The 57,671-nt window shown below is 61.0% G+C and carries 50 protein-coding genes and 2 tRNA genes (2 of these 52 only partly in view); 34 read left to right on the plus strand and 18 right to left on the minus strand.

The features are described from left to right. From hflX to C0058_RS02635, 6 genes are all read left to right on the plus strand, one after another. Positions 1 to 1,296 carry the 3' portion of a ribosome rescue GTPase HflX gene (hflX, locus tag C0058_RS02610; protein ID WP_003217514.1) on the plus strand. Its footprint begins 6 nt before the window's first position, so 1,296 of the gene's 1,302 nt are visible here — the last part of the coding sequence; its start codon lies off the left edge, out of view; the stop codon is at positions 1,294 to 1,296. Between the two features lie 96 nt (positions 1,297 to 1,392). Then, positions 1,393 to 2,568: an FtsH protease activity modulator HflK gene (hflK, locus tag C0058_RS02615; RefSeq protein ID WP_087692480.1), complete on the plus strand. Its 1,176-nt coding sequence runs from the start codon at positions 1,393 to 1,395 to the stop codon at positions 2,566 to 2,568. Further along, entirely contained in the window at positions 2,568 to 3,434 is an 867-nt protein-coding gene (gene hflC / locus C0058_RS02620; RefSeq protein ID WP_003217510.1) for a protease modulator HflC, read from the plus strand. Before hflK ends, hflC begins: the two co-directional genes overlap by 1 nt. 301 nt (positions 3,435 to 3,735) lie before the next feature. Then, on the plus strand, positions 3,736 to 4,923 hold the full coding sequence (locus C0058_RS02625; RefSeq protein WP_003217507.1) for an ATP phosphoribosyltransferase regulatory subunit: 1,188 nt from the start codon (positions 3,736 to 3,738) through the stop codon (positions 4,921 to 4,923). Between the two features lie 54 nt (positions 4,924 to 4,977). Continuing rightward, a complete protein-coding gene (locus C0058_RS02630; RefSeq protein ID WP_003217505.1) occupies positions 4,978 to 6,267 on the plus strand; it encodes an adenylosuccinate synthase in 1,290 nt (429 codons plus the stop codon). A 139-nt stretch (positions 6,268 to 6,406) separates the two neighbouring features. Beyond that, complete coding sequence (locus tag C0058_RS02635; protein ID WP_087692478.1) at positions 6,407 to 8,341, plus strand: methyl-accepting chemotaxis protein; 1,935 nt, start codon at positions 6,407 to 6,409, stop codon at positions 8,339 to 8,341. A gap of 108 nt (positions 8,342 to 8,449) precedes the next feature. Here the strand turns inward: C0058_RS02635 and C0058_RS02640 are convergent, their stop codons facing one another. The 4 genes from C0058_RS02640 to C0058_RS02655 all read right to left on the minus strand — a co-directional run bounded on the left by C0058_RS02640 (position 8,450) and on the right by C0058_RS02655 (position 11,532). Beyond that, complete coding sequence (locus C0058_RS02640) at positions 8,450 to 10,015, minus strand: iron ABC transporter permease (protein WP_102367981.1); 1,566 nt, start codon at positions 10,013 to 10,015, stop codon at positions 8,450 to 8,452. After that, the gene (locus tag C0058_RS02645) at positions 10,015 to 11,040 is read right to left on the minus strand and encodes an extracellular solute-binding protein (protein ID WP_102367982.1); all 1,026 of its coding nucleotides are present in this window, start codon (positions 11,038 to 11,040) and stop codon (positions 10,015 to 10,017) included. The genes C0058_RS02640 and C0058_RS02645 overlap by 1 nt, the downstream gene beginning before the upstream one ends. A gap of 145 nt (positions 11,041 to 11,185) precedes the next feature. Further along, positions 11,186 to 11,272, minus strand: a tRNA-Leu gene (locus C0058_RS02650). 173 nt (positions 11,273 to 11,445) lie between these two features. Further along, a tRNA-Leu gene (locus C0058_RS02655) sits at positions 11,446 to 11,532 on the minus strand. Positions 11,533 to 11,756: 224 nt separating this feature from the next. On the opposite strand from C0058_RS02655, the gene rnr reads away from it, so the two are divergent. From rnr to C0058_RS02725, 14 genes are all read left to right on the plus strand, one after another. Then, entirely contained in the window at positions 11,757 to 14,390 is a 2,634-nt protein-coding gene (gene rnr / locus C0058_RS02660; protein WP_003217496.1) for a ribonuclease R, read from the plus strand. Further along, positions 14,387 to 15,142 (plus strand): 23S rRNA (guanosine(2251)-2'-O)-methyltransferase RlmB, encoded by a 756-nt coding sequence (gene rlmB, locus C0058_RS02665; protein WP_003217493.1) that lies wholly within the window; start codon positions 14,387 to 14,389, stop codon positions 15,140 to 15,142. Before rnr ends, rlmB begins: the two co-directional genes overlap by 4 nt. Before the next feature lie 307 nt (positions 15,143 to 15,449). Beyond that, a complete protein-coding gene (gene rpsF, locus C0058_RS02670; RefSeq protein WP_003217491.1) occupies positions 15,450 to 15,872 on the plus strand; it encodes a 30S ribosomal protein S6 in 423 nt (140 codons plus the stop codon). A gap of 28 nt (positions 15,873 to 15,900) precedes the next feature. After that, positions 15,901 to 16,131 carry a 30S ribosomal protein S18 gene (gene rpsR / locus C0058_RS02675; RefSeq protein WP_002551829.1) on the plus strand — a complete coding sequence of 77 codons (231 nt, stop codon included), beginning with the start codon at positions 15,901 to 15,903 and terminating at the stop codon, positions 16,129 to 16,131. Between the two features lie 36 nt (positions 16,132 to 16,167). Then, on the plus strand, positions 16,168 to 17,055 hold the full coding sequence (locus tag C0058_RS02680) for a hypothetical protein (RefSeq protein ID WP_003217488.1): 888 nt from the start codon (positions 16,168 to 16,170) through the stop codon (positions 17,053 to 17,055). 18 nt (positions 17,056 to 17,073) lie between these two features. After that, positions 17,074 to 17,520, plus strand: coding sequence for a 50S ribosomal protein L9 (gene rplI / locus C0058_RS02685; protein WP_003171376.1), 447 nt, complete (start codon positions 17,074 to 17,076; stop codon positions 17,518 to 17,520). Positions 17,521 to 17,640: 120 nt separating this feature from the next. Continuing rightward, the gene (dnaB, locus tag C0058_RS02690; protein WP_003217484.1) at positions 17,641 to 19,035 is read left to right on the plus strand and encodes a replicative DNA helicase; all 1,395 of its coding nucleotides are present in this window, start codon (positions 17,641 to 17,643) and stop codon (positions 19,033 to 19,035) included. Between the two features lie 99 nt (positions 19,036 to 19,134). Beyond that, positions 19,135 to 21,438 (plus strand): YgiQ family radical SAM protein, encoded by a 2,304-nt coding sequence (locus tag C0058_RS02695; protein WP_008439091.1) that lies wholly within the window; start codon positions 19,135 to 19,137, stop codon positions 21,436 to 21,438. 221 nt (positions 21,439 to 21,659) lie between these two features. Further along, positions 21,660 to 22,580 (plus strand): hypothetical protein, encoded by a 921-nt coding sequence (locus C0058_RS02700; protein WP_008439090.1) that lies wholly within the window; start codon positions 21,660 to 21,662, stop codon positions 22,578 to 22,580. Beyond that, positions 22,577 to 23,029: a hypothetical protein gene (locus tag C0058_RS02705; RefSeq protein ID WP_008439089.1), complete on the plus strand. Its 453-nt coding sequence runs from the start codon at positions 22,577 to 22,579 to the stop codon at positions 23,027 to 23,029. Before C0058_RS02700 ends, C0058_RS02705 begins: the two co-directional genes overlap by 4 nt. A gap of 45 nt (positions 23,030 to 23,074) precedes the next feature. Further along, positions 23,075 to 23,524 carry a hypothetical protein gene (locus tag C0058_RS02710; protein WP_102367983.1) on the plus strand — a complete coding sequence of 150 codons (450 nt, stop codon included), beginning with the start codon at positions 23,075 to 23,077 and terminating at the stop codon, positions 23,522 to 23,524. A 187-nt stretch (positions 23,525 to 23,711) separates the two neighbouring features. Further along, positions 23,712 to 27,002, plus strand: coding sequence for a DUF2126 domain-containing protein (locus tag C0058_RS02715; RefSeq protein WP_102367984.1), 3,291 nt, complete (start codon positions 23,712 to 23,714; stop codon positions 27,000 to 27,002). Positions 27,003 to 27,177: 175 nt separating this feature from the next. After that, positions 27,178 to 29,664, plus strand: coding sequence for a circularly permuted type 2 ATP-grasp protein (locus C0058_RS02720; RefSeq protein ID WP_102367985.1), 2,487 nt, complete (start codon positions 27,178 to 27,180; stop codon positions 29,662 to 29,664). Then, on the plus strand, positions 29,664 to 30,554 hold the full coding sequence (locus tag C0058_RS02725) for a transglutaminase family protein (protein ID WP_003217471.1): 891 nt from the start codon (positions 29,664 to 29,666) through the stop codon (positions 30,552 to 30,554). The genes C0058_RS02720 and C0058_RS02725 overlap by 1 nt, the downstream gene beginning before the upstream one ends. A gap of 130 nt (positions 30,555 to 30,684) precedes the next feature. On the opposite strand, the gene C0058_RS02730 is transcribed toward C0058_RS02725, so the two are convergent. Further along, positions 30,685 to 30,864, minus strand: coding sequence for a hypothetical protein (locus tag C0058_RS02730; RefSeq protein ID WP_003217470.1), 180 nt, complete (start codon positions 30,862 to 30,864; stop codon positions 30,685 to 30,687). A 68-nt stretch (positions 30,865 to 30,932) separates the two neighbouring features. Then, positions 30,933 to 31,520 (minus strand): TIGR00730 family Rossman fold protein, encoded by a 588-nt coding sequence (locus C0058_RS02735; protein ID WP_003217468.1) that lies wholly within the window; start codon positions 31,518 to 31,520, stop codon positions 30,933 to 30,935. A gap of 337 nt (positions 31,521 to 31,857) precedes the next feature. Between C0058_RS02735 and azu the strand changes: the two genes are divergently transcribed. After that, on the plus strand, positions 31,858 to 32,304 hold the full coding sequence (gene azu / locus C0058_RS02740; protein WP_008439083.1) for an azurin: 447 nt from the start codon (positions 31,858 to 31,860) through the stop codon (positions 32,302 to 32,304). 111 nt (positions 32,305 to 32,415) lie between these two features. Here the strand turns inward: azu and nadE are convergent, their stop codons facing one another. The 3 genes from nadE to C0058_RS02755 all read right to left on the minus strand — a co-directional run bounded on the left by nadE (position 32,416) and on the right by C0058_RS02755 (position 35,572). Beyond that, the gene (gene nadE / locus C0058_RS02745) at positions 32,416 to 33,243 is read right to left on the minus strand and encodes an ammonia-dependent NAD(+) synthetase (RefSeq protein WP_003217462.1); all 828 of its coding nucleotides are present in this window, start codon (positions 33,241 to 33,243) and stop codon (positions 32,416 to 32,418) included. A 3-nt stretch (positions 33,244 to 33,246) separates the two neighbouring features. Next, a complete protein-coding gene (gene pncB / locus C0058_RS02750; RefSeq protein ID WP_003217456.1) occupies positions 33,247 to 34,461 on the minus strand; it encodes a nicotinate phosphoribosyltransferase in 1,215 nt (404 codons plus the stop codon). Between the two features lie 214 nt (positions 34,462 to 34,675). Then, entirely contained in the window at positions 34,676 to 35,572 is an 897-nt protein-coding gene (locus C0058_RS02755) for a LysR family transcriptional regulator (RefSeq protein WP_003217454.1), read from the minus strand. A gap of 154 nt (positions 35,573 to 35,726) precedes the next feature. On the opposite strand from C0058_RS02755, the gene C0058_RS02760 reads away from it, so the two are divergent. The 9 genes from C0058_RS02760 (at position 35,727) to C0058_RS02815 (ending at position 46,840) form a co-directional block, all read left to right on the plus strand. Beyond that, positions 35,727 to 37,217 carry an aldehyde dehydrogenase family protein gene (locus C0058_RS02760; RefSeq protein ID WP_003217452.1) on the plus strand — a complete coding sequence of 497 codons (1,491 nt, stop codon included), beginning with the start codon at positions 35,727 to 35,729 and terminating at the stop codon, positions 37,215 to 37,217. A 170-nt stretch (positions 37,218 to 37,387) separates the two neighbouring features. After that, positions 37,388 to 38,671: an FAD-binding oxidoreductase gene (locus tag C0058_RS02770; protein WP_087692468.1), complete on the plus strand. Its 1,284-nt coding sequence runs from the start codon at positions 37,388 to 37,390 to the stop codon at positions 38,669 to 38,671. Positions 38,672 to 39,047: 376 nt separating this feature from the next. Next, positions 39,048 to 40,184 carry a branched-chain amino acid ABC transporter substrate-binding protein gene (locus C0058_RS02775; RefSeq protein WP_003217449.1) on the plus strand — a complete coding sequence of 379 codons (1,137 nt, stop codon included), beginning with the start codon at positions 39,048 to 39,050 and terminating at the stop codon, positions 40,182 to 40,184. Between the two features lie 253 nt (positions 40,185 to 40,437). Continuing rightward, positions 40,438 to 41,352 carry a branched-chain amino acid ABC transporter permease gene (locus tag C0058_RS02780; protein ID WP_003217447.1) on the plus strand — a complete coding sequence of 305 codons (915 nt, stop codon included), beginning with the start codon at positions 40,438 to 40,440 and terminating at the stop codon, positions 41,350 to 41,352. Positions 41,353 to 41,354: 2 nt separating this feature from the next. Then, positions 41,355 to 42,632, plus strand: a complete 1,278-nt coding sequence (livM, locus tag C0058_RS02785; RefSeq protein WP_003217445.1) for a high-affinity branched-chain amino acid ABC transporter permease LivM — start codon at positions 41,355 to 41,357, stop codon at positions 42,630 to 42,632. Beyond that, positions 42,629 to 43,504: an ABC transporter ATP-binding protein gene (locus tag C0058_RS02790; RefSeq protein WP_003217442.1), complete on the plus strand. Its 876-nt coding sequence runs from the start codon at positions 42,629 to 42,631 to the stop codon at positions 43,502 to 43,504. Before livM ends, C0058_RS02790 begins: the two co-directional genes overlap by 4 nt. Then, positions 43,501 to 44,217 carry an ABC transporter ATP-binding protein gene (locus C0058_RS02795; protein WP_003217439.1) on the plus strand — a complete coding sequence of 239 codons (717 nt, stop codon included), beginning with the start codon at positions 43,501 to 43,503 and terminating at the stop codon, positions 44,215 to 44,217. The genes C0058_RS02790 and C0058_RS02795 overlap by 4 nt, the downstream gene beginning before the upstream one ends. 790 nt (positions 44,218 to 45,007) lie before the next feature. Then, positions 45,008 to 45,775 (plus strand): SDR family oxidoreductase, encoded by a 768-nt coding sequence (locus C0058_RS02810; protein WP_003217437.1) that lies wholly within the window; start codon positions 45,008 to 45,010, stop codon positions 45,773 to 45,775. A 159-nt stretch (positions 45,776 to 45,934) separates the two neighbouring features. After that, positions 45,935 to 46,840: a cation diffusion facilitator family transporter gene (locus C0058_RS02815; RefSeq protein ID WP_102367988.1), complete on the plus strand. Its 906-nt coding sequence runs from the start codon at positions 45,935 to 45,937 to the stop codon at positions 46,838 to 46,840. Here the strand turns inward: C0058_RS02815 and C0058_RS02820 are convergent. The 5 genes from C0058_RS02820 to ureE all read right to left on the minus strand — a co-directional run bounded on the left by C0058_RS02820 (position 46,812) and on the right by ureE (position 50,531). Then, positions 46,812 to 47,942, minus strand: a complete 1,131-nt coding sequence (locus tag C0058_RS02820) for an AGE family epimerase/isomerase (RefSeq protein ID WP_102367989.1) — start codon at positions 47,940 to 47,942, stop codon at positions 46,812 to 46,814. The two genes, C0058_RS02815 and C0058_RS02820, sit on opposite strands and share 29 nt — an antisense overlap. A 182-nt stretch (positions 47,943 to 48,124) precedes the next feature. Then, complete coding sequence (locus C0058_RS02825) at positions 48,125 to 48,697, minus strand: HupE/UreJ family protein (RefSeq protein WP_087692463.1); 573 nt, start codon at positions 48,695 to 48,697, stop codon at positions 48,125 to 48,127. 24 nt (positions 48,698 to 48,721) lie between these two features. Further along, positions 48,722 to 49,336, minus strand: coding sequence for an urease accessory protein UreG (gene ureG, locus C0058_RS02830; protein WP_102367990.1), 615 nt, complete (start codon positions 49,334 to 49,336; stop codon positions 48,722 to 48,724). Between the two features lie 23 nt (positions 49,337 to 49,359). Then, positions 49,360 to 50,034 (minus strand): urease accessory protein UreF, encoded by a 675-nt coding sequence (locus C0058_RS02835; RefSeq protein WP_003217429.1) that lies wholly within the window; start codon positions 50,032 to 50,034, stop codon positions 49,360 to 49,362. Then, the gene (gene ureE, locus C0058_RS02840; protein WP_008439076.1) at positions 50,031 to 50,531 is read right to left on the minus strand and encodes an urease accessory protein UreE; all 501 of its coding nucleotides are present in this window, start codon (positions 50,529 to 50,531) and stop codon (positions 50,031 to 50,033) included. Before ureE ends, C0058_RS02835 begins: the two co-directional genes overlap by 4 nt. Positions 50,532 to 50,868: 337 nt before the next feature. On the opposite strand from ureE, the gene C0058_RS02845 reads away from it, so the two are divergent. Further along, on the plus strand, positions 50,869 to 51,357 hold the full coding sequence (locus tag C0058_RS02845; RefSeq protein ID WP_003217425.1) for a C40 family peptidase: 489 nt from the start codon (positions 50,869 to 50,871) through the stop codon (positions 51,355 to 51,357). Position 51,358: 1 nt separating this feature from the next. On the opposite strand, the gene C0058_RS02850 is transcribed toward C0058_RS02845, so the two are convergent. Together C0058_RS02850 and C0058_RS02855 are read right to left on the minus strand one after the other, a co-directional pair. Further along, complete coding sequence (locus C0058_RS02850) at positions 51,359 to 51,991, minus strand: TetR family transcriptional regulator (RefSeq protein WP_017478372.1); 633 nt, start codon at positions 51,989 to 51,991, stop codon at positions 51,359 to 51,361. Between the two features lie 151 nt (positions 51,992 to 52,142). Beyond that, on the minus strand, positions 52,143 to 52,592 hold the full coding sequence (locus tag C0058_RS02855) for a hypothetical protein (RefSeq protein WP_003217421.1): 450 nt from the start codon (positions 52,590 to 52,592) through the stop codon (positions 52,143 to 52,145). A 368-nt stretch (positions 52,593 to 52,960) separates the two neighbouring features. Here C0058_RS02855 and C0058_RS02860 point away from each other — a divergent pair, with 368 nt between their 5' ends. Continuing rightward, complete coding sequence (locus tag C0058_RS02860; protein WP_102367991.1) at positions 52,961 to 55,030, plus strand: AsmA family protein; 2,070 nt, start codon at positions 52,961 to 52,963, stop codon at positions 55,028 to 55,030. Between the two features lie 137 nt (positions 55,031 to 55,167). Here C0058_RS02860 and C0058_RS02865 read toward each other — a convergent pair whose 3' ends face one another. Both C0058_RS02865 and C0058_RS02870 read right to left on the minus strand, forming a co-directional pair. Beyond that, positions 55,168 to 55,698, minus strand: coding sequence for a bacterioferritin (locus C0058_RS02865; RefSeq protein ID WP_003217418.1), 531 nt, complete (start codon positions 55,696 to 55,698; stop codon positions 55,168 to 55,170). A gap of 98 nt (positions 55,699 to 55,796) precedes the next feature. Next, positions 55,797 to 56,708: a LysR substrate-binding domain-containing protein gene (locus C0058_RS02870; protein WP_102367992.1), complete on the minus strand. Its 912-nt coding sequence runs from the start codon at positions 56,706 to 56,708 to the stop codon at positions 55,797 to 55,799. A gap of 124 nt (positions 56,709 to 56,832) precedes the next feature. On the opposite strand from C0058_RS02870, the gene C0058_RS02875 reads away from it, so the two are divergent. Both C0058_RS02875 and C0058_RS02880 read left to right on the plus strand, forming a co-directional pair. Then, positions 56,833 to 57,474 carry an FMN-dependent NADH-azoreductase gene (locus C0058_RS02875; protein WP_102367993.1) on the plus strand — a complete coding sequence of 214 codons (642 nt, stop codon included), beginning with the start codon at positions 56,833 to 56,835 and terminating at the stop codon, positions 57,472 to 57,474. Between the two features lies 1 nt (position 57,475). After that, a protein-coding gene (locus C0058_RS02880; protein WP_102367994.1) for a multidrug efflux SMR transporter crosses the window boundary here: on the plus strand, positions 57,476 to 57,671 show its 5' portion. The gene runs 110 nt beyond the window's last position; only the first 196 of its 306 coding nucleotides appear in the window; its start codon is at positions 57,476 to 57,478; its stop codon lies off the right edge, out of view.

Here is a 57,671-nt window from a genome sequence, read left to right on the forward strand (position 1 = left end):
TTTGAGCGCCACGGTGGTGGTGAGCGAGTAATCCTCGTTCACTTGGATGGACAGGACCCTGAGGCGCGCGAAGATCCGCAGGAGTTTCAGGAGTTGGCAAATTCGGCCGGCGCCGAGACCGTCGCGTTTTTTAACGTGCCGCGTCATCGGCCAACCGCCAAATTCCTGATCGGCAGCGGCAAGGTCGAGGAACTGCGCGACCTGGTCCACGCCGAAAAGGCCGATCTGGTGATTTTCAATCACATCCTCACGCCCAGTCAGGAACGTAACCTCGAACGAGTTTTCGAGTGTCGCGTGATCGACCGCACGGGTCTGATTCTCGATATTTTCGCTCAACGCGCCCGTACCCATGAAGGCAAGCTCCAGGTAGAACTGGCCCAGCTTGACCACATGAGCACCCGGCTGGTTCGTGGCTGGACTCACCTTGAGCGCCAGGGTGGCGGCATCGGCATGCGCGGCCCGGGTGAAACCCAGCTGGAAACCGACCGGCGTCTGCTGCGGGTGCGCCTGCGGCAGATCAAGGGCCGCCTGGAGAAGGTGCGCAGCCAGCGCGAACAATCGCGACGTGGCCGTATGCGTGCGGATATCCCGACCGTTTCCCTGGTGGGCTATACCAACGCCGGCAAATCCACACTCTTCAACAACGTGACGAAATCGGACGTGTACGCGGCCGACCAACTGTTCGCGACCCTCGACCCGACCTTGCGCCGTCTGGAACTGGACGACCTGGGGCCGATTGTCCTGGCCGATACCGTGGGTTTCATTCGTCACTTGCCCCACAAGCTGGTCGAGGCATTTCGGTCTACGCTCGAAGAGTCGAGCAATTCCGACCTGCTGTTGCACGTGATCGATGCGGCCGAACCGGATCGCATGTTGCAGATTGAACAGGTCATGGTGGTGCTGGGCGAGATTGGTGCCCAGGACTTGCCGATCCTCGAGGTCTATAACAAACTCGATTTGCTTGAAGGCGTTGAGCCACAAATCCAGCGCGACGAAAACGGCAAGCCCCAGCGGGTCTGGCTGTCGGCGCGTGATGGCAGTGGCCTGGAATTGCTTGAACAAGCCATTGCCGAGCTGTTGGGCAGCGATTTGTTCGTCGGCACCTTGCGCTTGCCGCAGCGTTTTGCTCGACTGCGTGCACAGTTTTTCGAGCTGGGCGCGGTACAGAAAGAAGAACACGACGAAGAAGGTGTCAGCTTGCTGGCCGTTCGATTGCCGCGCTCGGAGCTGAATCGGCTGGTCAGCCGTGAAGGCGTTGTGCCGACAGAGTTCATCGAACAACACACTTTGCAATAAAAGCCTGAGAAAGCGGTTGTGCCGCTGTGACAGGCATTCTGTAGCATTGGTCGGCGCGCCGTGGGTGCGTCTTTGCTTTATCAGATGGAGAGCGCTATGGCTTGGAATGAGCCGGGTGGCAACTCGAATAATCAGGATCCTTGGGGTGGTAAACGCCGCAATAATGGCGACCGCAAGGGGCCACCAGATCTCGACGAGGCCTTCCGAAAGCTGCAGGAAAGCCTGAATGGGTTGTTCGGTGGTGGAAAAAAACGTGGTGGTGACGAAGGCGGTCGTACGAGCAAGGGCGGTGGTTACGGCCTGCTCGGCATCGGCCTCGTCGTGCTGGCGGCCGTCTGGCTGTACAGCGCCGTCTATGTGGTGGACGAGCAGGAGCAAGCCGTGGTGCTGCGCTTCGGCAAGTACTACGAGACTGTCGGCCCTGGCCTGAACATCTACTTCCCGCCGATCGACAAGAAGTACATGGAAAACGTCACGCGTGAGCGTGCCTACACCAAGCAGGGCCAGATGCTGACCGAAGACGAGAACATCGTCGAAGTGCCGCTGACCGTGCAGTACAAGATCAGCAACCTGCAGGACTTCGTGCTGAACGTCGACCAGCCGGAGATCAGCCTGCAACATGCGACCGAAAGCGCCCTGCGCCACGTGGTGGGTTCCACCGCAATGGACCAGGTGCTGACTGAAGGCCGTGAATTGATGGCCAGCGAAATCAAGGAGCGCCTGCAACGGTTCCTCGACACGTACCGCACCGGTATCACCGTGACCCAGGTCAACGTACAGAGCGCAGCGGCACCGCGTGAAGTGCAGGAAGCCTTCGATGACGTGATCCGTGCCCGTGAAGACGAGCAGCGTTCGCGCAACCAGGCTGAAACCTACGCCAACGGCGTGGTGCCGGAAGCCCGTGGCCAGGCCCAGCGCATCCTTGAGGATGCCAACGGTTACCGCGACGAAGTGGTCTCCCGCGCCAAGGGTGAGGCAGATCGTTTCACCAAGCTGGTGGCCGAGTACCGCAAGGCACCGGAAGTCACCCGTGAGCGTCTGTACCTGGACACCATGCAGGAAGTCTTCAGCAACACCAGCAAGGTTCTCGTGACCGGCAGCAAGGGCGGGCAGAACAATCTGCTGTACCTGCCGCTGGACAAGATGATCGAAGGTGGTCGTAGCAGCACCAGCGCACCGGCTACCGGTTCCAATGCTGCTGCCAACGAAGCGAGCGCCCGTGCGGCCGCTGACCTGCTGCAACAGCAAACACGTACCAGGGAGAGTCGTTGATGAGCAATAAATCGCTGACCGCCCTGATTGTGGGCGTCGTCGTGGTCATCGCTGCCTGGAACTGCTTCTATATCGTGTCTCAGACCGAGCGCGCGGTGTTGCTGCAATTCGGTCGCGTGGTCCAGGCGGATGTCCAGCCGGGCCTGCATGTGAAAGTCCCCTACGTCAACCAGGTGCGCAAGTTCGACGGCCGCCTGATGACCCTGGATGCACCGACACAACGCTTCCTGACCCTGGAAAAGAAAGCTGTGATGGTTGACGCCTACGCCAAGTGGCGCGTCAAGGATGCCGAGCGCTTCTACACCGCGACCTCCGGCCTCAAGCAGATTGCCGACGAGCGTTTGTCGCGCCGTCTGGAATCGGGCCTGCGTGACCAGTTTGGTAAGCGCACCCTGCACGAGGTGGTATCCGGTGAACGTGACGCGCTGATGGCGGACATCACGCGTTCGTTGAATGCGATGGCGGAAAAAGAGCTGGGCATCGAGGTGATCGATGTTCGGGTCAAGGCCATCGACCTTCCGAAGGAAGTGAACCGCAGCGTGTTCGAACGTATGAGCACCGAGCGTGAGCGCGAGGCTCGTGAGCACCGCGCCAAGGGTAACGAACTGGCAGAAGGGATCCGCGCGGATGCCGACCGTCAGCGTCGCGTACTGTTGGCTGAAGCCTATCGCGAGTCTGAAGAGGCCCGTGGTGATGGTGATGCTCAAGCCGCTTCGATCTACGCCAAGGCCTATGGCCAGGACCAGGAGTTCTACGCGTTCTACCGTAGCCTGCGCGCCTACCGTGAAAGCTTTGCGAACAAAACCGACGTCATGGTGCTGGACCCAAGTAGCGATTTCTTCCGCTACCTGGAAAAGTCCAAGTAACCCGCATGTAGTCTGAGAATCGCTCCGTCGGGCGGCTAAAATGCCGGGCGGGGTGATCCTTTCAGAAAACGGGTGTATGATGCGGCAGCCGGGAAATTCCCGGCTTTTTTGCGTCTGCATGTTTGATTGTGGTTTTGCTCCGCAGGCGCCACAGGTTTTTCGAGGAAAGTGCCCGACGAGGCCGATTGTTGGTCGTTCGTCACGTCGCTCTTGCGCGTGGTTTATGCAGGGGCCGGGTATTTTCTGCTTCACTCAAGGCTCGCCCGAGGGCTGGCCGCCCGGATCATAGGGGAATGGCGTAATGGCAACGGTAGACCGCTGGCTGCTGCCAGATGGCATCGAAGAAGTACTGCCACCAGAAGCTGCGCGCATTGAAATCGCGCGCCGCCAGGTGTTGGATCTGTTCCAGAGCTGGGGTTACGAGTTTGTCGTGACTCCGCATATCGAGTACCTGGAATCCCTGCTGACCGGCGCGGGCCAGGACCTGGATCTGCGCACCTTCAAGGTCATCGACCCGCAATCGGGCCGGCAAATGGGCTTTCGTGCCGACATCACGCCGCAAGTAGCGCGCATTGATGCGCACACCCTGCGTCGCGAAGGGCCAAGCCGCCTGTGCTACGCCGGCAGCGTGCTGCATGCGCAACCGCGTGCGTTGTCGTCGTCCCGCAGCCCGATCCAGTTGGGCGCCGAGTTGTACGGTGATGCCAGCCCGAGCAGCGACGTGGAAGTCATCAGCCTGATGCTGGCCATGTTGCAGCTGGCCGATGTGCCGGATGTGCACATGGACCTTGGGCATGTCGGTATCTACCGCGGCCTGGCCCGTGCGGCCGGCTTGTCGGGTGAAGTGGAACAACAGTTGTTCGATGCCTTGCAGCGCAAGGCCATCGATGAAGTGATTGCCCTGACGGCGGGCGTGCCTGCCGACCTGGCCGGCATGCTGCGTGCGCTGGTGGATCTGTGTGGCGGCCGTGAAGTACTGACCGCCGCCCGTGATCGCCTGGCGAATGCGCCGGCTGATGTATTGGCGGCCCTGGACGATGTGCTGGCGATTGCCGAGCAGTTGTCTGCGCGCTTCCCGCAGTTGCCGCTGTATTTTGATTTGGGTGAGTTGCGCGGCTACCACTACCACACCGGTGTGGTGTTTGCGGTGTTTGTCCCGGGTGTTGGCCAGGCCATCGCCCAGGGCGGTCGTTACGACGATATCGGCGCCGACTTCGGTCGCGCTCGTCCGGCGACCGGTTTTTCCACCGATTTGAAAACCCTGGTGACCCTGGGGCGTGCTGAGGTCGAACTGCCGTCTGGCGGTATCTGGATGCCCGACAGTACGGACGCAGCACTCTGGCAGCAGGTTTGCCAGTTGCGCAGTGAGGGTCAGCGTGTGGTCCAGGCCTTGCCTGGGCAGCCATTGGCCGCCGCCCGTGAAGCGGACTGCGACCGGCAATTGATTCAGCAGAACGGGCTTTGGCAAGTATCGCCACTGGCTTCTTGAGTTTTCCTGCCGGCCACTGCCGGCACCAAGTTTGCGCGAATGAGGACAAGTGTTATGGGTAAGAATGTCGTAGTCCTGGGCACCCAATGGGGTGATGAGGGCAAAGGCAAGATCGTTGATCTGCTGACCGAACATGCTGCCGCCGTAGTGCGCTACCAAGGTGGCCACAACGCTGGCCACACCCTGGTCATCGATGGCGAAAAAACCGTCTTGCACCTGATCCCGTCGGGTGTACTGCGCGAAGGCGTGCAGTGCCTGATCGGCAACGGCGTGGTGGTTGCACCTGACGCCCTGCTGCGCGAGATCACCAAGCTGGAAGAGAAAGGCGTGCCAGTGCGCGAGCGCCTGCGTATCAGCCCTTCCTGCCCGCTGATCCTGTCCTTCCACGTTGCGCTGGACCAGGCCCGTGAAAAGGCCCGTGGCGAGCTGAAGATCGGCACGACCGGTCGCGGCATCGGCCCGGCCTACGAAGACAAGGTTGCACGTCGTGGCCTGCGTGTGGGCGACCTGCTCAACATGCCGCGCTTTGAAGACAAGCTGCGTGAACTGGTGGATTACCACAACTTCATGCTGGTGGGTTACTACAAAGAGCCGGCCATCGAGTTTGAAAAGACCCTGGCCGAGTGCAAGGAATACGCCGAGCTGCTCAAGCCGCTGATGCTGGACGTGACTGCCGAGCTGCACGACCTGCGTCGCGCCGGCAAAGACATCATGTTCGAAGGCGCCCAGGGCTCGTTGCTGGACATCGACCACGGCACCTACCCGTACGTCACCAGTTCCAACACCACCGCTGGCGGCGTTGCGACGGGTTCGGGCGTTGGCCCGATGTTCCTGGACTACATCCTCGGCATCACCAAGGCATACACCACGCGTGTAGGTTCGGGTCCATTCCCGACTGAACTGTTCGACGACGTCGGCGCGCACCTGGCCAAACAAGGCCACGAGTTCGGCGCGACGACCGGCCGTGCCCGCCGTTGTGGCTGGTTCGACGCCGTTATCCTGCGTCGCGCTATCGATGTGAACAGCATCTCGGGCATCTGCCTGACCAAGCTGGACGTACTCGACGGCCTGGAAACCATCAACATCTGCATCGGCTACAAGGATGCGGAAGGCAAGGACGTTGCCCCGACTGACGCGGACAGCTACGTAGGCCTGCAGCCTGTGTACGAAGAAGTGCCAGGCTGGACCGAATCGACCGTGGGCGCCAAGACCCTGGAAGAACTGCCAGCCAACGCCCGCGCTTACATCAAGCGCGTTGAAGAGCTGATCGGTGCGCCAATCGACATTATTTCGACGGGCCCGGACCGCAACGAGACCATCGTTCTGCGTCACCCGTTCGCTTAATAAGCTGTTGATGTAAAAAGCAAAGGGCTCCTTCGGGAGCCCTTTGTCGTTTCCGCCTGGTAAACGGCACGACCCTTGCTATGGTTCTTTCTTTCGCGGTGCTATCAAATTAATGGCACCCGTGGTGGAGGGATTCCCAGTGTCTGCCGTTCTCTCATTGTTACAAAGCCGGCTGTTGCGGCCGGTGTTCGTTACCCTAGGTATCGCTCTTTTGGTGCAAGTACTGGTGGCCGTCGCCCTGACGCGAAGCACCGTCACTGCATTGGAAGCTGATTTGGGCAATCGCCTGGGCGTCGACAGCCAGAAACTGTCCGGCGAGTTGGCGCAAGCCGGCAAGGAAGTGACATCCAGCCTGGACAGTCTGTCTTCCAGCACGCGCCAGCGTCTGACGGCGGGGCTTTCCACGCGCCTGCAGGAAGAGCAGAAGCAACTGCGTGCGACCCTGGAAAAAGACCTGCAGGACTCTGCCAATGACATGGCGCAACTGCTCGCCTCGGTGGCGCCGCGCGCCATGTGGGACAGCGACGTGCCGACGCTGTCTGAGTTTGCCCGCAGAGCCCAGCGCAATCCCAACGTGTTGTTTGTGGTGTATGACGACGCGGCTGGTGAGCACCTGACCCGTTACCTCAATCGTGAAAACCCGATCAACCAGGCGCTGCTGGAAAAGGGCAAGGGCGAACGTGCCCTGGATAAAGTGCTGGATGCGGCGAAGAATGATCCCTCGGTGTTCTACGTCGAAGCGTCCATCAGCCCCAATGGCGTAGAGATCGGCAAGGTCCGCATGGGGGTTTCGACTGCCTCGGTCGAGGCTGACCTGGCCGCGCTGGACAAGCGTTTTGCTGCACTGATTGCCAGCGGTGACCAGTTGGTGGGCGACAGCCTCAAGGGTGCCGCGGCTGACAGCGCGGCGGCCATGGGCGCGCGTTTGCAGTCGGCGCAAGCCACCGCCACCCAGATGACCGCCAATACCACCAGCACCGTGCAAGAGGCGGCGGGCACCTTGCGCTGGCGCATCGGCATGGGCCTGGCGGTGGTAGGTTTTGGTGTATTGCTGTTGATTGCTGTAGTGCTCGGCCGTCGGGTGGTCAATCGCCTGAAGCTGCTGATTGCAGCGATGGACGATCTGGCGGCAGGCGAGGGCGACCTGACCAAGCGTGTGCAGATCAACAGCCGGGACGAAATCGGCGACATGGCCTCGGCGGTCAATCGTTTTGTGGATAAATTGCAGCCGATCGTGCGTGAAGCCGGTGATGTGGCCCAGCGTACCGGTGTGGAAATCGGCGCGATGACCCTGCGCAATGCGGGTGCCGATGCGGCCGCCGGCTTGCAGCGTGATGAGGTTGCCGAAAGCCTGCGGGCGCTGTCGCAAATGGCGGATGAGGCCCAGGCGGAAAGCCATGCGATGCAGGCGGCCTTGCAGCAGGTGGTGGATATTCGCCAGGCGACTGATGAAAATTCCCGCACTTCAGCCGAAGTCGGCAGCTTGATCGAGGCGTTGGCGGGGCAGGTGCAGGCCGGTTCCAAGGTGATCGAGCGGCTGGCGCAGCAGAGCGAGCAGATCGAGGTGGTGTTAACGGTGATCCACGGGATTGCCGAGCAAACCAACCTGCTGGCGCTCAACGCGGCTATTGAGGCGGCGCGAGCCGGTGAGACCGGGCGCGGCTTTGCGGTCGTGGCGGACGAGGTTCGCGCCCTGGCCAGTAAAACCCAGAGTTCTACCGGCGACATCCAGGCCCACATCGTGGCCTTGCAGCAAGGCGCCCGTGAGGCTGTGGAAACCATCGGCAAGGCCGGGCGCCAGGCCAGTGAAGGTTTGCTGGTATTACGCGACAGCGTGCGCCTGCAGCAGTCGGTGCAGGCCTCGGTGGAGCAGGTGCATGCAGCGATTGGCCTGGCGACGCGGGCGGCTGAGCATCAGGCGCAGGGTGCGCATGCGGTGCGTGGGCGAGTCGAGATCATTCATGCCCAGGCTGAGCGAGCGGCGCAGGCGGTGGTAGAGACTACAGCCAGTGGCAAAGTGCTGGATGGGTTGGCTGCGCAGTTGAAGGCGAGCTTGGGGCAGTTCCGGGCTTGATGTCGCCTGGTGCGGCCCTTTCGCGAGCAAGCCCGCTCCCACATTCGACCGAGTTCCACTTCTGGAATGCGAGCAAATGTGGGAGCGGGCTTGCTCGCGAAAGCTATTTCAGCGGCTCAGGTACATCCGCGTCGTAAGCAAATACACCGGCAGTCCCGACACCAAAATCAACAATGCCGCATAGGGCGCCGCTGCCGCGAATTCCACATTCGAGGTGTGCGCCCACACGGCAGTTGCCAAGGTATTCAGCCCGGTCGGACTAAGCAGCAACGTCGCCGTCAATTCCTTCATTGCATCCAGGAATACCAGCGCAAACGCCGCCCCCAATGCCGGGAAAATAATCGGCAGCGTCACCCGGCAAAACGCACTGAACGACGACGCGCCCAGCGTTCTCGCCGCCTCTTCCAGCTGGGGTGCTGCCTTGTTCAGCGCCGTGCGGATCGGCGCCTGGGCCAGGGGCAAAAACAGCAGCGCATAAGCGATCAGCAGCAATGCCGACGTTTGATACAGCGCCGGCACGTAATGCAGGGCGAAATACACCAGTGTCAGCGCAATTACCAGGCCGGGCAGGGCGTGCAGCAGGTACGGCAGGCGCTCGGCCCACAGTGCGAGCTGGCCCTTGTAGCGCACCACCAGCAAGCCCACCGGCACGGCAAACAACAGGCAAAGCGCGGCGCCGCCCAGGGATAGCGCCAACGAAGAAAGCAGCGCCTCGCTGATCTCGGCTATCGGAAATGCCGCCGAACTGCCCACTGCCAGCCAATAACCGAGCATGCCCAGTGGAATGCCGCTGCCGATGATCGCCAGGAGCAGGCAATACAGCTGCCCCAGCGCCGCCCATTTGCCGAGTCGAACCTGTTCGGCATGCCGCGCCGCGCCCTGGCCGGTACGCACGTGTCGGCCCTTGCCGCGCACCCGCAGCTCCAGCCAGAGCAGCGTCAGGCACATCACCAGCAGCACCGCCGAGAGCATCGCCGCATTGGCGTTGCTGAACTCCAGCTCGAATTGCTGGTAGATCGCGGTGGTAAACGTCTGCAAGCCGATGATCGACAGCGCGCCGAACTCCACCAGCATATGCAGGGCAATCAACAGTGCCCCGGCCAGCAGCGACGGCCACAGCAGCGGCAAGGTGATGCGAAAGAATACGCCCCAGCGATTCAGTTCGAGGGTGCGGGCCGATTCTTCCAGGGATGGATCAAGATTGCGCAGGGTTGCCGCCACCGGCAGAAACACCAGCGGGTATTTGGACAGGGTCATCACCAGGATCGCTCCGCCCAACCCTTCAAAGTTGGCGCTTAACGAAACCCAGGTAAAGCTGCTGACAAACGCCGGCACCGCGAACGGCAGGCACAGGATCACTCCCCAGATCCGCCGCCCCGGCAGGTTGCTGCGTTCCAGCAGCCAGGCCAGGGACAAGCCGATCACGCCGCAGGCCACGGTGACGCCGACCATCAGCGCCAGGGTGTTGCGCAGCAACCCGAATACATAGGGTCGCCACAGCAAATGCACCGCCTCGGCCCATCCTGCCTGCCAGGCCTTGAGGCCGACATACGCCAGCGGCAACAGGCTCAGGCCTACCAGCAGCAGGACTGGTAGCAGCAACCAGATCGAAGGGCGTTTGCGTCTCGGCGTAAAACCCCCGCGCAAGGCGGGGGCGGGGAGCGATGGGTTCATCAGTTCAAGCCAACGTCACGTTCCAGTTCCAGGGCTTCTTCGGCGTTGCCCAGGTCGGCAGGGGTGACTTTCGGCGGTTGCAGCTCGCTGAAAGGCTTGAGGCCGCGGTTGGATTCCATGCCCTTGCGCAGCGGGTATTCGGCGGAAGTGTTGGTGATTACCCGCTGGCCTTCTTCGCTGGCCATGAATGCCAGCAGTTGCTGGGCTTCCTTTGGATGCTTGCTGGATTTCAGTGCAGCCGCGGCAGACACGGTGATCAGGCCACCGGCATCGCCGTTGGTGAAGTAGTGCAGCTGCGAATCCAGGTTGGTTTTTTCTTTCTTCAGGGCGAACCAGTAGTAGTTGTTCACCAGCACGGTGGCGACTTCGCCATTTTCCACGGCCTTGAGCGCAACCATGTTGTTGCTGTAGACCTTGCCGAAAGCGCGCAGGCCGGTCAGCCACTCTTCAGCCGCTTCGCGACCGTGCAGCTTGATGATCGCTACGGCTTGTTCCTGGAACGCGCCGCTGGTGGGCACGAAACCGACCTTGCCTTGCCACTCGGGCCCGGCGAAATCCAGTACCGACTTGGGCAGGTCTTTCTCGGCGATCAGCTTCGGGTTGAAGGCCACGACGCGGGTGCGTGCGGTTACGCCCATCCAGGCGCCGTTGGCGGCCACGTATTCCTTCGGCAGGATGTCGAGGGTGCTGGCGTCGATGGTTGCCAGCAGGCCTTGCTCGCCGAGTTTATTCAGCGGCGGCGATTCTTCGGTGTAGATCACGTCGGCAGGGGAGCGGTCACCTTCTTCGACGACCTGGCTGGCCAGCTGGTTGCTGCTGCCCTTGCGCACATTGACGTGGATGCCGGTCTTGGCTTCGAAGGCCTTGGCAAGTTCATCGCCGACCTCCTTGTGTTGGCCGTTGTACAAGGTCAGTGCAACCTTGTCGGCAGAATAGGCAGCGGGCGAGAGCAGGGTCAGGCCGAGCAGAGTGATGGTCAGGCCACGCAGAAGGGATGTCTTGAGACGGGTATCGCGGATCATCATCCGGGGTTTTCCTCACTTGAGTGCAACAAATCCTTACAAGGATAAACGATAAAACTTCTCAAGTGCGGACGAGGGGGGAAATCACCGGTCAGGTTTTCAAACCCCGGAAACGAAAAAACCCGCTTTCGCGGGTTTGATCTGAATTTGGTGCCCAGGAGAAGACTCGAACTTCCACGACCTTGCGATCACCAGCACCTGAAGCTGGCGTGTCTACCAATTTCACCACCTGGGCATTATCAACGCTTGCGCTGTTGATGGAGCGAACTATACGGAGGGCTTTTTGATCTGTAAACCCCTGATTCAAAAATATAAATCAAGATTCTCTTTAAAAATCAAAGGCCTGAAACGCAAAAACCCGCTTTCGCGGGTTTTTGGAGACTCAAGGCATAACCTTGAGTTTGAAATTGGTGCCCAGGAGAAGACTCGAACTTCCACGACCTTGCGATCACCAGCACCTGAAGCTGGCGTGTCTACCAATTTCACCACCTGGGCAACATCAACAACGTTGCCGTCGTCGATGGCGCGCACTATACGGAGGCTGTTTTGAGCTGTAAAGCCCTGCCATGAAAAAAGTCTGGAATATTTCGCCGACGGTCGCGCAAGGTGCATTCCAAGGGCTACAAAGTGCTTTTACGGGCTTGTTGACACCTGAAATTTCCCGTTTCAATACGCGTATGCCAAACTAACCCGCATATAGACAAGGTGAAAACTCTCTAATGGCCGATTGGCAGTCCCTCGATCCCGAGGCCGCTCGTGAAGCGGAAAAATATGAAAACCCCATTCCTAGCCGCGAACTGATCCTGGCGCACCTCGCCGATCGGGGTTCGCCTGCTAGCCGCGAGCAGCTGGTTGAAGAGTTCGGTCTGACCACCGAAGACCAACTCGAGGCCCTGCGTCGTCGCCTGCGCGCCATGGAGCGCGATGCCCAGTTGATCTACACCCGCCGCGGCACCTACGCGCCGGTGGACAAGCTCGACCTGATCCTCGGCCGCATCGCCGGCCACCGTGACGGTTTCGGCTTCCTGATCCCGGACGATGGCAGCGACGACCTGTTCATGAGCCCGGCGCAAATGCGCCTGGTGTTTGATGGCGACCGTGCCCTGGCCCGCGTTTCCGGCCTCGACCGTCGCGGTCGCCGTGAAGGCGTGATCGTCGAAGTGGTGTCCCGTGCCCACGAGTCCATCGTCGGCCGTTACTTCGAAGAAGGCGGCATCGGCTTCGTGGTGCCGGATAACCCCAAGGTCCAGCAGGAAGTGCTGATCACCCCGGGGCGCAATGGCGCCGCCAAAGTGGGCCAGTTCGTCGAGGTGAAAATCACCCACTGGCCCACTGCGCGCTTCCAGCCACAGGGCGATATCGTTGAAGTGGTCGGCAACTACATGGCGCCGGGCATGGAGATCGATGTTGCGCTGCGCACCTACGATATCCCTCACGTCTGGCCTGAGGCTGTGCTCAAAGAAGCCGCCAAGCTCAAGCCGGAAGTCGAAGAAAAAGACAAAGAGAAGCGCATCGACCTGCGTCATCTACCGTTCGTCACCATTGACGGCGAAGATGCTCGCGACTTCGACGATGCGGTCTACTGCGAAGCCAAGCCTGGCAAACTGCGCCTGTTCTCCGGCGGCTGGAAGTTGTTCGTCGCGATTGCCGACGTGTCCAGCTACGTGAAGATCGGTTCGGCCCTGGACAACGAAGCCCAGGTGCGCGGCAACTCGGTGTACTTCCCCGAGCGCGTCATCCCGATGCTGCCTGAGCAGCTGTCCAACGGCCTGTGCTCCCTGAACCCGAAAGTCGACCGTTTGGCCATGGTGTGCGAGATGACCATCTCGAAAACCGGCGAAATGACCGACTACCAGTTCTACGAAGCGGTGATTCACTCCCAGGCGCGCCTGACCTACAACAAGGTCAGCACCATCCTGGAACAGCCGAAAACCAGCGAGGCCAAGGCCCTGCGTGGTGAGTACGGGCATGTCGTGCCGCACCTCAAGCAGCTCTACGCGCTGTACAAGGTGCTGTTGGGCGCTCGTCACGTGCGTGGCGCGATCGACTTTGAAACTCAGGAAACCCGTATTGTCTTCGGTTCCGAGCGCAAGATCGCCGCAATCACCCCGACCACGCGCAACGATGCTCACAAGCTGATCGAGGAATGCATGCTGGCGGCCAACGTGGCCACCGCAGAATTCCTCAAAAAGCACGAGATTCCTGCGTTGTACCGGGTGCACGACGGCCCGCCGCCGGAGCGTCTGGAGAAGCTGCGCGCGTTCCTCGGTGAGCTCGGCCTGTCCCTGCACAAAGGCAAGGACGGCCCGACGCCGAAGGACTACCAGGCTCTGCTCGCGAGCATCAAGGACCGTCCGGATTACCACGTGATCCAGACCGTCATGCTGCGCTCCCTGAGCCAGGCGGTGTACAGCGCCGATAACCAGGGCCACTTCGGCCTGAATTACGAAGCGTACACCCACTTCACCTCGCCGATTCGTCGTTACCCGGACTTGCTCACGCACCGGGCGATCCGCAGCGTGATCCATTCCAAGCAGAACACCCCGCACGTCAAGCGTGCTGGTGCCATGACCATTCCGAAGGCACGGATCTATCCGTACGACGAAGCGGCCCTGGAACAGTTGGGCGAGCAGTGCTCCATGAGCGAGCGCCGTGCCGACGAAGCCACCCGCGACGTAGTGAACTGGCTCAAGTGCGAGTTCATGAAAGACCGCGTGGGCGAGTCGTTCCCGGGTGTGATCACTGCCGTGACCGGTTTTGGTTTGTTCGTCGAGCTGACCGACATCTACGTCGAGGGCCTGGTGCACGTCACCGCCTTGCCGGGTGACTACTACCACTTCGACCCTGTGCATCACCGCCTGGCGGGCGAGCGCACCGGTCGCAGCTTCCGTCTGGGCGATACCGTGGAAGTGCAGGTCATGCGCGTCGACCTCGACGAGCGCAAGATCGATTTCGGTATGCCTGACAAGCCGGCTGAACCGACTGGCCGTAAAAAACGTGGCAGCGAAACTGCAGCCCCGGCCAGCAAAGGCAAAGGTGCTCCTGCGAAAGCAGCGGTCGCCGAGCCTGCGCCAGCCAAGCCTGCGCGTCGTTCGTCTGCCAAGGACAAGGCCCCCGAAGCCTACCGCCCTAGCGATGCCGCGGCGAAAAACGCCGAGCTGCGCAAGAGCCGCGAGTTGAAGCAGCAGTTGCTCAACGAAGCCAAAAGCGGTGGTAAAGCGGCGTCTGGGGGAAAGTCCCGCGAGGCGGAAAAGCCGTCGAGCAAGCCGAGTAAACACCGTAAAGGCCCGCCAAAAGCGGGTTCGGCCCCCGCGAAAAGCGGCGGGTCGCGCAAACCTAAGGCCAAGTCATGAGTCTGGAAAAAATCTACGGCGTGCACGCCGTAGAAGCATTGCTGCGTCACCACCCGAAACGCGTCAAGCAGGTGTGGTTGGCAGAAGGCCGCAGTGAGCCGCGTGTTCAAGCGCTGGTCGAACTGGCCAATCAGAACAAAGTTGCCATCGGCCAGGCCGAGCGGCGCGAGATGGACGTCTGGGTCGAAGGCGTTCACCAGGGCGTGGTAGCCGACGTCAGTCCAAGCCAGGTCTGGGGCGAAGCGATGCTCGACGAGCTGCTCGACCGCACCGAAGGCGCACCGCTGTTGCTGGTGCTCGACGGCGTGACCGATCCGCACAACCTCGGCGCCTGCCTGCGTTCGGCGGATGCTGCCGGTGCGTTGGCGGTGATCGTGCCTAAAGACAAGTCGGCAACCTTGACGCCTGTCGTGCGTAAAGTCGCCTGCGGTGCGGCGGAAGTGATTCCGCTGGTGGCCGTGACCAACCTGGCGCGCACCCTCGAGAAACTCCAGCAGCGCGGCCTGTGGGTCGTGGGTACGGCGGGGGAGGCTGAGGTCAGCATTTATGACCAGGACCTCACCGGCCCGACCATCCTGATCATGGGGGCCGAAGGCAAGGGCATGCGCCGCCTGACCCGCGAGCATTGCGATTACCTGGTGCACCTGCCGATGGCCGGTAGCGTCAGCAGCCTCAACGTTTCAGTCGCAACGGGCGTCTGCCTGTTCGAAGCCCAGCGCCAGCGTGGCGCCAAGGCTAAAGCCAAGAAATAACCAAGTCTGGCGCAGGTCAAAATGTGGGAGGGGGCTTGCTCCCGAATACGGTGTATCAGTCAGTGCATTTGGTGACTGGCACATCGCTTTCGGGAGCAAGCCCCCTCCCACATTTGTTTTTGTGGTGTATGGGGGCTGTTCAAATAATCACCAATCACCTTGCACCCTTTCTCCCCCTTCTCTACAATTGCGCCCCTTGCCTTCATGGCAGGCACGCATGTGCCTCCCTTCGGCAAGATCCATAAGTGTCATTCACTCCTTGTCTGACCGTTTTTGAGCGGCAGGCTACAACCCGTAAGGAGCATTCATGCGTCATTACGAAATCATCTTTTTGGTCCACCCGGATCAAAGCGAGCAAGTCGGCGGCATGGTAGAGCGTTACACCAAGCTGATCGAAGAAGACGGCGGCAAAATCCACCGTCTGGAAGATTGGGGCCGTCGTCAACTGGCCTACGCAATCAACAATGTTCACAAGGCTCACTACGTGATGCTGAACGTTGAGTGCACTGGCAAGGCCCTGGCCGAGCTGGAAGACAACTTCCGCTACAACGATGCAGTGATCCGTAACCTGGTCATCCGTCGCGAAGAAGCCGTTACCGGCCAATCCGAGATGCTCAAGGCTGAAGAAAACCGCAGTGAGCGCCGTGAGCGTCGCGACCGTCCTGAGCACGAAGGCGCTGAAAGCGCTGATAGTGATGACAGCGACAACAGCGATAACGCTGACGAGTAATCCACGGACCTTTTAAGGAGCCTATCAAATGGCACGTTTCTTCCGTCGTCGTAAATTCTGCCGCTTCACCGCTGAAGACGTGAAGGAGATCGATTACAAAGATCTCAACACTCTGAAAGCCTACGTATCCGAGACCGGCAAAATTGTTCCAAGCCGCATCACCGGTACCAAAGCTCGTTATCAGCGTCAGCTGGCCACCGCTATCAAGCGCGCCCGCTTCCTGGCCCTGCTGGCCTACACCGACAGCCACGGCCGCTGAGACCGGGCAGTCGACAAGTAGTAAGGGATTGAATGCATGCGCGCCTTAGCTGAGTTCATCATGCGCGGTCGTGTGCAGGCCACTCTGGTAGTGGCTGGATGTGCAGCATTGCCGTTGTTGTATTGGTTGGGTGCTGCCGCGGGTTGCCTTGTGCTTCTGCGGCGCGGTTTGAAGGACGCCCTTGGCGTTCTTGCCCTGGGAATACTGCCGGCCTTGGTCTGGTGGTTGAAATTCGATGATCCACGGGTACTTCTGGTACTGCTCGGTTCATCGACCCTTGCGTTGGTTTTGCGCGCAAGTGAGTCCTGGGTCCGTACGCTGCTGGTCAGCGTGGCATTGGGGTTGGTGTATTCACTGGCGCTTGGCGCGGCTTTCCGCCCGCAAATCGAGGCGCTGGCGCAGGAGATCATCAAGATCCTGCCGCTGGCCCTCGGGGATCTCTACCAGCAGTTATCGGTAGAGGAGCGAGCGCGCTTTGCGTCAGTGGTTGCACCGATGCTTACCGGCCTGATAGCGGCACTGTTGCAGATTGTCAGCTTGCTGAGCCTGATTCTTGGGCGTTACTGGCAGGCGTTGTTGTATAACCCGGGTGGTTTTGGTCGCGAGTTTCGCAGTATCAGAATCCCCGCTGGACCGGCGATGTTGCTGCTGGCGTTCATGGTGGTCGGGCCGACTTTTGGCCTGGCGCTGTTGGTGCCGTTGTGCAGCGTACCGCTGGTATTCGCCGGCCTGTCCCTGATTCATGGGCTGGTGGCGCAAAAGCGACTGGGCAGATTCTGGCTGGTGGGGTTGTACGTGACGCTGTTGCTGTTCATGCAACTGATCTATCCGTTACTCGTGGTTTTGGCCATTGTCGACGGCCTGATTGATTTTCGCGGTCGTCTGGCGCCGAAAGACGCCGATAACGCGAACGGTGAAGGTTAAAAGTTAGAGGATTTTCACATGCAACTGATCCTTCTGGAAAAAGTCGCCAACCTGGGCAACCTGGGCGACAAAGTGAACGTTAAGGCCGGCTACGGTCGTAACTACCTGCTGCCATACGGCAAAGCCACCGCTGCAACCGCTGCCAACCTGGCTGCGTTTGAAGAGCGTCGTGCTGAGCTGGAAAAAGCAGCAGCAGACAAAAAAGCTTCGGCCGAAACTCGCGCTGCCCAACTGGCTGAGCTGGAAGTGACTATCACTGCCACCGCCGGTGACGAAGGCAAGCTGTTCGGTTCGATCGGCACCCACGACATCGCTGATGCACTGACCGCCTCCGGCGTTGAAGTGCAGAAGAGCGAAGTTCGTCTGCCGAACGGCACCATCCGCAACGTTGGCGAATTCGATGTAGCCGTGCACCTGCACGCTGAAGTCGAAGCAACCGTACGCGTTGTTGTGGTAGCAGCTTAAGCAACACCTAACTGACTGGCACCTCGCGTGCCAGGCAGTTAACATCGGGCACGATCCTGTTCACAGGTCGTGCCTTTTGTTTTTCTGTAGCCCCAGATTCTCCAACTATTCCAAGTGGCCATGAACGATATCTCCGCTCCTGAGCAATATGACCTGCAAACCGCTGCCCTGAAGGTGCCGCCGCATTCCATCGAGGCCGAACAGGCCGTGCTCGGTGGCTTGATGCTGGACAACAACGCCTGGGAACGCGTGCTGGATCAAGTCTCGGACGGCGATTTCTACCGTCATGACCACCGCCTGATCTTCCGCGCCATTGCCAAGCTGGCCGACCAGAACTCACCGATCGACGTGGTGACCCTGGCCGAGCAGTTGGACAAGGAAGGCCAGACGTCCCAAGTGGGCGGCCTGGGTTACCTGGGCGAGCTGGCGAAAAACACGCCATCGGTCGCCAACATCAAGGCGTATGCGCAGATCGTCCGTGCGCGGGCCACGTTGCGCCAGTTGATCGGCATCGCCACCGAGATCGCCGACAGCGCGTTCAACCCGGAAGGCCGCACTGCCGAAGAGATTCTCGACGAAGCCGAACGGCAGATCTTCCAGATCGCCGAGGCCCGGCCTAAAACCGGCGGCCCGGTCAGCGTCAACGACTTGCTGACCAAGGCCATCGACCGTATCGACACCTTGTTCAACACCGACAACGCCATCACCGGCCTGTCCACCGGCTACACCGACCTCGACGGCATGACCAGTGGCCTGCAGCCAGCCGACTTGATCATCGTCGCCGGCCGTCCGTCCATGGGTAAAACCACCTTCGCCATGAACCTGGTGGAAAACGCCGTGTTGCGCAGCGACAAGGCCGTACTGGTTTACTCCCTGGAGATGCCAGGCGAATCGCTGATCATGCGTATGTTGTCGTCCCTGGGCCGCATCGACCAGACCAAGGTGCGTGCCGGCCGCCTGGAAGACGACGACTGGCCGCGGCTGACCTCGGCGGTCAACCTGCTCAACGATCGCAAGCTGTTTATCGATGACACCGCGGGCATCAGTCCGTCGGAAATGCGCGCGCGTACCCGACGCCTGGTGCGTGAGCACGGCGATATTGCCCTGATCATGATCGACTACCTGCAGTTGATGCAGATCCCGGGTTCCAGCGGTGACAGCCGGACCAACGAGATTTCCGAGATTTCCCGCTCGTTGAAAGCCCTGGCCAAGGAATTCAACTGCCCGGTGGTTGCCCTGTCGCAGCTCAACCGATCTCTTGAGCAGCGTCCGAACAAACGCCCGATCAACTCCGACTTGCGGGAATCCGGAGCGATCGAGCAGGATGCTGACGTGATCATGTTCGTATACCGGGACGAGGTGTATCACCCGGAGACCGAGCATAAAGGCATCGCCGAAATCATCATCGGTAAACAGCGTAACGGGCCAATCGGCACCACGCGCCTGGCCTTTATCGGCAAATACACCCGCTTCGAAAACCTGGCGCCGGGCAGCTACAACTTCGAAGACGAGTAAAAGGCCGTCCCGCCAATTCCGACTGCAAAGGTCGGAATTGGTCAAAATTTGTGCTATATTCCGCGCCCGCGATTTTTCATCTCAACACCGGTCACCGTCATGCAAACAGCCAAGCCGTTATTTGACTATCCCAAGTACTGGGCCGAATGTTTCGGTCCTGCGCCATTCCTGCCGATGAGCAGGGAGGAGATGGATCAGCTTGGCTGGGATTCATGCGACATCATCATCGTCACCGGTGACGCGTACGTGGACCATCCGTCGTTCGGCATGGCAATCATCGGCCGGCTGCTGGAGTCCCAGGGCTTTCGCGTCGGGATCATTGCCCAGCCCAACTGGCAGTCCAAAGACGACTTCATGAAGCTCGGCGAGCCGAACCTGTTCTTCGGCGTCGCGGCCGGCAACATGGACTCGATGATCAACCGCTACACCGCCGACAAGAAAATCCGCTCCGATGACGCCTACACCCCAGGCGGCATGGCCGGCAAACGTCCGGACCGCGCGAGCCTGGTCTACAGCCAGCGCTGCAAGGAAGCCTACAAGCACGTGCCGATCGTGCTCGGCGGCATCGAAGCCTCCCTGCGCCGCATCGCCCACTACGACTACTGGCAGGACCGTGTACGCAACTCGATCCTGATCGACGCCTGCGCCGATATCCTGCTGTACGGCAACGCCGAGCGGGCCATCGTCGAAGTCGCCCAGCGCCTGTCGTGGGGCCACAAGATCGAAGACATCACCGACGTGCGCGGCACCGCGTTCATTCGTCGTGACACGCCTGAAGGCTGGTACGAGGTGGACTCCACCCGTATCGACCGTCCGGGCAAGATCGACAAGATCATCAACCCGTACGTGAACACCCAGGACACCCAGGCCTGCGCCATCGAGCAGGAAAAGGGCCCGGTGGAAGATCCGGAAGAGGCCAAGGTGGTACAGATCCTGGCCAGCCCGCGCATGACCCGTGACAAGACCGTGATCCGTCTGCCGTCCGTGGAAAAAGTCCGTGGCGACTCGGTGCTGTATGCCCACGCCAACCGCGTGCTCCACCTGGAAACCAACCCGGGCAACGCCCGCGCGCTGGTACAGAAGCACGGCGAAGTGGATGTGTGGTTCAACCCGCCGCCCATTCCCATGACTACCGAAGAAATGGACTACGTGTTCGGCATGCCTTACGCGCGTGTTCCACACCCGGCGTACGGCAAGGAAAAGATCCCGGCCTACGACATGATCCGCTTCTCGGTGAACATCATGCGTGGCTGCTTCGGCGGCTGCACCTTCTGCTCGATCACCGAGCACGAAGGCCGGATCATCCAGAACCGTTCCGAAGAGTCGATCATTCGCGAAATCGAAGAGATCCGCGACAAGGTGCCAGGCTTCACCGGCGTCATCTCCGACCTCGGCGGCCCGACCGCGAACATGTACCGCATCGCCTGCAAGAGCCCGGAAATCGAATCCGCGTGCCGCAAGCCATCCTGCGTGTTCCCGGGCATCTGCCCGAACCTGAACACCGACCACTCGTCGCTGATCCAGCTGTATCGCAGCGCCCGTGCGTTGCCGGGCGTGAAGAAGATCCTGATCGCTTCCGGCCTGCGCTACGACCTCGCGGTCGAGTCGCCGGAGTACGTGAAGGAGCTGGTGACCCACCACGTCGGTGGTTACCTGAAGATCGCCCCGGAACACACCGAGGAAGGTCCGCTCAACCAGATGATGAAACCGGGCATCGGCAGCTATGACAAGTTCAAGCGCATGTTCGAGAAGTACACCAAGGAAGCGGGCAAGGAGCAGTACCTGATTCCTTACTTCATCGCCGCCCACCCGGGCACCACCGATGAAGACATGATGAACCTGGCCCTGTGGCTCAAGGGCAACGGCTTCCGCGCCGACCAGGTGCAGGCGTTCTACCCGTCGCCAATGGCCACCGCCACGGCGATGTACCACTCGGGCAAGAACCCGCTGCGCAAGGTTACCTACAAGAGCGACGCGGTGACCATCGTCAAGAGCGAAGAACAGCGCCGCCTGCACAAGGCCTTCCTGCGCTACCACGACCCGAAGGGCTGGCCGATGCTGCGTGAAGCATTGACTCGCATGGGCCGTGCAGACCTGATCGGGCCGGGCAAGGAGCAACTGATCCCGTTGCACCAACCGTCCACCGACAGCTACCAGAGCGCCCGTCGCAAAAACTCGACGCCGGCTGGCAGCCACAAGGTTGCGAAGGAAACCACCACCAGGATCCTCACCCAGCACACTGGCTTGCCGCCGCGTGGCAGTGATGGCAGCAACCCTTGGGACAAGCGTGAGCAAGCCAAGGCCGCGGCCATGGCGCGCAACAAGCAGGCCGCCAAGGAGCGCACCGACGCCGCCAAGGGCAAAGGCAAGAAGCCAGCCCGCAAGCCGGTCGTGCCGCGTTGATCGCCGCCTGAAACGCAAAACGCCAGCCTCGTGCTGGCGTTTTGCTTTCTAGCGGGTGGGTAGCCTGTTTGTTAAGGTGGCGCCCATTCGAGCGCCATCGCAGGCAAGCCAGCTCCCACATGTGACCGGGTTTCAGCATGAGAATGCGGTCGAATGTGGGAGCGGGCTTGCTCGCGAAAGCGCCAGTTCAGACACCACCCATTTCAAGGAAGAACACCCCCATGAGCAGCCCCCTGCTTGGCATCGGCATGGACTCCAACCGCTCCCAGTTCATGGCCCGCCAGCGCATCGAAAGCCAGATCAACCTGCCACGCCTGTTTGCCGCCATCGACGCCGACCCCGGCATCGTGGGGGCGGGTGTGGTGTATATCGATGCCGACTTCAACATCGTGACCCTGCGTGAATTCAAACCCCTCTGCAGCATTAAGCCCAAGCGCGTGATTCTGCGGGAGGCGCAGAAGTACATTGCCCCCACGCAATTTGCTGAACATGTTGTGAGTAATCCGCGCGAATCCCGCCTGATTGGTGAGGCCGTGAATACCGGCATTTCTTGTTTTGGCGCCGTCATCAGTTGGGCGGCTATTGCCAGCGGAACCATTTTGGTTCCATTCAGCGCCGGCGCGAGTTCGGTCATCGTCGTGGTCGGATACGCGGCTGCTGGTGCAAGCGCACTCCAGTGTTTCAATGGCATTACTCGAACGGTACTCGAGGTGGCAAGGCCAGAGGGAAATGATTGGCTCGACAGCGAGGCGTGGTATCAGAACACCTCAACGGTTTTGGACGCAGTATCGTTAGCTGGAGTGGGTGCCTCCGCCCTGACGACAATAAAACTTGTCAATGTCGCGAAGGCGGCCACAGGCAAGACGTTGCGCGAAGTGCTTCGTGGCTTGAATCGACAAGAAAGAGCGAAGCTCACAAAAGAACTGCTGACCATCAATGACCCTCGCCTCACATCGAAGATGCTCAAGCTCAAGCAGTTGTCGGGCGAACTGCCCAAGCGTTTTACCCCGACCCAACTTAAACACAGTACCAAAACCCAGATTAAAGACGCCTTAGGCGCAACGGCGGGCCTTATAGGGAGTGCTTACACGGGCAACGTAAAAACCATCGCATTGGGGTTGTATGAGGAGGTCGGAGAATGAGCGAGCTGATGACGCTTCGTGATTTTTTCAGGCATTACTTCCTTACTTTTATCGGTGGTGTATTTGCGGCCTATTTTTCTTTGGGCTTCGCTACAGCGCTTTCCTTTGCGACCTATTTTCGTGATTCGCCTCTCGCTGGCGGCTTGGGCTTTTCGATCATGCTCATCGGAGCATTGCTGATCCTGTTAACGGTCCATAGCAATTTCATGATTTTGCGCGGGCGCCCCTCGTGGGTGTGGGTAATGGTGGGTATTTACTTCGCCTGCTTTCTGTTTGTGCTTCCCATGATTCAGTACGCGCCGCACGCCGTTCTTTATGGCCTGGCGTTGGTTTTTCCGCTGTTTGGCCTCTTGATACTCAACAGCTCTGTTCAGCGAGATATGCGCATTAAACTCGTGGGAATTCGCCACATTCGGCAGTCTTTGAAGACCAAGAGCCGAACCCGATAGGTATCAGGACATCACTCCTGTCGATTTTTATCAGGGAATCGAGCAATGAACCAAGCACCGAGCATTCGCGGTTTTCTATCTCGGTATTTTCCTGTTTTCATGGGGGCGATATTGGCATCGGTATTTTCCCTGGCCTTTGCGGTGCCATTGTTTTTTGAAAGCTATTTCCGGGATCTTTCTGTGGCCGATACCGCTAAGTACTCCTTTATCGGCGGAATCGCTTTAACGATGGTCATCGTGCACTGCAACTTCATGATTGCGCGCGGGCACCCGCAATGGGTCTGGCCACTGGTGGTGTTACTGGGGCTTTGTTTCGCGTGTGTGCTGCCCACTATCGTGTATCAGCCGCATGCGTTCATTTATGGCGTGAGCGTGCTTTTACCCTTGCTTGCACTGCTATTGCTTAACAGCAAGCGCCACCGCGAAATGCGCCAGAAACTGGTCGAAGTGCGCCACCTGCGTGAAGCCGTGATCGCCAGGCACAAAGCCCGTTGACTGGGTAGATTCACCACCCACCCTCACACTCCCGCCACAAATATGTGCAACCCTCGCACCACGACGGCAGCCATCGCGCCGTTTTGGTGCTGTACTGCACCGGGTCCCACGATAAAGCGCAATGACCACTGCTCTGGCATAAGTCTTGCGCGCTTTGTTTCCATGCCCTGGCTCGCAGGAGGCCGCCGTGTCGATTCATGTCGCGTTGCACCACGTTACGCATTACCGCTACGACCGCGCGGTCGAACTCGGCCCACAGATTGTTCGTCTGCGTCCGGCGGCCCATAGCCGCACGCGGATTCTTTCCTACGCGCTGAAGGTGCTGCCGGAACAGCACTTCATCAATTGGCAACAAGATCCCCAGGGCAATTACCTGGCGCGTCTGGTGTTCCCGGAAAAAACTGACGAGCTGCGCATCGAAGTCGACTTGGTCGCGGAGATGGCGGTATTCAATCCGTTCGATTTCTTCCTGGAACCCTACGCCGAAAAAATCCCGTTCAGCTACGCCGCCGATGAGCAGCGCGAGCTGGCGCCGTACCTGGAAACATTGCCGCTGACCCCGAGATTCGCCGCGTATCTGGCGGGTATCGACCGCACGCCGTTGCCGGCGGTGGATTTCCTGGTGGGCCTGAATCAGCGCCTGGCCGCCGATATCGGCTACCTGATCCGCATGGAGCCGGGGGTACAAACTCCGGAATTCACCCTGGAAAACGCCTCCGGTTCCTGCCGGGATTCGGCGTGGTTGCTGGTGCAACTGCTGCGTAATCTCGGTTTGGCGGCGCGATTTGTGTCGGGCTATCTGATCCAGCTGACTGCCGACGTCAAAGCCCTCGACGGCCCGTCCGGCACCGAGGTGGATTTCACCGACCTGCACGCCTGGTGCGAAGTCTATTTGCCTGGCGCCGGCTGGATCGGCCTCGATGCCACCTCCGGTTTGTTCGCCGGTGAAGGTCATATCCCGTTGGCCTGTAGTCCTGATCCTTCTTCCGCGGCGCCCATCAGTGGCCTGGTGGAACCCTGCGAGTGCGAATTTACCCACGAGATGTCCGTGGAGCGGATTTGGGAAGCGCCCAGGGTTACCAAGCCCTACACCGAAGAGCAGTGGCTGGCGATCCAGGCCCTGGGCCGGCAGATCGACGGTGACCTGCACAAGGACGACGTACGCCTGACCATGGGCGGCGAACCCACCTTCGTTTCCATCGACGACCCCGACGGCGCCGAATGGAACACCGCCGCCCTGGGCCCGGACAAACGCCGGCTGTCCGCCGAGCTGTTCCAGCGCATGCGCAAGCACTACGCACCCAAGGGCCTGGTGCATTTCGGCCAGGGCAAGTGGTACCCCGGCGAGCAACTGCCGCGCTGGTCCCTCAACTGCTACTGGCGCCGCGACGGCGTGCCGATCTGGCACAACAGCGCGCTGATCGCCGATGAGCAGCAAAGCTACGGCGCCGATGGCATGATGGCCGGGCGTTTTCTGGCCAGCGTTGCCGAGCGCCTGAAACTGCCCGCGCAGTTTGTATTCCCGGCCTACGAAGACAATTTCTATTACCTGTGGCGCGAAGGCGCCTTGCCGCAAAACGTCAGCGCCGAAGATCCGCGCCTGGAGGACAAGCTTGAGCGCGAGCGCCTGCGCAAGGTCTTCAGCCAGGGCCTGGATAAAGTCATCGGCCAGGTGCTGCCGCTGGCGCGCACGGCGGCCAATGACCGCTGGCAGAGCGGGCGCTGGTACCTGCGGGACAACCATTGCCGCCTGGTGCCGGGCGATTCACCGTTGGGTTATCGCCTGCCACTGGCCTCGCAACCGTGGGTAACGGCGGCGGACTATCCGTTCGTGCACCCCACCGATCCCAATCAGGACCTGGCAGACCTGCCGACCACCTCGCAACTGCAAAGCCATGGCGAGGCAGCTGCCAGCCAAGACCGTATCCCGAAGATCGACGAGTCTGCCGACTGGCTGACCCGCACCGCCCTGTGCGCCGAGGCACGGGACGGCCGCTTGTACCTGTTCATGCCGCCGCTGGAACGGGTCGAGGATTACCTGGAACTGGTGGCCGCCATCGAAGCCACCGCCGAAGAACTGCATTGCCCGGTGTTGCTGGAAGGCTATGAGCCGCCGAGCGACCCACGCCTGAGCAACTTCCGGGTGACGCCGGATCCGGGTGTGATCGAGGTCAACGTGCAGCCGTCCGCCACCTGGGACGAGTTGGTGGAACGCACCGAGTTTCTCTACGAAGAAGCCCGGCAAACCCGCCTCACCACAGAAAAATTCATGATCGACGGGCGCCACACCGGCACCGGCGGCGGTAACCACTTTGTGCTCGGTGGCGCTACGCCCAAGGATTCGCCGTTCCTGCGGCGTCCCGATCTGCTGCGCAGCCTGATCAGCTATTGGCATAACCATCCGTCATTGTCCTACCTGTTTTCCGGCCTGTTCATCGGCCCGACTTCCCAGGCACCACGGGTCGACGAAGCGCGCAACGATGCGCTGTATGAGCTGGAAATCGCCTTCGCGCAGATGCCCGAAGCGGGCGAAGAATGCCCTCCATGGTTGGTGGACCGCCTGCTGCGCAACCTGCTGATCGACGTCACTGGCAATACCCACCGCGCCGAGTTCTGCATCGACAAGCTCTACTCGCCGGACGGTGCCACCGGCCGCCTGGGCCTGCTGGAATTGCGTGCCTTTGAAATGCCGCCCCATGCCCGCATGAGCCTGACCCAGCAGTTGCTGCTGCGGGCACTGGTCGCGCGGTTCTGGCGTGAACCCTATGCGCCGCCGAAGCTGGCGCGCTGGGGCACAGAGCTGCATGACCGCTTCCTGCTGCCGCACTTTATCGAGCAGGATTTTGCCGACGTGATCGTCGAGCTGAACGCTGCCGGTTATCCGCTGCGGGCCGAATGGTTTGCCGCGCACCTGGAGTTCCGTTTTCCCAAGGTCGGTGACTACGCCGTCAGCGGCATCGAACTGGAATTGCGCCAGGCCCTTGAGCCCTGGCATGTGCTGGGCGAAGAGGGTGCGGTGGGCGGTACGGTGCGTTACGTGGATTCGTCCCTGGAGCGCCTGCAGGTCAAGTTGAGTGGCCTGCCGCCCCAGCGTTACCTGCTGACCTGCAATGGCATCCCGGTGCCGCTGCAACCCACCGGGCGTGTCGGCGAGTTTGTGGCTGGCGTGCGTTATCGCGCCTGGCAACCGGCCAACTGCCTGCAGCCAACGATCCCGGTGCATGCGCCACTGGTGTTCGATCTTTTGGACACATGGATGCAGCGCTCGCTGGGCGGTTGCCAGTACCATGTCGCCCACCCGGGCGGGCGCAATTACGACAGCCTGCCGGTGAATGCCAATGAAGCTGAAAGCCGGCGGATGGCGCGGTTTTTCCGCTTGGGACACAGCCCCGGGAAATTGCCGGTGCCGAGTGTGGTGATCAATGATGAATTGCCGATGACCCTGGATTTGCGGCGCTTCCCCAATAAGAATGACTAAATGCGATTCAAAATGTGGGAGCGGGCTTGCTCGCGAATACGGTGTATCAGAAACACATTAAGTGACTGACACTCCGCTTTCGCGAGCAAGCCCGCTCCCACACAAGCCCGCTCCCACAGTTGGATCGCGTGGTTTGTGAGTTAATTCGACTTCCCTTGCCTCTGCCGAGCGTTCCATGCCCGACTTGCTCGACCGTTACCCGCTGACCGCGGGCACTTATCACGAACTGCTGGACGACAGCGGCGCGGTTCGCGCCCATTGGCAGCGGCTGCTCGATCACTTGCAACGCAGCACCCCGGCGCAACTGGCCCAGCGCCAAGCCTTGCTGACTCGGCAGATCCAGGAAAACGGCGTGACCTACAACGTCTACGCCGACCCCAAGGGCGCCGATCGTCCCTGGGAGCTGGACCTGCTGCCCCACGTGCTGGCCGCCGATGAATGGAAGCAACTTGCCGCCGGCATCGCCCAGCGTGCGCGCCTGCTGAATGCAGTACTGGCCGACCTCTACGGCCCGCAACGCCTGATCGCCGAAGGCTTGCTGCCGGCAGAACTGGTGTTCGGCCATAACAATTTCCTGTGGCCGTGCCAGGGCATCCAGCCGCCCGACGGCGCGTTCCTGCACCTGTACGCCGTGGACCTGGCGCGTACGCCGGATGGCCGCTGGTGGGTCACCGCCGACCGGACCCAGGCCCCGTCCGGCGCCGGTTATGCTTTGGAAAACCGCACCATCGTGTCCCGCGCCTTCCCGGACCTTTACCGCGACTTGCAGGTGCAGCACCTCACCGGGTTCTTCCGCACCCTGCAGGAAACCCTGGCCCGCCAGGCGCCGAGCGACGACCAGCCACCGCTGATCGTGCTGCTGACCCCGGGCCGTTTCAACGAAAGCTATTTCGAGCATCTGTACCTCGCCCGCCAGCTTGGCTACCCGCTGGTGGAAGGCGGCGACCTGACCGTGCGCGACGCCACGGTGTACCTCAAGACCCTCAGCGGCCTGCGCCGGGTGCACGCGATCATGCGCCGCCTGGACGACGACTTCTGCGACCCGCTGGAACTGCGCACCGACTCGGCCCTCGGCGTGCCCGGCCTGCTGGATGCCGTGCGCCAGGGCAATGTGCTGGTGGCCAACGCCCTGGGCAGTGGCGTGCTGGAATCCCCTGGCCTGTTGGGATTTCTGCCGAAGATCAATCAATTCCTGTTTGGCGAAGAGCTGATCCTGCCGTCCATCGCGACCTGGTGGTGCGGTGAGCCGCCGGTGCTGGCCGAAGCCCTGGAGAAACTGCCGGAGCTGCTGATCAAGCCGGCGTTTCCGTCGCAAAGCTTTACCCCGGTATTTGGCCGCGACTTGAACGACGAACAACGCGAGGCCCTGGCTGAGCGCATGCGCGCGCGGCCTTACGCCTATGTCGCCCAGGAACTTGCGCAGTTGTCCCAGGCGCCGGTCTGGCACACCGTTGACGATCACCTTCAGCACCGCGCCATCGGCATGCGTGTGTACGCCGTAGCCAGCGCCGACGGTTATCGGGTACTGCCCGGTGGCCTGACCCGTGTGGCCGCCGATGCCGATGCCGAAGTGGTGTCGATGCAGCGCGGCGGTGCGAGCAAGGACACCTGGGTGCTCGGCGAACGCGCCCATGGCACCGAGCAATGGCGCGCCCAACGGGCCATCGGCGCCCATGACCTGGTGCGGCGTGATCCGTACCTGCCGTCGCGGGTGGTGGAAAACCTGTTCTGGTTTGGCCGTTATTGCGAGCGCTGTGATGACAGTGCGCGCTGGTTGCGGATCGTCCTCGCCCGCTATGTCGACGGAGACGACCCGTTGGCGCTGCAGGCGGCGGTTGAACTGGGTGAGAACCTGCGACTGTTGCCGGAGGAGGGCGAGTTGCCTGAGCGGCTTCAGGCGGCGTTGCTCGGTGACGACTGGCCGTCGAGCCTGCGGGCCAACTTGCAGCGCTTGCAGTGGGCGGCGTCCCAGGTGCGCGGCAAGCTGTCCCGGGAAAACTGGCAGGCGCTGGTGGAGTTGCAGCGCGAAGCTCTGGACCTGGAAAGCGAAGAGCCGGACTTCGGCGAACTGCTGGATTTCCTCAACCGCCTGGTGATGTCCCTGGCCGCGCTGTCGGGCTTTGCCCTTGACGACATGACCCGCGACGAAGGCTGGCGCTTCCTGATGATGGGCCGGCGCATCGAGCGCCTGCAGTTTCTCAGCAGCAGCCTGGCGGCGTTCCTGCGCGGCGTGGCGGTGTTCGATCAGGCCGGGCTGGAGTGGTTGCTGGAACTGGGCAACAGCAGCATCACCTATCGTTCGCGCTACCTCGCGGTACCGCAGCTGATTCCGGTGCTGGACCTGTTGCTGCTGGATGAGCAAAACCCCCACGCAGTGCTGTTCCAGCTGAAACTGGTGAGCCGCACCTTGCGTCGCTTGAATGACGATTTCAGCGTGCCCCGGGAAACCGGGTTGGCGCCGTTGGTGGAGCGCCTGGCGCGCTTTGACCTGGGCTGCCTGGAGAATCCGCTGTTCGGCGAGTCCAGTGTGCGCGCTGCGCTGGACGGCCTGGCCGACCTGCTGCAAGCGGTGGCCGATGAAAGTGGGCAAGTCTCGGATCGCCTGGCCTTGCGCCATTTTGCCCATGTGGACGATGTCAGCCAGCAAACGGTGTCTGTGTGATGAGTGCCCGCTACCAGATTTTCCACGATACCCACTACCACTACGACAGCCCGGTGTCCCTGGCCCAGCAGCTGGCGCACCTGTGGCCGCGGCCTTGCGCCTGGCAGCGCTGCAGCTCGCAGCAACTGGAGATCAGCCCAGAACCGACCTCGCGCCGGGATGAACTGGATGTGTTCGGCAACCCGATCACCCGGCTGGCATTCGAGCGGCCCCATGATGAACTGCTGGTGAACGCCGGGCTGACAGTGGAGGTGTTGGCGCGGCCGCTGCTGGATTTCAGCCTGTCGCCGGCCTGGGACCAGACCCGCAACGGCCTGACCTACAGCAGCCAGCCGCTGTCGGCCGAAGTGATCGAGGCGTGCCGCTATCGGTTCGAATCGCCCTATGTGCATTTGAAGAAAAGCTTCGTCGAGTTCTCCGAAGACTGTTTCCCGGCTGGTCGTCCGTTGCTGTTGGGTGTGCAGGCGCTGATGCAGAAGATCTTCAGCGAATTTACTTTCGATGCCGAAGCCACCCAGGTCGCCACGCCGTTGGTGGAAGTGCTGGAGCGCCGGCGCGGCGTGTGCCAGGACTTCGCCCACCTGATGCTCGCGTGCCTGCGTTCCCGGGGCCTGGCGGCGCGGTATATCAGCGGTTACCTGCTGACCCAGCCACCGCCCGGCCAACCACGGTTGATCGGCGCGGATGCGTCCCACGCGTGGGTTTCGGTGTTTTGCCCGGTGTCGGGTTGGGTGGATTTTGACCCGACCAACAATGTGCAGCCGGCACTGGAACACATCACCCTGGCCTGGGGCCGGGACTTTTCCGATGTTTCGCCGTTGCGGGGGGTGATTCTGGGGGGAGGGAGCCATGACCCGGAAGTGCGGGTGACGGTGATGCCGCTGGAGTAATGCACAAGATCGTTCCCACGCTCCGCGTGGGAATGCCTGTTGTGACGCTCTGCGTCACCCTGCACATATCTCAAATCGGGACGCGGAGCGCCCCAGGATGCATTCCCACGCGGAGCGTGGGAACGATCACCTATTCAGCGTCTTTCGGTGCTTCGGTTTCGTCTGTAGCCACTGTACCTTCAGCATCCGGGTTCAGTGCACCGGCTTCTTCGTCGGCTGCAATTTTCTTGCGCTGCAGCTTTTCCTCTTTCTTCTGCTCTTTGGCCAAGTCTCTCTGACGTTTGGCGAAGGAGTAATTAGGTTTTGCCATGGGCGATCCTCTGGGGTCGAAGGTGAGGTTGAGCGGCGCGTATTCTGCCTTTAATCGCGTCCCAAGGGTTAATCGGGTTTTTGGTCCACCCATTTGGGCAGGACCAGCGGTTGCCAGGCATCCAGTACGTCAAGCAGCTCAGCCGGCGATTCGCTCATTTGCAGCATGGCACGATGCGGTGCCCGGACGAAGCCTTCGCCGACGATATGATCAAGAAAATCGGTCAACTTGCGGTAAAAACCGTTCACTTCGAGCAAACCCAGCGGTTTGCCGTGGTAGCCGAGCTGGCCCCAGGTCCAGACTTCGAACAGTTCTTCCAGGGTGCCCAGGCCGCCCGGCAGCGCAATAAAGGCGTCGCTCAGCTCGGCCATGCGTGCCTTGCGGGCGTGCATGCCGTCGACCACCTCCAGGCGGGTCAGGCCTTTGTGGCCGATTTCGAGGTTTTTCAGGCTTTCGGGAATAATTCCGATCACCTCGCCGCCGGCTTCCAGCGCCGCATCGGCGACGATACCCATCAGGCCCACGGCGCCGCCGCCGTACACCAGGGTCAGCTTGCGCTCCGCCAGCGCGCGCCCGAGGGCCACGGCTGCTTCACGGTAGGCCGGGTTGGTGCCGCTGCTGGCACCGCAAAACACACAGACAGACTTCAAGGACATACCTGACTCCACTCAGTTGTGGCTAAAGAGTAAAGGCTGGCTTGCGTCTCTCAAAGGATTAAACCTCGCGTTGAGGTGTTTCGCAGGTGCCGCTGGCACCACAGGCATAGGCGGCAAGCAGGCTGCGGAACAGGCTATTGAGGTGCATGGCTGGGACTCCGGAAGGGTGATGGACCGATCATAGGCCGGCACCCGCACTTTGGCCGGTAGATTGTGTCGATGAGTCTGATAGCCTAAAGTTGTATACAATCTGTTGATACAGATCATATGAAGTCCTGCCTGACTCAGGCACCCTTGTCGCAATATGCGTTTTTTAAACCCTGCCCTGGAGATTCACATGTTTGCCAAACTCGTTGCTGTTTCCCTGCTGACTCTGGCTAGCGGCCAGTTGCTTGCTGCAGAGTGCAAGGTCACTGTCGACTCCACTGACCAGATGTCCTTCAACACCAAGGCCATCGAAATCGACAAGAGCTGCAAGACGTTCACCGTTGAGTTGACCCACTCCGGCAGCTTGCCGAAAAACGTCATGGGCCATAACTGGGTGCTGAGTTCCGCCGCCGACATGCCTGGCATCGCCAGCGACGGCATGGCTGCCGGCATCGACAAGAACTACCTGAAAGACGGTGACACCCGCATCATCGCCCACACCAAGATCATCGGTGCCGGCGAGAAAGACTCCGTGACCTTCGATGTGTCGAAGCTGGCGGCAGGCACTGACTACGCGTTCTTCTGCTCGTTCCCAGGCCACATCTCGATGATGAAAGGCACTGTGACCCTGAAGTAAACACTCTTGTAGGAGCGAGCTTGCTCGCGAAAACCTCAAAGGCACCGCGCTCATCCAGGATGGGCGCGTTTTCGTTGACGATCTTCGCGAGCAAGCTCGCTCCTACAGTGCTCAGGGTGCAAACGGCATTACCCGCTTGTGCTCGGTCTTGCGATAGGTGTCGCAGATGATCTTGAAGGCCTCCTCGCGCACCGGCTCGCCGTGCAGGAACGCGTCGATCTCGGCATAGGTCACGCCATGGGACGCTTCGTCCGGCTTGCCCGGCGACAGGTCTTCCAGGTCGGCCGTCGGGATCTTCTCTACCAGCGATTCCGGAGCACCAAAGTGCCGGGCAATCGCACGCACCTGGTTCTTCACCAGCCCGCTCAGCGGCGCCAGGTCGCAGGCGCCATCACCGAACTTGGTGAAAAAGCCCATCACCGCTTCCGCCGCATGGTCGGTACCGATCACCAAACCACCGGCCGCGCCAGCGATGGTGTACTGCGCCACCATGCGCATGCGCGCCTTGGTGTTGCCCAGCACGAAGTCCCGGGAGACCGCGGCCTTGCCTTCAAACGCCGCCACTTCATTGGCCAGGGATTTCACCGCCGGGCCGATGTTCACTGTGTGGCGCTCGTCGGGCTCGATAAAGTCCACGGACGCCTGGGCGTCGTGTTCGTCGAACTGGGTTTCGTAGGGCAGGCGCACCGCGATAAAGCGGTACGCATCGTCACCCTTGGCAGCCCGCAACTCTTGCATTGCACGCTGGGCCAGCAGGCCGGCGGTCAGGGAGTCGACGCCGCCGCTGATGCCCAGCACCAACGTCTTGAGGCCTGAATTGAGCAGGCAATCCTGGATAAAGGTAACGCGCCGGGCGACCTCCGCCTCAAGGGCGGCCTGGTCCTTGAACGGTGGTTGGACCTTGAGCTGTTCAGCAATCTCGCGCTGTACGGCTTGCATGATTCACTCCTTGCTGGGTAGGGCAGGTACTTTGAAAACGTGGCGCAAATAGGCGACAAAGTTCGGATCGGTGCAGTGGGTCTTGCCCGCTTCATCGGAAATCTTCGCGACGGGCTGGCCATTACAGGCAGTCATTTTAAGCACGATGCTCATCGGTTCCACACCTGGAATATCACAGGTCAGGTTGGTGCCGATGCCGAAGCTCACATTGATCCGACCACGCAGCGCGCGGAAAATCTCCAGCGCCTTGGGCAGCGACAGGCTGTCGGAGAACACCAGGGTCTTGCTCATGGGCTCGATCCCCAGCTTGTGATAGTGGGCGATCGCCTTTTCGGCCCATTGCACCGGGTCACCGGAGTCGTGGCGCAGGCCGTCGAAGAGCTTGGCGAAGTACAGGTCGAAATCGCTGAGAAACGCATCGGTGGTGATGCAATCGGTCAGGGCGATGCCCAGCAGGCCACGGTACTCGCGCACCCAGCAGTCGAGGGCGGCGATCTGGCTGTCGATCAGGCGCGGGCCGAGTTGCTGGTGGGCCATGATCCATTCGTGGGCCATGGTGCCCAGCGGCTTCATGTTCAGCTCGCGGGCCAGGTGCACGTTGCTGGTGCCGACAAAACGCCCGGGGAAGTCGTGCTTGAGCACGTTCACCACTTCTTCCTGCACGCGGTAGGAGAAGCGTCGACGCGTGCCGAAATCCGCGACCTGCAGTTCGGACAGTTCTTCGACGCTGGCGTTGGCCGTCAGCCAGTCGAACTTGCGATACAGCTGCTCGCGGGCCTGTTCGAGGATCACGCTCTGGTAGCGATAGCGGTTACGCACTTCGCTGACGATGGCCAGCATCGGCACTTCAAACAGGATCACGTGCAGCCATGGCCCGCGCAGGCGGATAAACAGCTCACCGTTTTCGATACCGGTGTGCACGTAGCGCAGGTTGAAGCGAAACAGCCCGAGGAAACGCAGGAAATCCGGCTTCATGAAGCTGATGCGTTCCAGGAAGCCCAGTTGGTCGGGGCTCAGGCTCAGCTCGGCGAGGCGCTCGATCTGGTAGCGGATCTCCGCCAAGTACGGGCGCAGGTCTTCACTGTTGCGGCAACGAAACTCCCATTCAACTTCCACGTTCGGGTAGTTGTGCAGCACCGCCTGCATCATGGTCAGCTTGTAGAAGTCGGTGTCGAGCAGGTTCTGCACGATGCGATCGGCAAACACACTCTCGCTCATAACGGGAATCTCCAGACGGGTCGGCGATGGGCGCTGACCTTTACGCACAATTAAGGAATGGCGCTAGTGGCGCATAGACCTGTGCTGTTTTGCCAGTGATTTTTTTGGGGATGACTACTGGCGCCATCGCAGGCAAGCCAGCTCCCACAGGTGAATGCATTCCAAAATGTGGGAGCTGGCTTGCCTGCGATAGCGGTATTGCAGGCAAAAAAGGTCAATCAGACTCAACCTGCTCCATCATCCACTTCACAAAATCCCGCACCTTGGGCACTTCCGCCGAGTGCTCGGGGTAGGCCAGGTAATACGCATCCTGGCTCGGCATCGCGTGCTGCCAGGGGATCACCAGCTTGCCTTCTGCTAGCTCTTCTTCCACCAGAAACCTGGGCAGCAGCGCCACACCGCAGCCAACCTGTGCGGCGCGAATGCACATATAAAAGGTCTCGAAGCGCGGCCCATGGTAGCTGTGCTCGGTGTGATGACCCTGGGCGGCGAACCAGTCATGCCAGCCTTGCGGGCGCGAGGCGTTTTGCAGCAACACCAGTTCGCTCAGTTGCGTGGGGTCGGTAAATGCTTGGGCGGGCAGGCTGTCGGGTGAGCACACGGGCACCAGTTCTTCGCTGAACAGCTTGAGGCTCTCGGTGCCGGGCCGTGAGCCCTGGCCAAAGTAGAAGGCCAGGTCGGCCTTGCCTTGCAGCAGCTCGTCGGGCTCCTGTTCGTTGCACAGGTCCAGGTGAATCTGCGGATGGCGTAGTCGCCAGCCCTTGAGGCGCGGCACCAGCCAGCGGGCGCCGAAGGTGTAGGGCGTGGACACCCGCAGCACTTCAGTCTCGCCGCCGTAGGAGCGCAGGTAATGGGTGGACATCTCCACCTGGGTGAGGATCTTGCGCACTTCCACCAGGTACAGATCGCCCGCCGGGGTCATCTGCAAGCGGCGGCGCACCCGGCGAAACAGCAGGTGCTGCAACAGTTCTTCCAGCTGCGCGACCTGTTTGCTGACAGCGCTCTGGGTGAGGTTCAGCTCTTCGGCGGCGCGGGTAAAACTCAGGTGGCGGGTGACCGCTTCGAAGCACTGCAGGGCGGTGATCGAGGGCAAATGTCTTTTATTCAGCACGGCACGCCTCTTTTTGTTCTTAGCATGAATAAACGGAATGATATCTCGCCTAATCGTCGTTTGTTGGCAAGTCTTGGGCCAGCTACAAATAAGGTCTGGATCGCCGCGACCGCTGGCGGCGCAAATTTCTGTTTGTAGATTGAAGGAGTGACCCATGGTTGCCGCATTGCTTGATCGTCTCGGGGTAAACCCGGCGCTGTACCAGTCGGGTAAACAACCCGTGCATTCGCCCATTGATGGCAGCCGGATTGCCAGTGTGCACTGGGAAGGCGCCGCCGAGGTGGAGCAGCAGGTCAGTCGCGCCGAGCATGCATTCGAGGCCTGGCGCAAGGTGCCGGCCCCGCGTCGTGGTGAGCTGGTGCGCCAGTTCGGTGACGTGTTGCGCGAGTACAAGGCCGACCTCGGCGAGCTGGTGTCGTGGGAAGCCGGCAAGATCACCCAGGAAGGTTTGGGTGAAGTGCAGGAAATGATCGACATCTGCGACTTCGCCGTCGGCCTGTCGCGCCAGCTGTACGGCTTGACTATCGCCTCCGAGCGTCCGGGCCACCACATGCGTGAAACCTGGCACCCGCTGGGCGTGGTTGGCGTGATCAGCGCCTTCAACTTCCCGGTCGCCGTATGGGCGTGGAACACCGCGCTGGCGCTGGTGTGCGGCAACGCAGTGATCTGGAAACCGTCGGAAAAAACCCCGCTTACCGCCCTGGCCTGCCAGGCACTGTTCGAGCGCGTACTGAAGAACTTCAGCGATGCGCCGCCGTACCTCAGCCAGGTGATCATCGGTGGCCGCGATGCCGGCGCCGCACTGGTGGATGACCCGCGTGTTGCGCTGATCAGCGCCACCGGCAGCACCCGCATGGGCCGCGAAGTAGCGCCGAAAGTCGCTGCACGTTTTGCCCGCAGCATTCTCGAACTGGGCGGCAACAACGCGATGATCCTCGGCCCAAGCGCCGACCTGGACATGGCCGTGCGCGCGATTCTGTTCAGCGCCGTCGGTACTGCCGGGCAGCGCTGCACCAGCCTGCGCCGCTTGATCGCCCATGAGTCGGTGAAGGAGGAAATCGTCACCCGCCTCAAGGCTGCGTATTCCAAAGTGCGCATCGGCCATCCGCTGGAAGGCAACCTGATCGGCCCGCTGATCGACAAGCACAGCTTCGAAAACATGCAGGACGCCCTGGAGCAGGCCTTGAGCGAAGGCGGCCGGGTGTTTGGCGGCAAGCGCCAGTTGGAAGACACGTTCCCCAACGCTTACTACGTGTCGCCGGCCATCGTGGAAATGCCGGAGCAGAGTGATGTGGTGTGCACCGAGACGTTCGCGCCGATTCTGTATGTGGTCGGCTATACCGATTTCGCTGAAGCTCTGCGCCTGAACAATGCGGTGCCACAAGGCCTGTCTTCGTGCATCTTTACCACTGACGTGCGCGAGGCCGAGCAGTTCATGTCGGCGGTGGGCAGTGACTGCGGGATCGCCAACGTCAACATCGGCCCGAGCGGCGCGGAGATTGGTGGCGCGTTTGGCGGTGAGAAAGAGACCGGTGGCGGGCGTGAGTCGGGCTCGGATGCATGGCGCGGGTACATGCGTCGCCAGACCAATACCGTGAACTACTCGCTGGAACTGCCGCTGGCCCAGGGCATTACCTTCGACTGATACCTCAAGTCGGAGTGAGGTCAATGTGGGAGCGGGCTTGCTCGCGAAAGCGGTGTGTCAGTCAACGAATGCTTATCTGATCCACCGCTTTCGCGAGCAAGCCCGCTCCCACATTTGACCGTATTTACAATTCGGAAAAGTGGTTTGTTAGGTCTCATCGGAGTCTGGCAATGGCATTACGCGAAGCATGCTTGTGGGAACAACTCACTCCTGGCCGGCCGGATCGTGCCGCGCTCAAGGGCGAGGTAAAAGTGGATGTGTGCGTGATCGGCGCCGGCATCACCGGTTTGTCGGCAGCCATACACTTGCTGGAACAAGGAAAAAGTGTCGCCGTACTCGAGGCCCATCGCACCGGCCACGGTGGTTCGGGGCGCAACGTAGGGCTGGTCAATGCAGGGATGTGGATTCCCCCGGACGAGATCGAAGCCGGTTTTGGTACCGCGGTGGGCAGCCAGCTCAACCGCATGCTCGGCGCGGCACCGTCCCTGGTGTTCAGCCTGATCGACAAATACAACATCGACTGCCAACTGCGTCGCGAGGGCACCTTGCACATGGCGCACAACGCCCGTGGCGAGGCGGATTTGCGCAGTCGTGAAGAACAGTGGAAGCGTCGCGGTGCACCGGTGGAGCTGTTGACCGGCGCTGCATGCGAACAAGCCACCGGTACCAAAAAGATTGCTGCCGCCTTGCTCGACCGGCGGGCCGGCACCTTGAACCCGATGGCCTACACCAGTGGTTTGGCCAATGCCGCCGTCGGGCTCGGCGGACAGTTGTTCGATCACTCCCCAGTCACCCAACTGGAACGCCAGGGCCAGCACTGGTCAGTGCAGACTGCCCAAGGCTCGGTGCAGGCCGAACAGGTGGTGATCGCTTCGAACGCCTACACCGAAGGCGAGTGGACCGAGCTGCGCCGCAACTTTTTCCCCGGTTATTACTATCAGGTGGCGTCGGCCCCTCTGACCGACGACGCCGCCCAACAAATCCTGCCCGGCGGCCAAGGCTCCTGGGACACTCGCCAGGTACTCAGCAGCATCCGCCGCGACGCCGAAGGCCGCCTGCTGCTCGGCAGCCTGGGCAACGGCAACCAGAAACCCGCGTGGTTCCTCAAGGCCTGGGCCGATCGGGTGCAACAGCACTACTTCCCGTACCTCAAGCCGGTGCAGTGGGAGTGCACCTGGACCGGCTGCATCGCATTCACCCCGGACCACTTGATGCGCCTGTTCGAGCCGGCGCCCGGGTTGGTGGCGGTCACCGGTTACAACGGGCGCGGGGTGACGACCGGCAGTGTCGTGGGCAAAGCCTTCGCGGATTATCTGTGTCACCAGGATCCACAGGCACTGCCGATCCCCTTTGCGCCGATGCAGCCGTTGGCCGGTGTGGGCCTGCGCAGCTGTTTGTACGAGGCGGGATTCTCGCTGTATCACGCGGGCCAATGCCTGCGGATCGTGATCTGATCAACGAAATACCCCTCAGAAGCCTGCATTTTCTTAGCCGGCTACTAATCTGTATTGGTGCGAGTCGTAGCAGTAACGCACTGTAAATGTGCACTTCCGTTACGCACGCTGTTACATGTTTAAGGGTGGCCGTTTAGTGGCCGGGTTGCAGTGCTTGATTGGTCGGGTTGCACTTTATAGGTCCAATGGTTGCACCTGGTTGAGATAGACGGTTGCACGTCCAATCAAAAGGCGCCCAAAAACCTGCAATAACAATGACACCGTGTCTTTTTGAATAATAAAAACGTAATGGCACGACGCTTGCTCTGGGCTTTCTCCGAAAGTTTTTGAAGTGAAGCTGCAGTGCCAATTCAACAAAAACCTCGGAGCACCACTCATGTCCCAGACGTTTTACAAGAAAGGTTTTCTAGCCCTCGCCGTTGCTGCGGCGCTGGGTGTTTCTGCGTTTGCTCAAGCTGATGTGAAGATTGGCGTAGCGGGGCCGATGACCGGCGCCAACGCGGCATTTGGTGAGCAGTACATGAAAGGTGCCCAGGCGGCAGCCGATGTCATCAACAAGGCCGGCGGCATCAACGGCGAGCAGATCAAGCTGGTGGCCGGCGATGACGCCTGCGAACCCAAGCAGGCCGTGGCCGTGGCCAACCGCCTGGTTGACCAGGACAAAGTGATTGGCGTGGTCGGGCACTTCTGCTCGTCGAACACTATCCCAGCCTCCGAGGTGTATGCCGATGCGGGCGTGATCATGATCACCCCGGGCTCCACCAACCCGCAGGTTACCGAGCGTGGCCTGTCGGCCGTGTTCCGCATGTGTGGTCGTGACGATCAGCAAGGCATCGTGGCCGGCGACTACATCGTCGACGTGCTCAAGGGCAAGAAAGTTGCCGTTATCAACGACAAGGACACCTACGGCAAAGGCCTGGCCGACGCCACTGCGGCGCAGTTGACCAAGCGCGGTGTGAAGCCGGTGCTGGAAGAAGGCCTGACCCGTGGCGAGAAAGATTTCAGCGCCTTGGTCACCAAGATCCGCTCCACCGGTGCTGACGTCGTGTACTTCGGCGGCCTGCACCCGGAAGCCGGCCCACTGGTTCGGCAGATTCGTGAAGCCGGCCTGAAAGACGTCAAGTTCATGTCCGATGACGGCGTGGTGACTGACGAACTGGTAGCCACCGCCGGTGGTGCACAGTATGTGGATGGCGTGTACATGACCTTCGGCGCCGACCCACGCCTGCTGCCAGACAGCAAGACCGTGGTGGAAGAGTTCCGCAAAAATGGCACCGAGCCTGAAGGCTACACCCTGTACGCCTACGCCTCGATCCAGGCCCTGGCCGCCGGTTTCAATGGCGCCAAGTCCGACAAGGGCGAAGACGCAGCCAAATGGCTGAAATCCCACCCGGTCAAAACCGTCATGGGCGAGAAGAACTGGGACGCCAAGGGCGACCTGAAAATCTCCGACTATGTGGTTTACCAGTGGGACAAGGACGGCAAGTATCACCAGCTGGAAAAGCAGAAGTAATAGTTAGCGCGATGGGTTAGACGCCACTTGACCCTGTGGGAACCGGGCTTTTGTGGGGGCTGGCTTGCCTGCGATAGCGTCACCTCGGGTTGACTGACATTCCGAGGTGTCGCTATCGCGGGCAAGCCCGGCGCCCACACACGCCAGCTCCTACACGGGGACTTGGTTGCCAGCCCCTTTTGTGTCTGTCTTTTCCTCCTAGAAGATCCGCACACCCACAGGTGTGCAGGCTCTCACTGCGTGAGATTGCGTTATGGATGGTATTTTCCTGCAGCAACTGGTCAATGGGCTGACCCTCGGGTCGGTCTATGGCTTGATCGCCATCGGCTACACAATGGTCTATGGCATCATTGGCATGATCAACTTCGCCCATGGCGAGGTTTATATGATTTCCGCTTACCTCGCGGCGATCAGTCTGGCACTGCTGGCTTACTTCGGCATCGAATCCTTCCCGCTGCTCATCCTTGGCACCCTGATCTTCACCGTCGTCGTCACCGGCGTCTACGGCTGGGTCATCGAGCGTGTCGCCTACAAACCGCTGCGCAACTCCACCCGACTGGCACCGCTGATCAGCGCCATCGGTATTTCGCTGATCCTGCAGAACTACGCGCAGATCGCCCAGGGCGCCAAGCAACAAGGCATCCCGACGCTGCTGGCCGGCGCCTGGAGAGTCGATATCGGCACCGGCTTCGTGCAATTGACCTACACCAAGGTGTTCATCCTGGTGGCCGCGTTCGTCGGCATGGGCCTGCTGACCTACATCATCAAGTACACCAAGCTCGGCCGCATGTGCCGCGCTACCCAGCAAGACCGCAAGATGGCGTCGATCCTCGGTATCAACACCGACCGGGTCATCTCCTACGTATTCGTGATTGGTGCCGCCATGGCCGCGCTGGCCGGTGTGCTGATCACCCTGAACTACGGCACGTTCGACTTCTATGCCGGCTTCATCATCGGCATCAAGGCATTTACCGCAGCGGTACTCGGCGGCATCGGCTCCCTGCCTGGGGCCATGCTGGGCGGGATCATCCTGGGTATTTCCGAGTCGCTGTTCTCGGGGTTGATCAACTCTGACTACAAAGACGTGTTCAGTTTCTCCCTGCTGGTGGTGATCCTGATTTTCCGTCCCCAGGGCCTGCTCGGTCGCCCACTCGTGGCGAAGGTATAACTATGTCTGCTGCCTACTCTATCGATATCAAGAAAAGTGTCGTCGATGCGGTACTCGCCGGGCTGATTTCGCTGATCGTGTTCGGTCCGATCGTCGGCGTGGTCCTCGACGGCTACAGCTTCAACCTGCAACCGGCGCGTGTCGGCATCCTGGTGGCCATCGTGATGGTCGGCCGGTTCGCCATGAGCCTGTTCCTGCAAACCCCAAGGGGCCTGCGGATTCTGCAAGGGTTTGAAAGCACCGGCTCCGGTGTGCATGTGCTCAAGCCGGACTACAAGTCGCGCCTGCGCTGGATCATCCCGGCGTTGATCGTGATTGCCATCGTGTTCCCGTTCTTCGCCAACAAATACCTGCTGACCGTGGTGATCCTCGGGTTGATCTACGTGTTGCTGGGCCTTGGCCTGAACATCGTGGTCGGCCTGGCCGGGCTGCTCGACCTGGGTTACGTGGCGTTCTACGCCATCGGCGCCTATGGCCTGGCGCTGGGTTACCAGTACCTCGGCCTGGGCTTCTGGTCGGTGCTGCCGCTGGCGGCGATTTGTGCGGCGCTGGCGGGGTGCATACTCGGGTTTCCGGTGCTGCGAATGCACGGCGATTACCTGGCGATCGTGACCCTGGGCTTCGGTGAAATCATCCGCCTGGTGCTGAATAACTGGCTGTCGTTTACCGGTGGCCCGAACGGCATGCCGGTGCCGTCGCCAACGTTTTTCGGCCTGGAGTTCGTGCGCAAGGCGAAGGATGGCGGGGTGCCGTTCCACGAGTTCTTCGGCATCGACTACAACCCCAACATCAAATTCCTGTTCATCTACATCGTGCTGTTCCTGGTAGTGCTGCTGGTGCTGTACATCAAGCACCGCCTGACCCGCATGCCGGTGGGCCGCGCGTGGGAAGCCTTGCGCGAAGACGAAATCGCCTGCCGTTCCATGGGCCTCAACCACGTGCTGGTGAAGCTCTCGGCGTTCACCATCGGCGCGTCCACTGCCGGTCTGGCCGGGGTGTTTTTCGCCAGCTACCAGGGCTTCGTCAACCCGTCGTCGTTCACCTTCTTCGAGTCGGCGCTGATCCTCGCCATCGTGGTATTGGGCGGCATGGGCTCGACCGTCGGCGTGGTGATTGCCGCGTTCGTGCTGACGGTGGCGCCGGAGCTGCTGCGCAGCTTCTCCGAGTACCGCGTGCTGCTCTTCGGCGTGTTGATGGTGGTGATGATGATCTGGCGACCACGAGGCCTGATTCGTATCAGCCGTACCGGTGTTGTCCCGCGTAAAGGAGTGGCGCCATGAGCAAGGAAGTCGTTCTTTCCGTGGAACACCTGATGATGCACTTTGGTGGCATCAAGGCCTTGAGCGACGTAAGTCTCAAGGTCAAGCGCAACTCGATCTTCGCCCTGATCGGTCCCAACGGTGCCGGCAAGACCACCGTGTTCAACTGCCTGACCGGTTTCTACAAAGCCTCCGGCGGCAAGATCGAACTCAATGTGCGCGGCAAGCAGACCAACGTGATCCAACTGCTGGGCGAGCGCTTCAAGGCCACCGACTTTGTCTCGCCGAAAAGCTTCGTCAGCCGGGTGTTCTACAAGATGTTCGGCGGCACTCACCTGGTGAACCGGGCGGGTTTGGCGCGTACCTTCCAGAACATTCGCCTGTTCAAGGAAATGTCGGTGGTGGAGAACCTGCTGGTGGCCCAGCACATGTGGGTCAACCGCAACATGCTCGCGGGCATCCTCAATACCAAGGGCTACCGCAAGGCTGAAAGCGACGCCCTCGACCATGCGTTCTACTGGCTGGAAGTGGTGGACCTGGTGGACTGCGCCAACCGCCTGGCCGGCGAGCTGTCCTACGGCCAGCAGCGCCGCCTGGAAATCGCCCGTGCCATGTGCACCCGGCCGCAGATTATTTGCCTCGACGAACCGGCCGCCGGCCTCAACCCCCAGGAAACCGAAGCCCTCAGCGCGATGATTCGCCTGCTGCGGGACGAGCACGACCTGACGGTGGTGCTGATCGAACACGACATGGGCATGGTGATGAGTATTTCCGACCACATCGTGGTGCTGGACCACGGCAACGTGATTGCCGAGGGCGGGCCGGAAGCGATCCGCAATGATCCGAAGGTGATCGCGGCTTATCTGGGCGCTGACGAAGAGGAACTGGTATGAGTGAGCCAATCCTCGAACTGAAAGACCTGGACGTGTTCTACGGCCCGATCCAGGCCCTGAAGAAAGTTTCGCTGCACATCAACGAAGGCGAAACCGTGAGCCTGATCGGCTCCAACGGTGCGGGTAAATCCACGCTGCTGATGTCGATCTTTGGCCAGCCACGGGCCGAGTCCGGGCAGATCATCTACCGCGGCGTCGACATTACCCACAAGTCGTCCCACTACATCGCCTCCAATGGCATTGCGCAGTCGCCGGAAGGGCGGCGGGTGTTCCCCGACATGACCGTCGAGGAAAACCTGCTGATGGGCACCATCCCGATTGGCGACAAGTTCGCCACCGAAGACATGCAGCGCATGTTCGAGCTGTTCCCGCGGCTCAAGGAGCGGCGCAACCAGCGGGCGATGACCATGTCCGGTGGTGAACAGCAGATGCTTGCCATCGCCCGCGCACTGATGAGCCGGCCCAAGCTGTTGCTGCTGGACGAGCCGAGCCTGGGGCTGGCGCCGATCGTGGTGAAGCAGATCTTTTCCACGCTGCGGGAGCTGGCGTCTACCGGCATGACCATCTTCCTGGTGGAGCAGAACGCCAACCATGCGTTGCGCTTGTCGGACCGGGCGTACGTGATGGTCAACGGCGAGATTCGCCTTACCGGCACCGGCAAGGAGCTGCTGGTGAATGAGGAGGTGCGTAACGCCTACCTCGGCGGGCACTGATGTAACTCTGATCGTTCCCACGCTCCGCGTGGGAACGCCTCTTGTGACGCTCTGGGTCACGCTTTGGGACGCGGAGCGTCCCGGCCTGCATTCCCACGCAGAGCGTGGGAACGATCATCCACAGTGCTTTCCTGAAATTGTGGACAACAAATCCAGGCACCTGCCAAAGCGCGACATATAGCCGCCGCAAATCCCTGTTTTGTCACAGTTTTGACTTGTCCCCAAGCACTGTGGAACCGGCTGTGGGTAACGTGGGAGTAGCTGGCTGGAGGCCTTTGTTTTCGCGGCTTGCAGCGTGGTGGTTGTTTATTGATCAGTGAGTTTTTCGTGACCACCCGAGGGTTTTGTCAACCTGTTTAAAGACACAGGTATATGACCGGAATATGTCACTCCGGCCTGTGGATAAGTCTGTGACTAAACTCTGGAAAGAGTGCCGCAGAGGCCGGAATGACTGGCCTGGAGCCATCGTCCTGGTTGCACCGTTTTGAACCGGGCTACATACGGGCTGCGCAAGGTCAAGCAAAAAACTTTTTGAATCGCGCTGAAAGCCTTGTGTAGCGCGGCTTTCAGCTTTTGTACTTGCCCCCAAAGACTGTGGACGGGGCTGTGGATAAGGTGCGCGCACATGGCTGCACGCCACGGCCTGTATGGCTTTCGGGCGATTGGTTGAATTTCGTACAGCATGAGCGGCATTCACCTGTGTCCACAGCGTGTATCAGTTGCCGCCAGCCCGGCAGCCGGGCATTCTGCTGGCTGATTTTTTACCTCGTAGCCCCGCAAGGAGAACACCATGTCCAATACGCTGTTTATTACTGGCGCGACCTCCGGTTTTGGCGAAGCCTGTGCCCGCCGTTTTGCCGAAGCCGGCTGGAAACTGGTGCTCACCGGCCGCCGCGCAGAGCGCTTGAACGCCCTGTGCGCCGAGCTTTCCAAGCAGACCGAAGTGCTCGGCCTGGTGGTGGACGTGCGTGACCGCAAGGCCATGGAAGAGGCGATCGCGAACCTGCCGCCGTCCTTTGCCACGCTGCGCGGGCTGATCAACAACGCCGGCCTGGCGGTGGGCACCGACCCTGCGCCGAAGTGCAGCCTCGACGATTGGGAAACCATGGTCGACACCAACATCAAGGGCCTGCTGACCACCACCAGCCTGCTGTTGCCGCGCTTGATCGCCCACGGCCGTGGCGCCGGCATCATCAACCTCGGTTCCATTGCCGGCAGCTACCCGTACCCGGGCAGCCACGTGTATGGCGGCACCAAGGCCTTCGTCAAACAGTTCTCGCTGAACCTGCGTTGCGACCTGCAGGGCACCGGCGTGCGCGTGACAAACATTGAGCCGGGCCTGTGTGAGAGTGAGTTCTCGCTGGTGCGCTTTGCCGGTGACCAGGCGCGTTATGACGCGACTTATGCCGGTGCCGAGCCGATCCAGCCGCAGGACATTGCGGATACGATCTTCTGGGTGCTTAACACCCCGGCACACGTGAACATCAACCGCCTGGAGCTGATGCCAGTGAGCCAGACCTGGGCCGGGTTTGCGATTGAGCGTGGCGCCAAGGCCTAAGTTCGTCGAGCTGTTGTGGCGAGGGAGCAAGCTCCCTCGCCACAGGGTTTTTATCAGCCTGGAAAATGCGGCAAATCGGCCAAAACAGGACATAAGGTACACTCCACCCCTGAAAACCCCGCCGCGCTGTGCGGTTCAAAGTTTTTGACAGGAGGATATGTGAGTAACCGAGGTGAGCAGTCGCTGCTCAAACAATCGACCATCCTGATGTTCGCCGTGGCGATCGCCGGGATTGTCACGGGGGTGGTGTCGGGCGCCCAATCGATTTTATTCGACGGCTTTTTCTCGCTGATCGCCACCGCCATCAAGGTGCTGATGCTGATCACGGCCAAGCTGATCGCCAAGAAAAGCAACGAACGTTTCCAGTTCGGCTACTGGCACCTGGAGCCCATGGTGCTGCTGATCGAGGGCAGTTTCCTGCTGTTGATCGCCATCTACGCGTTTCTCAACGGCGTGTTCGGCATTATCAATGGCGGGCGCGATATCGAGTTGGGCCTGGTGATCATCTATGCGGCGGTGTTTACCGTCGTCGAGTTCGCCTATTTCTTCTACGTGCGTTACCGCAATCGCACGCTCAAGTCGTCGCTGATCCAGTTCGACAACATCAGTTGGTTGGTGGACGCGATGCTGTCGGTGGGGCTGCTGGTGAGCTTCCTGGCGGCGCTGTTGCTCAAGTCCCAGGGCTATGGGCAGTGGGCGGTGTATGTCGACCCGTTGATCCTGATCCTGCTGGCGTTGAGCATGCTGGCGCCGGCCTTCAAGATCCTGCGCCCGGCGCTACGCGACGTGTTGGGAATTGTGCCGGACCAACTGGACGGCAAAGTGCGCGAAGTGATGGAGGCGGCCCAGGCCAGGCATGGTTTCGATGATTACGTGTCCTACGTGCAGAAGCACGGGCGGGCGCGGTTTATCGAGATTCATGTGGTGCTGCCGGCGGATTACCCGGTGGATAACGTCGCCACCCTGGACGGGCTGCGCGAAGAAATATCCACAGGGTTGGGCAAGCCCGACGCGGCCCGCTGGCTGACGATCAGTTTTACCGGGGACCGCAAATGGATTGCGTAAGGCCCAGATAGCACGTCGCCAAGTGGTAAGGCGTGGTCGACGGCATGTCCCGCCGGCTCACGTGCCCCTTGGCATCCAGGCACTCATTCCAGCCTTTGTCGTGCAGGAAGCGTTGTTGCAGCGCCAGCAATTGGCGTTGCAGCACGGCTTCACTGTCGGGCCGCAAGGTCAGCGCCCGCAGGTATTCGGCCTGGGCCCAGATGCGCTGGGTGCCGTCGCGCACGCTGCCGTCCAGGGCGAGCATGCCGCTGACCGCACCGGTCAGGTTATCCACACCCTTTTGCTCTGCATAGGTGAACGCTTTGCTCAGTGATGTGTGCAACGGTGTGCCCCGCAGCAAATCCGAAGATTCCAGCAGGAAGAACCATTCGAACTGATGCCCCGGTTCAAACCAGTTATCCACAGCGCCCAGCGGTTTTTCCATCATCACCCCGTGTTGGCGGTCGATGAAGCGCTTCTGCATGGCGTTGGCCAGGTCCAGCAACGCGTCTTGGGTGACGGCGTCCTCCCGCACGGCCAACGTGGCGAGGAAACCTTCGGCAAGGTGCATCAGCGGGTTTTGCAGAGGGCCAGACTTGAGGGATGACCAGTTACGCTCCAGCACCGCTTCATACAGGCCGTCGCCGGTGGCGAAGCGTTCGGCGACCACTTCCAGGGCGGCATCGAGCACCGACTCCACCAGCGATTCACGCACCTTGGCCCAATAGTGGGCGCAGGCGAAGATGATGAAGGCGTGGGTGTAGAGGTCCTTGCGTTTATCCAGCGGCTTGCCGTGGGCGTCGATGCTGTAGAACCAGCCGCCGTGCTCGGCGTCGTGGAAGTGCCGTTGCAGGGAGCGGAACAACGCGGCGGCGCGCTCCTCGGCAAAGGCTGCGCCGGGTTCACCGATCAGGCTGGCAAACAGGTACAACTGCCGTGCGCAGGCCATGGCGCGATAGCGTTGCGGGGGCAAAGGCCGATGATCGGCGTCCAGGGCCTCATAGGGCAGCGCCAGGTCGGCATTCCAGCCCGGGCCTTGCCAGAGCGGCACGATCAGGTCGTGGAAGTGCGTCAACACGGCGGTCAATTGAGGCTTGAGGGCGGAGCTTGGAGCGATGGGCATCGGCTGGCGTCGTCACGGCAGGGGTGTTTGCGCGACATGGTATCAGGCTTGGGATCGGTGTTGTCTTTACTGCCGCCTTCGCGAGCAAGCCCGCTCCCACATTCGATCGAGTTCCATTGTTGGAATGCAGTCGACTGTGGGAGCGGGCTTGCTCGCGAAGAGGCCCTCAGGAGCACCGAAAATCAGGCAGCGAGCAACCAAACCCCGGTCGCCGCCGAAGCCGCACCCGCCACCCGCACCAACGGCGCAGCCGCCGCCGGCAGGAAACGCACCACGGCATAACCGGCAGCATGCAAAACCGCCGTCGCACCCACAAACCCTATGGCATACGCCCACGGGCTGGACATGTCCGGCAGCTCCAAACCATGGGCCACGCCATGGAACAGTGCAAACAGCGCCGTCGCCGCCACCGCCACGAACAACGGCGGCCGCACCGCCAGCGCTACCGCCAGGCCCAGCGCCAGCACCGACGCGGCAATCCCGCTTTCCAGCGCCGGCAGTTCCAGCCCTTCAAAGCCCAGCATCCCGCCGATCAGCATGGTGCCGACAAACGTGCACGGCAGCGCCCAGCGCGCCGAGCCTTTTTGTTGAGCGGCCCACAGGCCCACGGCGACCATTGCCAGCAAGTGGTCGATGCCGCCCAGCGGGTGGCTGATACCGGCCACCAGGCCGTTGTCGCCATGGCCGGGGTGGGCGAAGGCGAGGGCGGGAGTGAGCAGCAAGGCTGCGGCAGCGAGAAGTGTATTGAGGCGCATGGACAGGCTCCTTGTGGGGGTTGATCAGGCTGCGGTCAGCAAGCCCTGGCGTTCGATGAAGGCGACGATTTCTTCCAGGCCGACGCCGGTTTTCTGATTGCTGAAGACGAAAGGTTTACCGCCGCGCATGCGCTGGGTATCGCTGTTCATCAGCTCCAGGGATGCGCCTACCAACGGCGCCAGGTCGATCTTGTTGATCACCAGCAGGTCGGATTTGCAGATTCCCGGCCCGCCTTTGCGCGGCAGCTTGTCGCCGGCCGACACATCGATCACGTAGATGGTCAGGTCCGACAGTTCCGGGCTGAAGGTGGCCGACAGGTTGTCGCCGCCGGATTCCACCAGGATCAGGTCCAGGCCGGGAAAGCGACGGTTCAACTGGTCTACTGCTTCGAGGTTGATGGAGGCGTCTTCGCGAATCGCGGTGTGGGGGCAGCCGCCGGTTTCCACACCGATGATGCGCTCGGGCGCCAGGGCCTGGTTGCGCACCAGGAAGTCGGCGTCTTCGCGGGTGTAGATATCGTTGGTGACCACCGCCAGGTTGTAGCGATCACGCAGGGCCAGGCACAGGGCCAGGGTCAGGGCGGTCTTGCCGGAGCCGACCGGGCCGCCGATGCCGACGCGCAGGGGTTGGGGGTTCATGTGATTCTCCAAGATAAAGTGCCCTAGGAACGGAACAGGCGGCTGTACTGGCGCTCATGGGCCATGCACGCCAGGGACAGGCCAAACGCGGCGCTGCCGTAGTGATTGGGGTCAAGCTGGCTGGCGTCCTGCTGGGCTTGTTGCAGCAGCGGCAGCAGTTCGCTGGTCAGGCGCTGGGCGGCTTGTTGGCCCAGAGGCAGCGTCTTCATCAGCACCGCCAATTGGTTTTCCAGCCAACTCCACAGCCAGGCGGCCAGGGCGTCATCCGGGCTGATCTGCCAGGCGCGGGCGGCCAGGGCCCAGCCCAGGGCCAGGTGCGGTTCGGAGCGCTGTGCCAGGAACTCTCGGGCGGCGTCATCCAGCTCCGGTAAACCGTTCAATAGCTGGTGCAGGGAATAGCCCATCTGCCGGCTTTCCTGATAAAGCTCGCGGGTTTCACGGCTGGCGCGGTGTTCCTCGCACAACTGCGCGAGGCGTGGCCAGTCCTGTTCGGCCGCGGCCTGGCAGTGGGCGAGCAGCAGTGGCGCTTCGAAGCGCGCCAGGTTGAGCAACAGTTGATCGCTGATCCAGCGCCCGGCACTTGCCGGGTCGGTCACGCGGGCTTGCTCCACGGCCATTTCCAGGCCCTGGGAATAGCTGTAGCCACCAATCGGCAGCTGCGGACTGGCCAGACGCAACAGCGCCCAGGCTGGGTTCATAGACGTACGCCGAACTGGTGCAGCTTGGGCGGGTAGTTGAAGTCTTCGTCGCCATGGCGGGAATGGTGGTGGCCGCCGCCATAGGCGCCGTGTTCCGGCTGGAAGGGGGCCTCGATGGTCTCGGTCGTCGCGCCCAACTGATCGAGCATGGCCTTGAGCACGTAGTCATCGAGCAGGCGCAGCCAACCGTCACCCACTTGCAGGGCCACGTGGCGGTTGCCCAGGTGATAGGCTGCGCGGGTCAGTTCAAAGGCATTGCCGCAGGTGACGTGCAGCAGTTGTTCAGGCCGGGCGCACACGCGTACGACACGTCCGTCTTCAGCCTGTAGGAATTCGCCATCGTGCAGCGGCGGTTGGCCGCGCTCCAGAAACAGGCCGACGTCTTCTCCGTCGGCACTGAAACAGCGCAGGCGGCTTTTACTGCGGGCTTCGAAATTCAGCAGCAACTCTGCGGCCCAGACGGGTTGGGGGGCGATTCGGCGGTGGATCACCAGCATCAGAAAGCTTCCAGCTATGAGCGATAAGCAAGCTAGAGCAAGGGTCTTGCCAACCACGCGGGGAGTAGGAATTCCCTGTAGGCAGGCGACTTGTGCCACCTGATGGCGCAGGAAATTATTCCAAAATGTTTCATTTTGGTGCGTGGTTGGATTTATAGCACCGGATCCGGGCGCTCGGCGTTGAATTCCATTGCTTGGTGCATGAAATTTCTTTCATCTTTTATGAGTTTTGATTGCTTGGGACTTTTCCTACGCACTTGCAGGATTTGCCATGCGTTGCGTTACGCGCTGTTTCATTAGGATTCCGCTCCGTATTTAATCTTCAGCGGTTTCCACCATGTACAAGTCATTTTTCTGTTTACTCATTGTCAGTTTGTCGCTCGCCATTTCATCTGCTTCGGCCAATCTTCAGCGTGCCCCGGCATTCGCGCCGCCACCTACTATCGACAACGTGATCGACCGCGCCCACGAGCTGTTGGGCACGCCCTATAAATTGGGCGGCGCTTCGGTGAAGCAGGGCTTCGATTGCAGCAGCTTCCTGGTGTACCTGTTCAAGACCGAAGCCAACATTCATCTGCCTCGCACCACCTCGGCGATGCACCGCTCAACCGCGGCCACGGTCAAGCGCAATGCGTTGCAACCGGGTGATGCGGTGTTTTTCAGGGGCAATGGGCGCGGCCAGGTCAGCCACGTTGGTCTCTATATAGGAGAGGGCAAGTTCATCCACTCGCCACGCACGGGTAAAAGCGTGCGCATCGACTCACTGGCCAACAGCTATTGGAACCGGAACTACACCACCGCCAAGCGTTTTCACACCGTGCGCTGAGTTATTCGGTGCTGCCCAGGCCTTGCCAATGCTTGAGGCCGATAAAGATGAAGCGCAGCTGCTGGGTGATCTTGGCTTGTGGCGTGAGGTGCGCAGGCAGCGCTTCGGCGGGCGGGTCGATAATGTCGGGCAGGGTGGCGAACACGCTCTTGACGATCAGGTCGGCCATCACGTGCAGGCCGTCGGCATCCAGGTGCTGGAGCTTGGGCATCAGGGTCAGGTCGGCGGCGAGGTCGCTGGTGATGTCCTCACGCAGGGCACCAATGGCTTGGCGAACGGCGAGGCTGCCACCGTATTGCTCGCGGGCCAGGAACAGGAATTGCGAACGGTTGGCGGCGACCACATCCAGGAAAATCCGTACCGAGGCATCAATGATGCCGCCCATCACGAATTCGTTGTGGCGCACCAGGCGAATCGTCGCGCGAAAGGTCTGGCCGACTTCGCTGACCAATACCAGGCCCAGCTGATCCATATCGGCAAAGTGACGGTAGAAACCGGTGGGCACGATGCCGGCGGTCTTGGCCACTTCACGCAGGCTGAGGCTGCCGAACCCACGGCCACACTCCATCAGATGGCGGGCTGCGTCCATCAGGGCGAGTCGGGTCTGTTGCTTCTGTTCGGCGCGGGGCAGCATTGGCAGGCGGGCTTTGTGGACAAGGACAGCGACGCACTCTAGCAAATCAGCTTTGCCAGCGTCGAACTTCAAAAGGGAGAAGGGCGTTGCGGTTCACACAAAGTCAAAGCCCGATCGGCTGATCGGGCTTTTTTCCAGGGCCAGCACGGGCTTAGCTCTGTGCTTGATGCAGTTCTGCCAGACGGTCAGCACCGCCTTCCACTACGCCGTCAGCATAAGCGCGTTTGTTGGCGCGGCTCGAACCATCTTCAACCAGGCCTTTCTGTTCCAGGCGATCACGGCCACCTTCGGCAACAGCGTTGCGTTCCATCAGGCGATCAGCGCCACCTTCAACCAGGCCTTTCTGTTCCAGACGGTCACGGCCACCTTCAGCAACGCCTTCGGTGTAAGCACGTTTGTTGGCTTGTTCCGAACCGTTTTCAGTGATGCTGCCGTTGTAGTCGGTGTTGTTCTTGTCCGAAGCGCCGCTGCGAGCCAGGGTTTGGCTGAAGTGGGAAGCGTCGGCTTTCACTTGTGGGGTTGCCTGTTCAGCAGCTGGCAGGGCAAATGCGCTGGTGGCCAGGAGGGAAAGTGCAAAGCTTGCGAGTATTTGGCGTTTCATGATGGGTTGCTCCTTGGGAGGGCGATAAATTGGGTACAGGGCTAATGCTACTCTTGATAAGTCGATATAAAAGTTCATAAACACAATGGTAATAATCAACAGAATTGATTGTTCCCTGCGAAGGCTCTATCTCGCAGGTCTCAAGCCCGCGCTTTTGCACCGAGGTGGGTATTTTCGACACGAACGTGGGTAACAACGGTGCGTCGTTGATGATTGAAACTGTCTGGTTGGTCAGGAAAGGCGGTTTTTATGAGGAATTCATCAATGGGGTTAAACCCCCGCGCCGTTTGTCAGTCGTAGCCATATAAGCTGTAGTCAAAACGCGCGCCGCAAAGCGCCCGCTCAGTCGTAACCTGGAGTCCTGTGCAATGACGCGCACTCGTAAAATTCTCGCCTGGAGCTGCGCCAGCTTCGTTTTGTTAATCGCCATTGTGGTGTTGGTCCTGGTGTTCTTTGACTGGAACCGGATCAAGCCGCCCCTCAACGCCAAGGTCTCCGAAGAGCTGCATCGACCGTTTGCCATCAATGGCAACCTGGCAGTGGTGTGGCAGCGCGAGCCCGATGAAGGTGGCTGGCGCGCCTGGATTCCGTGGCCCCATGTGATTGCCGAAGACCTGACCCTGGGCAATCCCGACTGGTCGAAAGCCCCGCAGATGGTCACCCTCAAGCGCGTGGAGTTGCGTATCTCGCCCCTGGCGTTGCTGGCCCAGCGCGTGGTGATCCCGCGTATCGACCTCACCGAACCGAGTGCGCAGTTGCAGCGCCTGGCCGATGGCCGCGCCAACTGGACCTTCAAGTTCGACCCCAAGGACCCGAATGCCGAACCGTCCAACTGGGTGGTGGACATCGGCGCCATCGGCTTCGACAAAGGCCATGTGACCCTCGACGACCAGACTCTCAAGACCCAGCTCGACGTCGTGATCGACCTGCTCGGCAAGCCGATCCCCTTCGGCGAGATCGTCGGCGATGCCGACGCCAGGAAAGCCCTGGAAAAAGGCTCGGCGCCGCAGGATTACGCGTTCGGCCTCAAGGTCAAGGGCCAATACCACGGCCAGAGACTCGATGGCACCGGCAAGATCGGTGGCCTGCTGGCCTTGCAGGACGCGGCCAAGCCGTTCCCGCTGCAAGCCCAGGCCAGGATCGGCGACACCAGCATCGCGCTGGCCGGCACCCTGACCGATCCGATGAACCTCGGCGCCCTCGACCTGCGCCTCAAACTCTCCGGCAGCAGCCTGGGCAACCTGTACCCGCTGACCGGCGTGACCTTGCCGGATTCGCCGGCCTATTCCACCGACGGCCACCTGATCGCCAAGCTGCATGAGGCCAGTGGCGCGTCGTTCCAGTATGAAAACTTCAACGGCAAGATCGGCAACAGCGACATCCACGGCAACCTCGGCTACGTCGCCAGCCAGCCGCGGCCCAAGCTCACCGGGGCGCTGGTCTCCAACCAGCTGTTGATGACCGACCTGGCGCCGCTGATCGGCGCCGACTCCAACGCCAAGCAAAAAGCCCGTGGCGGCGAAAGCAAGCAGCCGGCGACCAAGGTGCTGCCGGTGGAAGAGTTCCGCACCGAGCGCTGGCGCGACATGGATGCCGACGTCGAATTCACCGGCAAACGCATCGTCCACAGTGCCGAATTGCCGTTCACCGATCTCTACACTCACCTGGTGCTGAACGACGGGCAGTTGAGCCTGGAGCCCCTGCGTTTCGGCGTGGCCGGTGGCAAGCTCGACGCGCAGATTCGTCTCAACGGGCGCACCACGCCGATGGAAGGCCAGGCCAGACTCACCGCGCGCAACTTCAAGCTCAAGCAGCTGTTCCCGACCTTCGAGCCGATGAAAACCAGCTTCGGTGAGCTCAACGGCGACGCGGACATTTCCGGGCGCGGCAACTCCGTCGCGGCATTGCTTGGCACGTCGAATGGCGATCTGAAGATGTTGATCAACGACGGCGCCATCAGCCGCGGACTGATGGAAATCGCCGGGCTCAACGTTGGCAACTACGTGGTCGGCCGCCTGTTTGGCGACAAGGAAGTGAAGATCAACTGTGCGGCCGCAGACTTCGGCATCAAGTCGGGCCTGGCGACGACTCGCCTGTTTGTGTTCGATACCGAGAACGCGATCATCTACATCGATGGCACCGCGAACATGGCCAGCGAGCAGCTTGACCTGACCATTACCCCGGAGTCCAAAGGCTTCCGCCTGTTCTCCCTGCGCTCGCCGTTGTACGTCAACGGGCCGTTTATCAAACCGAATGCTGGCGTGAAGGCGGTGCCGCTGATGCTGCGTGGTGCGGGCATGGTTGCCTTGGGTGTGATTGCCGGCCCGGCGGCGGGTTTGCTGGCGCTGGTGGCACCGAGCGGCGATGAGCCGAACCAGTGTGCGCCGCTGCTGCAACAGATGAAGGAAGGCAAGGCACCTAAAACAGTGAAAGGCTAGCTGACAAAACCGTGAACCAAATGTGGGAGCGGGCTTGCTCGCGAAGGCGGTGGATCAGTCAAGAATGTTCCGACTGACCCACCGCCTTCGCGAGCAAGCCCGCTCCCACATGGGTTTTGCGGTGTTAGCTGTGTTAGTTACAGGTCCTTCAGAATATCCGCCATGTCGTCGGCGTGTTCTTCTTCCTGGGCCAGGATGTCTTCGAAGATCCGGCGAGTGGTCGGGTCTTTGTCACCGATGTACTGGATGATTTCGCGATAGCTGTCTACCGCGATGCGCTCGGCCACCAGGTCTTCGTAGACCATCTCCTTCAGCGTATTGCCGGCCACGTACTGCGCGTGGGAATTCTTCGACAGCAAGTCGGGGTTGAACTCCGGCTCGCCACCCAACTGCACGATACGCTCGGCCAACTTGTCGGCGTGTTCGGCTTCCTGGGTGGCGTGCTCGAGGAACTCCTCGGCGGCGACATGCGCCTTGACGCCATTGGCCATGAAGTAGTGGCGCTTGTAGCGCAGCACGCACACCAGCTCGGTGGCCAGCGATTCGTTGAGCAGACGCAGGATTTCCTGGCGGTCGGCGTCATAACCTTCGGTCACGGCACCGTTTTCGACGTTCTTGCGGGCGCGGTCACGTAAAGTGGCTACGTCAGACAAATGTGAGTCAGTCATCTCATTCTCCTGGTACTAATCCGGTTTTGCGCCACGCTCTGCCGGCGTGATCGCTCCAAGTTGTGAGTCCCAGGCAACGCAAAAAGTTTTATCGGATTTTACAGAGCGTGCCCCGACAGCCGCGCTTCCTCCTGCAACCACTCAAAAAACGCCCGGACCGGCGGGTGCCGTTCCCGTCCCGGTACGCACAGGGCGCTGTAGCCGGCGCCGTTGACGCGGACCTGTGGCCGGTAAGGCACCAGCAACCCGCTGGCGACGCTTTCCGAGACCAGGATATTGCTCGCCAGCACCAGGCCCTGGCCGGCGATGGCCGCTTGCAGGGCGTAGTGTTCTTCGTCGTATTCGCGCAGCGGCGAAGTGGATTGCAACCAGTCTTCCCCGGCCTTTTCGCACCAGGCCTGCCAGCCCAGGGCGTACAGCCTGGAGTTGTGCCAGCGCACGCTGATCAGGGTCGGGGTGCGCTCGCGCGCCAGGGCGACTTGTTCGGGGGAGCCATACACGGCGAAACATTCGTCGAACAGGCACAAACCGTAGAGGTTCGTGTAGTCGTCGATGCTGTAGCGGATCACCAGGTCGACGCTGGCATCCTGCTGTAAATCGACCACGGCGCAGTTGGTGTCCAGGCGCAGGCTGATATCCGGATGGGCGGCATAGAAGCGCCCGAGTCGCGGCACCAGCCACAGAGCGGCAAACGCCGGCGTAGTGGAGAGCGTGAGATTGCCGGCGCTGCGTTGCGGGCGCAGGGTGTCGACGCTTTGCGCGACGTCCAGCAAGGCGCCGTGCAGGCTGTGGAACAGGCGCTCGCCGCGTTCCGTCAGGCGCACCTGGCGCGGCAGGCGCTCGAACAGCGGTACGCCGAGCCAGGTTTCCAGGGAGCGAATCTGATGGGACACCGCCGTCGGCGTTACCGACAACTCCTGGGCGGCGGCCTTGAAGCTCAACAGGCGCGAGGCCGATTCAAAGGCGCGCAGGGCGGTCAGGGGCAGCGAAGCAAACATGTGTGGCTCCATGGATGAATTCAGTTCATCCAAAACAACTATTGCTCATTTGTGAGGGTGGCCGCTCGGCTCTAGATTTATGCGCAACAGGGGCAGCCATTCAGGTTGCCTGAGTCTAGCGTGTGAAGGCCTACAGATGAAAAAAATGCTTGCGATCCATTCCAGTCCCCGCGGCGAACGTTCCCACTCCCGGCGCCTTGCCGAGGTGTTCCTGGCCGCCTGGCACACCGCCAATCCCGACGCGCAGTTGACCCGCCGCGAAGTGGGCCGGGCGTCTATCCCCCACGTCAGCGAAGCGTTCATTGCCGCCAGCTTCCACCCGGAGCCGCAGGCGATGCCGTTGTCCATGCACGCCGATTTGCAACTGAGCAATGAGCTGGTAGCCGAGCTCGTCGAGCACGAACTGCTGGTGATTTCCGTACCGATGTACAACTTCGGGATTCCCAGCGGCCTCAAGGCCTGGATCGACCAGATCGTGCGCATGGGCCTCACCGTGGATATCACCCAGGACAGCCAGGGTATCGCCCAGTACCAGCCGTTATTGTTGGGCAAAAAGGCCTTGATCATCACCAGTCGCGGCGGCAGCGGCTTTGGCCCGGGCGGGGAAAACGAGGCGATGAACCACGCCGATCCGCACCTGCGGACCGCGTTGGGGTTCATCGGCATTGAAGACGTCACGGTGATCGCCGCAGAAGGCGAAGAGTCCGACCCGAGCGTTTTCCGCCGTTCCTGCGATGCAGTCGAGGGGCAACTGCGCGACCTGGCCGGGAGCTTCTGAAGTGTCGTGGCTTTTCCTCCTGATCGCCGCCGGCTTTGAGGTGACCTTCGCCATGGGCATGAAGTACGCCGACGGCTTCACCCGGCTGTGGCCGTCGCTGGTCACCGTCATCGCGGCCGTGGGCGGGATCTACTTCCTGACCCTGGCCATGCGTGAGTTGCCGGTGAGCGTGGCCTACCCGATCTGGACCGCCATTG

The organism is Pseudomonas sp. NC02 (genome assembly GCF_002874965.1).
GTDB lineage: Bacteria > Pseudomonadota > Gammaproteobacteria > Pseudomonadales > Pseudomonadaceae > Aquipseudomonas.

Coding starts and splice junctions, on each gene's coding strand:
- hflK (WP_087692480.1), top strand. CDS start 1,393: ATGGCTTGGAATGAGCCGGGTGGCAACTCGAATAATCAGGATCCTTGG.
- hflC (WP_003217510.1), top strand. CDS start 2,568: ATGAGCAATAAATCGCTGACCGCCCTGATTGTGGGCGTCGTCGTGGTC.
- C0058_RS02625 (WP_003217507.1), top strand. CDS start 3,736: ATGGCAACGGTAGACCGCTGGCTGCTGCCAGATGGCATCGAAGAAGTA.
- C0058_RS02630 (WP_003217505.1), top strand. CDS start 4,978: ATGGGTAAGAATGTCGTAGTCCTGGGCACCCAATGGGGTGATGAGGGC.
- C0058_RS02640 (WP_102367981.1), bottom strand. CDS start 10,015: ATGAACCCATCGCTCCCCGCCCCCGCCTTGCGCGGGGGTTTTACGCCG.
- C0058_RS02645 (WP_102367982.1), bottom strand. CDS start 11,040: ATGATGATCCGCGATACCCGTCTCAAGACATCCCTTCTGCGTGGCCTG.
- rnr (WP_003217496.1), top strand. CDS start 11,757: ATGGCCGATTGGCAGTCCCTCGATCCCGAGGCCGCTCGTGAAGCGGAA.
- rlmB (WP_003217493.1), top strand. CDS start 14,387: ATGAGTCTGGAAAAAATCTACGGCGTGCACGCCGTAGAAGCATTGCTG.
- rpsF (WP_003217491.1), top strand. CDS start 15,450: ATGCGTCATTACGAAATCATCTTTTTGGTCCACCCGGATCAAAGCGAG.
- rpsR (WP_002551829.1), top strand. CDS start 15,901: ATGGCACGTTTCTTCCGTCGTCGTAAATTCTGCCGCTTCACCGCTGAA.
- C0058_RS02680 (WP_003217488.1), top strand. CDS start 16,168: ATGCGCGCCTTAGCTGAGTTCATCATGCGCGGTCGTGTGCAGGCCACT.
- rplI (WP_003171376.1), top strand. CDS start 17,074: ATGCAACTGATCCTTCTGGAAAAAGTCGCCAACCTGGGCAACCTGGGC.
- dnaB (WP_003217484.1), top strand. CDS start 17,641: ATGAACGATATCTCCGCTCCTGAGCAATATGACCTGCAAACCGCTGCC.
- C0058_RS02695 (WP_008439091.1), top strand. CDS start 19,135: ATGCAAACAGCCAAGCCGTTATTTGACTATCCCAAGTACTGGGCCGAA.
- C0058_RS02700 (WP_008439090.1), top strand. CDS start 21,660: ATGAGCAGCCCCCTGCTTGGCATCGGCATGGACTCCAACCGCTCCCAG.
- C0058_RS02705 (WP_008439089.1), top strand. CDS start 22,577: ATGAGCGAGCTGATGACGCTTCGTGATTTTTTCAGGCATTACTTCCTT.
- C0058_RS02710 (WP_102367983.1), top strand. CDS start 23,075: ATGAACCAAGCACCGAGCATTCGCGGTTTTCTATCTCGGTATTTTCCT.
- C0058_RS02720 (WP_102367985.1), top strand. CDS start 27,178: ATGCCCGACTTGCTCGACCGTTACCCGCTGACCGCGGGCACTTATCAC.
- C0058_RS02725 (WP_003217471.1), top strand. CDS start 29,664: ATGAGTGCCCGCTACCAGATTTTCCACGATACCCACTACCACTACGAC.
- C0058_RS02730 (WP_003217470.1), bottom strand. CDS start 30,864: ATGGCAAAACCTAATTACTCCTTCGCCAAACGTCAGAGAGACTTGGCC.
- C0058_RS02735 (WP_003217468.1), bottom strand. CDS start 31,520: ATGTCCTTGAAGTCTGTCTGTGTGTTTTGCGGTGCCAGCAGCGGCACC.
- azu (WP_008439083.1), top strand. CDS start 31,858: ATGTTTGCCAAACTCGTTGCTGTTTCCCTGCTGACTCTGGCTAGCGGC.
- nadE (WP_003217462.1), bottom strand. CDS start 33,243: ATGCAAGCCGTACAGCGCGAGATTGCTGAACAGCTCAAGGTCCAACCA.
- pncB (WP_003217456.1), bottom strand. CDS start 34,461: ATGAGCGAGAGTGTGTTTGCCGATCGCATCGTGCAGAACCTGCTCGAC.
- C0058_RS02760 (WP_003217452.1), top strand. CDS start 35,727: ATGGTTGCCGCATTGCTTGATCGTCTCGGGGTAAACCCGGCGCTGTAC.
- C0058_RS02770 (WP_087692468.1), top strand. CDS start 37,388: ATGGCATTACGCGAAGCATGCTTGTGGGAACAACTCACTCCTGGCCGG.
- C0058_RS02775 (WP_003217449.1), top strand. CDS start 39,048: ATGTCCCAGACGTTTTACAAGAAAGGTTTTCTAGCCCTCGCCGTTGCT.
- C0058_RS02780 (WP_003217447.1), top strand. CDS start 40,438: ATGGATGGTATTTTCCTGCAGCAACTGGTCAATGGGCTGACCCTCGGG.
- livM (WP_003217445.1), top strand. CDS start 41,355: ATGTCTGCTGCCTACTCTATCGATATCAAGAAAAGTGTCGTCGATGCG.
- C0058_RS02790 (WP_003217442.1), top strand. CDS start 42,629: ATGAGCAAGGAAGTCGTTCTTTCCGTGGAACACCTGATGATGCACTTT.
- C0058_RS02795 (WP_003217439.1), top strand. CDS start 43,501: ATGAGTGAGCCAATCCTCGAACTGAAAGACCTGGACGTGTTCTACGGC.
- C0058_RS02810 (WP_003217437.1), top strand. CDS start 45,008: ATGTCCAATACGCTGTTTATTACTGGCGCGACCTCCGGTTTTGGCGAA.
- C0058_RS02820 (WP_102367989.1), bottom strand. CDS start 47,942: ATGCCCATCGCTCCAAGCTCCGCCCTCAAGCCTCAATTGACCGCCGTG.
- C0058_RS02825 (WP_087692463.1), bottom strand. CDS start 48,697: ATGCGCCTCAATACACTTCTCGCTGCCGCAGCCTTGCTGCTCACTCCC.
- ureG (WP_102367990.1), bottom strand. CDS start 49,336: ATGAACCCCCAACCCCTGCGCGTCGGCATCGGCGGCCCGGTCGGCTCC.
- C0058_RS02835 (WP_003217429.1), bottom strand. CDS start 50,034: ATGAACCCAGCCTGGGCGCTGTTGCGTCTGGCCAGTCCGCAGCTGCCG.
- ureE (WP_008439076.1), bottom strand. CDS start 50,531: ATGCTGGTGATCCACCGCCGAATCGCCCCCCAACCCGTCTGGGCCGCA.
- C0058_RS02845 (WP_003217425.1), top strand. CDS start 50,869: ATGTACAAGTCATTTTTCTGTTTACTCATTGTCAGTTTGTCGCTCGCC.
- C0058_RS02850 (WP_017478372.1), bottom strand. CDS start 51,991: ATGCTGCCCCGCGCCGAACAGAAGCAACAGACCCGACTCGCCCTGATG.
- C0058_RS02855 (WP_003217421.1), bottom strand. CDS start 52,592: ATGAAACGCCAAATACTCGCAAGCTTTGCACTTTCCCTCCTGGCCACC.
- C0058_RS02860 (WP_102367991.1), top strand. CDS start 52,961: ATGACGCGCACTCGTAAAATTCTCGCCTGGAGCTGCGCCAGCTTCGTT.
- C0058_RS02865 (WP_003217418.1), bottom strand. CDS start 55,698: ATGACTGACTCACATTTGTCTGACGTAGCCACTTTACGTGACCGCGCC.
- C0058_RS02870 (WP_102367992.1), bottom strand. CDS start 56,708: ATGGAGCCACACATGTTTGCTTCGCTGCCCCTGACCGCCCTGCGCGCC.
- C0058_RS02875 (WP_102367993.1), top strand. CDS start 56,833: ATGAAAAAAATGCTTGCGATCCATTCCAGTCCCCGCGGCGAACGTTCC.